General features: G+C 63.0%; 52 protein-coding genes (1 of these 52 cut by a window edge). 27 read left to right on the top strand and 25 right to left on the bottom strand.

What is annotated here, in order from left to right; all coding sequences use genetic code 11:
- Positions 1-756 carry the 3' portion of a hypothetical protein gene (locus C483_RS18275; RefSeq protein ID WP_006654849.1) on the top strand. It extends 144 nt beyond the left edge of the window, so the window shows 756 of its 900 coding nt (coding positions 145-900); the start codon falls outside the window, past its left edge; its stop codon occupies positions 754-756.
- A 142-nt stretch (positions 757-898) separates the two neighbouring features.
- On the opposite strand, the gene C483_RS18270 is transcribed toward C483_RS18275, so the two are convergent.
- The 3 genes from C483_RS18270 to pyrB form a co-directional block, all read right to left on the bottom strand.
- A complete protein-coding gene (locus C483_RS18270; RefSeq protein WP_006654848.1) occupies positions 899-1,729 on the bottom strand; it encodes a hypothetical protein in 831 nt (276 codons plus the stop codon).
- A gap of 462 nt (positions 1,730-2,191) precedes the next feature.
- Positions 2,192-2,683, bottom strand: coding sequence for an aspartate carbamoyltransferase regulatory subunit (gene pyrI / locus C483_RS18265; protein WP_006654846.1), 492 nt, complete (start codon positions 2,681-2,683; stop codon positions 2,192-2,194).
- Entirely contained in the window at positions 2,676-3,602 is a 927-nt protein-coding gene (gene pyrB, locus C483_RS18260; RefSeq protein WP_006654845.1) for an aspartate carbamoyltransferase, read from the bottom strand. Before pyrB ends, pyrI begins: the two co-directional genes overlap by 8 nt.
- 131 nt (positions 3,603-3,733) lie before the next feature.
- On the opposite strand from pyrB, the gene C483_RS18255 reads away from it, so the two are divergent.
- The gene (locus C483_RS18255; protein WP_006654844.1) at positions 3,734-4,357 is read left to right on the top strand and encodes an RAD55 family ATPase; all 624 of its coding nucleotides are present in this window, start codon (positions 3,734-3,736) and stop codon (positions 4,355-4,357) included.
- Between the two features lie 233 nt (positions 4,358-4,590).
- Here the strand turns inward: C483_RS18255 and C483_RS18250 are convergent, their stop codons facing one another.
- Entirely contained in the window at positions 4,591-5,562 is a 972-nt protein-coding gene (locus tag C483_RS18250; RefSeq protein WP_006654843.1) for an FKBP-type peptidyl-prolyl cis-trans isomerase, read from the bottom strand.
- 143 nt (positions 5,563-5,705) lie between these two features.
- Between C483_RS18250 and cyaB the strand changes: the two genes are divergently transcribed.
- Positions 5,706-6,353, top strand: coding sequence for a class IV adenylate cyclase (gene cyaB, locus C483_RS18245; protein WP_049912929.1), 648 nt, complete (start codon positions 5,706-5,708; stop codon positions 6,351-6,353).
- Positions 6,354-6,604: 251 nt separating this feature from the next.
- Positions 6,605-7,810 carry a methionine adenosyltransferase gene (locus tag C483_RS18240; protein WP_006654841.1) on the top strand — a complete coding sequence of 402 codons (1,206 nt, stop codon included), beginning with the start codon at positions 6,605-6,607 and terminating at the stop codon, positions 7,808-7,810.
- A 76-nt stretch (positions 7,811-7,886) separates the two neighbouring features.
- Here the strand turns inward: C483_RS18240 and C483_RS18235 are convergent, their stop codons facing one another.
- Positions 7,887-9,329, bottom strand: coding sequence for a methyl-accepting chemotaxis protein (locus C483_RS18235; protein WP_006654840.1), 1,443 nt, complete (start codon positions 9,327-9,329; stop codon positions 7,887-7,889).
- Positions 9,330-9,445: 116 nt separating this feature from the next.
- Here C483_RS18235 and C483_RS18230 point away from each other — a divergent pair, with 116 nt between their 5' ends.
- Entirely contained in the window at positions 9,446-10,624 is a 1,179-nt protein-coding gene (locus C483_RS18230; RefSeq protein WP_006654839.1) for a tRNA sulfurtransferase, read from the top strand.
- Positions 10,625-10,865: 241 nt separating this feature from the next.
- Here C483_RS18230 and C483_RS18225 read toward each other — a convergent pair whose 3' ends face one another.
- From C483_RS18225 to C483_RS18210, 4 genes are all read right to left on the bottom strand, one after another.
- A complete protein-coding gene (locus tag C483_RS18225; protein ID WP_006654838.1) occupies positions 10,866-11,180 on the bottom strand; it encodes a hypothetical protein in 315 nt (104 codons plus the stop codon).
- Positions 11,181-11,286: 106 nt separating this feature from the next.
- Positions 11,287-12,357, bottom strand: coding sequence for a quinone-dependent dihydroorotate dehydrogenase (locus C483_RS18220; protein WP_006654837.1), 1,071 nt, complete (start codon positions 12,355-12,357; stop codon positions 11,287-11,289).
- A 99-nt stretch (positions 12,358-12,456) separates the two neighbouring features.
- The gene (locus C483_RS18215; RefSeq protein WP_006654836.1) at positions 12,457-13,056 is read right to left on the bottom strand and encodes a MaoC family dehydratase; all 600 of its coding nucleotides are present in this window, start codon (positions 13,054-13,056) and stop codon (positions 12,457-12,459) included.
- Between the two features lie 104 nt (positions 13,057-13,160).
- The gene (locus tag C483_RS18210; RefSeq protein ID WP_006654835.1) at positions 13,161-14,372 is read right to left on the bottom strand and encodes an acyl-CoA dehydrogenase family protein; all 1,212 of its coding nucleotides are present in this window, start codon (positions 14,370-14,372) and stop codon (positions 13,161-13,163) included.
- Positions 14,373-14,621: 249 nt separating this feature from the next.
- Here C483_RS18210 and C483_RS18205 point away from each other — a divergent pair, with 249 nt between their 5' ends.
- The 9 genes from C483_RS18205 (at position 14,622) to C483_RS18165 (ending at position 23,214) form a co-directional block, all read left to right on the top strand.
- Positions 14,622-15,671 (top strand): monovalent cation/H+ antiporter subunit E, encoded by a 1,050-nt coding sequence (locus tag C483_RS18205; protein WP_006654834.1) that lies wholly within the window; start codon positions 14,622-14,624, stop codon positions 15,669-15,671.
- A gap of 62 nt (positions 15,672-15,733) precedes the next feature.
- The gene (locus C483_RS18200) at positions 15,734-15,949 is read left to right on the top strand and encodes a cation:proton antiporter (protein WP_394295540.1); all 216 of its coding nucleotides are present in this window, start codon (positions 15,734-15,736) and stop codon (positions 15,947-15,949) included.
- Positions 15,946-16,305, top strand: coding sequence for a monovalent cation/H(+) antiporter subunit G (mnhG, locus tag C483_RS18195; RefSeq protein WP_006654833.1), 360 nt, complete (start codon positions 15,946-15,948; stop codon positions 16,303-16,305). Before C483_RS18200 ends, mnhG begins: the two co-directional genes overlap by 4 nt.
- Positions 16,302-16,859 carry a DUF4040 domain-containing protein gene (locus tag C483_RS18190; RefSeq protein WP_006654832.1) on the top strand — a complete coding sequence of 186 codons (558 nt, stop codon included), beginning with the start codon at positions 16,302-16,304 and terminating at the stop codon, positions 16,857-16,859. Before mnhG ends, C483_RS18190 begins: the two co-directional genes overlap by 4 nt.
- Entirely contained in the window at positions 16,859-17,383 is a 525-nt protein-coding gene (locus C483_RS18185; protein ID WP_006654831.1) for an MnhB domain-containing protein, read from the top strand. Before C483_RS18190 ends, C483_RS18185 begins: the two co-directional genes overlap by 1 nt.
- On the top strand, positions 17,376-17,741 hold the full coding sequence (locus tag C483_RS18180) for a cation:proton antiporter subunit C (protein WP_004267812.1): 366 nt from the start codon (positions 17,376-17,378) through the stop codon (positions 17,739-17,741). The genes C483_RS18185 and C483_RS18180 overlap by 8 nt, the downstream gene beginning before the upstream one ends.
- Positions 17,734-19,350 (top strand): proton-conducting transporter transmembrane domain-containing protein, encoded by a 1,617-nt coding sequence (locus C483_RS18175; protein WP_006654830.1) that lies wholly within the window; start codon positions 17,734-17,736, stop codon positions 19,348-19,350. The genes C483_RS18180 and C483_RS18175 overlap by 8 nt, the downstream gene beginning before the upstream one ends.
- Positions 19,350-21,377: a proton-conducting transporter transmembrane domain-containing protein gene (locus C483_RS18170; protein ID WP_006654829.1), complete on the top strand. Its 2,028-nt coding sequence runs from the start codon at positions 19,350-19,352 to the stop codon at positions 21,375-21,377. Before C483_RS18175 ends, C483_RS18170 begins: the two co-directional genes overlap by 1 nt.
- Position 21,378: 1 nt before the next feature.
- A complete protein-coding gene (locus tag C483_RS18165; protein WP_006654828.1) occupies positions 21,379-23,214 on the top strand; it encodes a Na(+)/H(+) antiporter subunit D in 1,836 nt (611 codons plus the stop codon).
- 146 nt (positions 23,215-23,360) lie between these two features.
- Here the strand turns inward: C483_RS18165 and C483_RS18160 are convergent, their stop codons facing one another.
- The 3 genes from C483_RS18160 to C483_RS18150 form a co-directional block, all read right to left on the bottom strand.
- Complete coding sequence (locus C483_RS18160) at positions 23,361-24,620, bottom strand: tyrosine-type recombinase/integrase (RefSeq protein ID WP_049912926.1); 1,260 nt, start codon at positions 24,618-24,620, stop codon at positions 23,361-23,363.
- 162 nt (positions 24,621-24,782) lie between these two features.
- A complete protein-coding gene (locus C483_RS18155; RefSeq protein WP_006654826.1) occupies positions 24,783-26,396 on the bottom strand; it encodes an alkaline phosphatase family protein in 1,614 nt (537 codons plus the stop codon).
- A 167-nt stretch (positions 26,397-26,563) separates the two neighbouring features.
- On the bottom strand, positions 26,564-27,580 hold the full coding sequence (locus tag C483_RS18150) for a lipid II:glycine glycyltransferase FemX (RefSeq protein WP_006654825.1): 1,017 nt from the start codon (positions 27,578-27,580) through the stop codon (positions 26,564-26,566).
- A 306-nt stretch (positions 27,581-27,886) separates the two neighbouring features.
- On the opposite strand from C483_RS18150, the gene C483_RS18145 reads away from it, so the two are divergent.
- A complete protein-coding gene (locus tag C483_RS18145) occupies positions 27,887-29,056 on the top strand; it encodes a DUF1616 domain-containing protein (RefSeq protein ID WP_006654824.1) in 1,170 nt (389 codons plus the stop codon).
- Between the two features lie 322 nt (positions 29,057-29,378).
- On the opposite strand, the gene C483_RS18140 is transcribed toward C483_RS18145, so the two are convergent.
- Positions 29,379-29,786, bottom strand: a complete 408-nt coding sequence (locus C483_RS18140) for a hypothetical protein (protein ID WP_006654823.1) — start codon at positions 29,784-29,786, stop codon at positions 29,379-29,381.
- A 163-nt stretch (positions 29,787-29,949) separates the two neighbouring features.
- Between C483_RS18140 and C483_RS18135 the strand changes: the two genes are divergently transcribed.
- The 4 genes from C483_RS18135 (at position 29,950) to C483_RS18120 (ending at position 36,975) form a co-directional block, all read left to right on the top strand.
- A complete protein-coding gene (locus C483_RS18135) occupies positions 29,950-31,827 on the top strand; it encodes a DUF6541 family protein (protein ID WP_049912925.1) in 1,878 nt (625 codons plus the stop codon).
- A gap of 353 nt (positions 31,828-32,180) precedes the next feature.
- Positions 32,181-33,272: a Gfo/Idh/MocA family protein gene (locus C483_RS18130; protein WP_006654821.1), complete on the top strand. Its 1,092-nt coding sequence runs from the start codon at positions 32,181-32,183 to the stop codon at positions 33,270-33,272.
- 25 nt (positions 33,273-33,297) lie between these two features.
- Positions 33,298-34,749 (top strand): flippase, encoded by a 1,452-nt coding sequence (locus C483_RS18125; protein WP_006654820.1) that lies wholly within the window; start codon positions 33,298-33,300, stop codon positions 34,747-34,749.
- A 549-nt stretch (positions 34,750-35,298) separates the two neighbouring features.
- Positions 35,299-36,975 (top strand): hypothetical protein, encoded by a 1,677-nt coding sequence (locus C483_RS18120; RefSeq protein ID WP_006654819.1) that lies wholly within the window; start codon positions 35,299-35,301, stop codon positions 36,973-36,975.
- Positions 36,976-37,091: 116 nt separating this feature from the next.
- Here C483_RS18120 and C483_RS18115 read toward each other — a convergent pair whose 3' ends face one another.
- Positions 37,092-38,327 carry a carboxylate--amine ligase gene (locus tag C483_RS18115; protein ID WP_006654818.1) on the bottom strand — a complete coding sequence of 412 codons (1,236 nt, stop codon included), beginning with the start codon at positions 38,325-38,327 and terminating at the stop codon, positions 37,092-37,094.
- Between the two features lie 485 nt (positions 38,328-38,812).
- Here C483_RS18115 and C483_RS18110 point away from each other — a divergent pair, with 485 nt between their 5' ends.
- Complete coding sequence (locus C483_RS18110) at positions 38,813-39,250, top strand: hypothetical protein (protein ID WP_006654817.1); 438 nt, start codon at positions 38,813-38,815, stop codon at positions 39,248-39,250.
- A gap of 34 nt (positions 39,251-39,284) precedes the next feature.
- On the opposite strand, the gene C483_RS18105 is transcribed toward C483_RS18110, so the two are convergent.
- The 3 genes from C483_RS18105 to C483_RS18095 form a co-directional block, all read right to left on the bottom strand.
- On the bottom strand, positions 39,285-40,304 hold the full coding sequence (locus C483_RS18105; protein WP_006654816.1) for a GNAT family N-acetyltransferase: 1,020 nt from the start codon (positions 40,302-40,304) through the stop codon (positions 39,285-39,287).
- A gap of 86 nt (positions 40,305-40,390) precedes the next feature.
- Positions 40,391-41,701, bottom strand: coding sequence for a glycosyltransferase (locus tag C483_RS18100; RefSeq protein ID WP_006654815.1), 1,311 nt, complete (start codon positions 41,699-41,701; stop codon positions 40,391-40,393).
- The gene (locus tag C483_RS18095) at positions 41,698-43,128 is read right to left on the bottom strand and encodes a hypothetical protein (RefSeq protein ID WP_006654814.1); all 1,431 of its coding nucleotides are present in this window, start codon (positions 43,126-43,128) and stop codon (positions 41,698-41,700) included. Before C483_RS18095 ends, C483_RS18100 begins: the two co-directional genes overlap by 4 nt.
- 174 nt (positions 43,129-43,302) lie before the next feature.
- Between C483_RS18095 and C483_RS18090 the strand changes: the two genes are divergently transcribed.
- Positions 43,303-44,472, top strand: a complete 1,170-nt coding sequence (locus tag C483_RS18090) for a DUF354 domain-containing protein (RefSeq protein ID WP_006654813.1) — start codon at positions 43,303-43,305, stop codon at positions 44,470-44,472.
- A 17-nt stretch (positions 44,473-44,489) separates the two neighbouring features.
- On the opposite strand, the gene C483_RS18085 is transcribed toward C483_RS18090, so the two are convergent.
- The 4 genes from C483_RS18085 to C483_RS18070 all read right to left on the bottom strand — a co-directional run bounded on the left by C483_RS18085 (position 44,490) and on the right by C483_RS18070 (position 48,481).
- Entirely contained in the window at positions 44,490-44,963 is a 474-nt protein-coding gene (locus tag C483_RS18085) for a hypothetical protein (RefSeq protein WP_006654812.1), read from the bottom strand.
- Positions 44,964-45,073: 110 nt separating this feature from the next.
- Positions 45,074-46,444: a hypothetical protein gene (locus C483_RS18080; RefSeq protein WP_006654811.1), complete on the bottom strand. Its 1,371-nt coding sequence runs from the start codon at positions 46,442-46,444 to the stop codon at positions 45,074-45,076.
- Positions 46,441-47,517, bottom strand: coding sequence for a polysaccharide deacetylase family protein (locus C483_RS18075; protein WP_006654810.1), 1,077 nt, complete (start codon positions 47,515-47,517; stop codon positions 46,441-46,443). Before C483_RS18075 ends, C483_RS18080 begins: the two co-directional genes overlap by 4 nt.
- Positions 47,518-47,893: 376 nt before the next feature.
- Positions 47,894-48,481 (bottom strand): metal-dependent hydrolase, encoded by a 588-nt coding sequence (locus C483_RS18070; RefSeq protein ID WP_006654809.1) that lies wholly within the window; start codon positions 48,479-48,481, stop codon positions 47,894-47,896.
- A gap of 155 nt (positions 48,482-48,636) precedes the next feature.
- Here C483_RS18070 and C483_RS18065 point away from each other — a divergent pair, with 155 nt between their 5' ends.
- From C483_RS18065 to C483_RS18055, 3 genes are all read left to right on the top strand, one after another.
- Complete coding sequence (locus C483_RS18065; RefSeq protein ID WP_006654808.1) at positions 48,637-49,452, top strand: alpha/beta hydrolase family protein; 816 nt, start codon at positions 48,637-48,639, stop codon at positions 49,450-49,452.
- A gap of 140 nt (positions 49,453-49,592) precedes the next feature.
- A complete protein-coding gene (locus C483_RS18060) occupies positions 49,593-49,946 on the top strand; it encodes an ArsR/SmtB family transcription factor (protein WP_006654807.1) in 354 nt (117 codons plus the stop codon).
- A complete protein-coding gene (locus C483_RS18055; RefSeq protein WP_006654806.1) occupies positions 49,943-50,254 on the top strand; it encodes a DUF7521 family protein in 312 nt (103 codons plus the stop codon). Before C483_RS18060 ends, C483_RS18055 begins: the two co-directional genes overlap by 4 nt.
- A gap of 607 nt (positions 50,255-50,861) precedes the next feature.
- Here the strand turns inward: C483_RS18055 and C483_RS18050 are convergent.
- The 4 genes from C483_RS18050 to C483_RS18035 form a co-directional block, all read right to left on the bottom strand.
- The gene (locus tag C483_RS18050) at positions 50,862-52,376 is read right to left on the bottom strand and encodes an MATE family efflux transporter (protein ID WP_006654805.1); all 1,515 of its coding nucleotides are present in this window, start codon (positions 52,374-52,376) and stop codon (positions 50,862-50,864) included.
- Between the two features lie 137 nt (positions 52,377-52,513).
- Positions 52,514-52,915 (bottom strand): universal stress protein, encoded by a 402-nt coding sequence (locus C483_RS18045; protein WP_006654804.1) that lies wholly within the window; start codon positions 52,913-52,915, stop codon positions 52,514-52,516.
- Positions 52,916-52,970: 55 nt separating this feature from the next.
- Complete coding sequence (locus C483_RS18040) at positions 52,971-53,438, bottom strand: hypothetical protein (protein WP_006654803.1); 468 nt, start codon at positions 53,436-53,438, stop codon at positions 52,971-52,973.
- Between the two features lie 588 nt (positions 53,439-54,026).
- On the bottom strand, positions 54,027-54,800 hold the full coding sequence (locus C483_RS18035; protein ID WP_049912912.1) for an IclR family transcriptional regulator: 774 nt from the start codon (positions 54,798-54,800) through the stop codon (positions 54,027-54,029).
- 95 nt (positions 54,801-54,895) lie between these two features.
- Here C483_RS18035 and C483_RS18030 point away from each other — a divergent pair, with 95 nt between their 5' ends.
- The 3 genes from C483_RS18030 (at position 54,896) to C483_RS18020 (ending at position 57,058) form a co-directional block, all read left to right on the top strand.
- On the top strand, positions 54,896-56,092 hold the full coding sequence (locus tag C483_RS18030; protein ID WP_006654801.1) for an acyl-CoA dehydrogenase family protein: 1,197 nt from the start codon (positions 54,896-54,898) through the stop codon (positions 56,090-56,092).
- 79 nt (positions 56,093-56,171) lie between these two features.
- Positions 56,172-56,423: a hypothetical protein gene (locus tag C483_RS18025; protein ID WP_049912911.1), complete on the top strand. Its 252-nt coding sequence runs from the start codon at positions 56,172-56,174 to the stop codon at positions 56,421-56,423.
- Positions 56,420-57,058 carry an amino acid permease gene (locus C483_RS18020; RefSeq protein WP_006654799.1) on the top strand — a complete coding sequence of 213 codons (639 nt, stop codon included), beginning with the start codon at positions 56,420-56,422 and terminating at the stop codon, positions 57,056-57,058. The genes C483_RS18025 and C483_RS18020 overlap by 4 nt, the downstream gene beginning before the upstream one ends.

Raw genomic sequence — 57,058 nt, 5'->3', positions numbered from 1 at the left:
CTCGGCTGGGGTGGAACTGATGATGCGTATCCGTTACAGGAGACGGCCGTTGCGGAGATGACTGACGACGAAATCCACCTGCAGAGCAACCTGTCGGGAACTGATTCGGAGATGGGGGCAGGGGCTAGCACTGGGACTGGAACTGGAACTGGCACTGACACTACCACTGGGACGGGCGGCATGTCGGGAACGGAGACCGGTCGCGATGATCGAAGCGACGATAGCGGACTTATGGATGACGACGACCGTCGCGGGGACGACAGCGGGATCATGGACGATGACCGCGACGATGACGGACTTATGGGAGACGACGATGACGACGACGGCCTGATTGGCGATGACGACGATGACGGATTGATGGGTGACGACGACGATGGTATCATGGATGACGACGACAGTCGCCGCGGCGACGACAGCGGCATTATGGACGATGATGACCGCCGTAGTGATGACAGTGGTATCATGGACGACGATGACGACGGCCTCATGAGTGACGATGATGATGGCCTGATGGACGACGACGATGACGGCCTGATGGACAGCGACAGTGACCGCGATCGCGACGATGGACTCATGGACGACGATGACCGCCGCGGCCGATCCGACGATGACGGCCTCATGGATGATGATGACGACGACGGACTCATCGGTGACGACGACAGCGACCTCATGGACGATGACTCCGACAGCGATGACGGACTGCTGGACGACGACGATGACGATGACGATGACCGCCTCGGCGACGAGACGCGATAGATTACAGCCACTCCCACTGGCAGCGTTACCCCACTGGCATCGTCACTCCCACTGATTCCGTCGCTGTCCCCTCCAATTACACCTCTCGGGCACTCCGCTAGATACACACCCACAAGAAATCTGTTCACCACTCGAGAACAGCCTACTTCGGCTCGCCGTGTGTCACACCGTCTTGCTCGTCGGCACGTCGTCGACGCAACGCTGCCCGCGCGTTCGATGCCTCATACCCGAAGAACACACCCTCGGCGTAGTGCTCTGCAACCTCGAGTGCGTGAATCAGATTCTCGATCTCGATGTCGATCGCGTACAGCTCGATACTGAAGGGCGTCTCGAGTGCACTCTGGAATCCCTTCGCGATTGTCTCGAGCCAGTAGGTCGTCTCGTAGGCCATATCGTACAGCGGGATGACGAACTCGTCGACGTGCTCCTCGAGTGCAGCGAGATCGAGCCCAGCGCGTTCGTAGAGGTGGCCGGGGTATGGGTCAGGGTAGAGTGTCAGGTAGACGCGGCCAGGAATGTGCTCTGCGGCTTCGGCGACGAACTCGGTAATGACGTCGGCCCGCCAGGCCTGGCGGTCGTCGAACTCACTGGCCTTGAAGGCCTGTTCGCAGACACCACAGCGACAGTATCCCTCGCGAGGGAAGCCGACGTCGTCGAGTCGGACGTCCTCGTTGGCCGCGACGCAGTCGTCGATGATCTCGAGGAGGCCCTCGCGGTAGTCCTGTCGGGACGGGCAGATATAGGCCCAGTCGAAGTATTTTCGATCGCGGGTTGCGGGACGACCCATGTCGTCGACGGGAACGAGCGACGGATCGGCGTCTGCGGCCGCGTTGTCGCCGAAACAGGAGACCATGTTCACCCCGTCCTCGATCGGCTCGGCGGACCGGCCGGTCACGTCTTTGACTTCGTAGAATCCGCGGTCGAACTCCGGCCACCGGACCTCTTCAGCGTTGCGAGTGACGACGCCGTACATACTGCAGCGTACGACGCCGTGCCTGTAAGCCGTTCGGATCGGGGACCGAGAACTGGACTTGACCGGACCGGAACAGCACGGCACGAACCGAATTGGACCGGACCGAACCAGATCGGAATAGGGGGGACACGGCGGCCGACTGCAGCCGTGTGTGAAACCGAACGGTGTGGATACTACTGGTGAGACTGTGCGCCGTCGCGTCGATTATTCGACGGGGTCGTACTCGATCTCGTCGTCGATCTCGGTGCCGCTCGTGCTGAGGAGCTTCCAGAGGACGGCGATGACGACCAGGGCGAGTACGACTTTAATCGTGCGTGACATATACACCATAACAATCGGTTGGCTCGTACTTAGCTATTCTGGACAGTTCTCTCCTCGTGAAAATATGACACACCGATCGTGTTCGTCTCCTCCTTTGAACGACGTTCGAACGACTCGGTGTGTTCCGTCCGCCGTCGGAACTCAGTTTGTATCGATCAGTTCGGCGATTCCTTCTCGCACGATCGTCCCACAGTACGAACAGCGCACGCCGTCCTGAAGCACCTCGAATCGCGAGGTCACTGGCTCGCCGTCGGTCGTAATGCAGTCTGCGTTCGGACAGGAGAGAACACCCTCGACGACAGCGGGGCGCTCGACGCGGTGTTTCTCCACGACGTCGTAGTCGCGGACAATGTTGATCGAGGCGTCGGGTGCGATCAGCGAAAGCACGTCGACCTCGTCCTGACTCAGTTCGCGACCCTCGACCTTGACGATATCCTTGCGCGCGAGGCGATCCGAGGGAACGTTCATCCCGACGGAGACCTCCTCACCTTCGCCGCCGTCGATGCCCAAAATTGCGAGCACATTCAGTGCCTGGCCGCCGCGGACGTGGTCGATGACGGTCCCGTCCTGAATCTTGCTGACGCGCAGTTCGTGGTCCGCGTTGCCGTCGTGATGGTCGTGATCGTCACTCATCAGACTCACCTCCAGCCAGCAATAGATCGAGCAGCGCCATCCGCACCGGCACCCCGTTGTGCGCCTGCTCGAAGTACGCCGCATGCTCCGTCTCGTCGATCTCCGGTGCAATCTCGTCGACTCGCGGCAGCGGGTGCATGATCGTCAGGTCGTCACTCGCCTCCTCGAGTGTCTCCAGATCGATCTGGTACTCCCCGGCGACTTTCTGGTACTCGTTCTCGTCCGGGAACCGCTCGCGCTGAATCCGCGTCACGTAGAGCACGTCGAGCGAGGAGAGGACGGACTCGAGTGCCTCGTGTTCGCGGATCTGGGTGTCGTCTTGCTGGTGGAGGTCGTAGACGACTTCGCGGGGCAGTTGCAGGCTCTCGGGGCTGATGAAGTGCTGGTGCGTGTCGAAGTTGGTGAGCGCGTAGGCCAGCGAGTGGACGGTACGCCCGTACTTCAGGTCGCCCATGATGCCGATGGTGAGGTCGTCGAGGCCTGCGTTCTCCCGGATCGTGTAGAGGTCGAGCATCGTCTGGGTTGGGTGGTGGCCCGCGCCGTCGCCGGCGTTCAACAGTGGAACGTCGACGAACTCGCTTGCCATCGCGGCGGCACCCTGTTTCGGGTGGCGCAGAACGAGCGCGTCGGCGTAGCCCTCGATGACGCGGACGGTGTCAGCGAGCGTCTCCCCCTTTTTGACGCTCGAGGATTCGACAGAGCCCATGTCGACGACGGAACCACCGAGGCGTTTCATCGCGGTTTCGAAGCTCATCTTCGTTCGCGTACTCGGTTCGAAAAACAGCAGGCCGAGCACGGCGTTCGCGTGGCGGTCGGCGACGGCGGCCGGGTCGTCGGCGATCTCGGCCGCCCGGTCGAGGACGGTCTCGATATCCGCCCGCGAGAGTTGTTTGCTCGTGATGAGGTGATCGTGGCGCATTCGTTCGTGTTGGCTCTTGCATCCCCCTTGAATCCCTCCATTCCGCGTCGCGATGTCGATCCAACAACCGCCGTGACAGTACTGCAAAGGCAAAGAATTATACACGAACTACAGAAAGACACGATACCCGTATGGTAGAACGGCTGGAAACCGGGATCGACGTGCTGGATCGCAAACTCGACGGTGGGCTTCCGCCGGGATGTCTCGTCGCGTACGCCGCAGCCCCGGCCAGCCAATCGGAACTCTTGTTGTACGAGCTGACCGCAGCACGCGGCACACTGTATCTCTCGACCGAACGGTCGACCGATGCCGTTCGCCACGCCGTCGAGAACTCCCCCTCGGACGTCGGGAACCCGACAATTCGACACGTCGGCAGCGACGCCCCGGTCACGGAAACGCGCAAACTCATCAACGCACTCCCCGAGGGTGCGAACCTCATCATCGACACCATGGACGTTCTCGAGCACACCGACCGCGAGGAGTTCGTCTCGTTTCTCAACGATCTCAAGACACAGATGCTCGAGAAAAACGGTATCGCCGTCCTCCACTGCTTGAAAGGCGACGAAACGGCAAATCGTGCCCGGACCTTCCACGCAGCAGACGCAGTCTTCGATCTCCAGACTGCCATCTCCGGTGCCGAACTCGAGAACCACCTCACCGTCCCCAAATTCCGCGGCGGTAGCCAGCCGACCGATGCGATCAAACTCGAGTTGACCGAAGAGGTGGCGATCGACACGAGTCGGGATATTGCCTGAGTCTGCCGTTCCTGCGTCCGCGTCGCGCTTTTTGGTTTCAGTTCTTTGTCTTCGTCTCCGTCTCCGTCTCAGTTTCAGTCCCCGTTGAGCCGTGCGTGCGCGCCACACAGATACGATACCAACAATACGATAACAACAACGACAACACGACACTCGCACACGGCACTCGCTACCCACAGTCGAGACTGTTTCCGTCTGAAAACGCAAAAACTGAAATCGCTGGTCGCGAGCGCTTACTCTTCTGCGCCTTCGAGTTCGTCGACGATCTCGTCGGCGTCGACGTCGGCGTCCTCGAGTGCCTCCTCGATGTCGCCGCCGCCCATGCCGCCCATACCGCCCATCATGCCGGGCATGCCCATGCCGCCCATGCCGTCGATGACTTCCTGGACGATGACGCGGTCGACACCGATCTGGTCGATGATGTCCTGACCGATCTGCTGCTTGCCCATCATCCACTGCTGGTTCATGGTCATCTGCGGCGTGGCCTCGAGGTAGAGCGTTTCCTTCTCGACGACCTCAGTCTCGAACTCAGGCTCTGCGTCTTCGTCCTCATCTGCGTCCTCGTCGGGCTCGACTGGGACTTCCTCCTCGACGTCGTCGGTCTCGATCCAGAGCTCTGGCTCGAGGCCGAGGTACATCTCGAAGAGGCCGGCAGCCTGCTGTTCGCGGTCGTCGACGACGTCGAGAACTTCGAACTCGTACTCGACATCCTCGCCGGCCAGCGGGTGGTTGAAGTCCACACGCGCGCGGCCGCCGATGATCGTGCTGATGTAGCCCTGCTGGCCGTCGACCTGCACGTTCGCACCGGGGTAACGGTCGTCCTCGTCGATCTTCTCGGCGCTCACCGTCTGGACGTTGTCGGGGTCGTACTCCCCGAAGGCGTCCTCGGCGTCGATCGTCACGCTGCCGGTGTCGCCCGCTTCGGAGCCGACGATGGCTTCCTCGACGCCCTCGAAGATGTGGCTCTCGCCGAGGACGATCGTGCGTGGCTTGAACTCCTGGTTCTGGTCTGCGACACCCTCCTCTTCGGCGACTTCTGGGTCGGTCGTGTCGACCAGCTGGTCACCGTCGGCGGTGTATGCAGTGTACTCGAGTTCGACGAAGTCGCCGTCCTGAAGCCCTTCGGCTTCTGCAGCGTCTTCGTCGGCTTCCGCTTCGACGTCATCGGCCTGCTCATCGAGCTCGGCCTCCTGTTCCTCGGTCATACGTTGTACGTCCCGCCGTCGACATTTAAGTACGACGCTTTGGTCCGAGAACGCGTCCACGCGGTGACTGGTATCTGCGATTGGTATCTGTGGCGACCGACGAGAACGACCGATACTTACGGCCGCTGCCCGTTCGAACGGCCATGTACGAGGTCGAAGTGAAGGTGCCTGCCGAACTCGATCGTGTTCGGTCGCGACTCGAGGACGGAACCGATGCTGAGGCCGACGACGGGATCGGAGACGAAGACGACAGCACAGCACTCGATGCGACGCCAGCGGGAACGGTCGTCCAGACAGACACGTACTACGATGCTCCACACCGGACGTTCGCCGAGACGGACGAAGCGCTCCGGATTCGACGCGAACGTCACCCCGATGCAGACACAGGCAGCGAAACGAGAGTCACCTACAAAGGACCGCTCGTCGACGACGAGTCGAAGACCCGCGAGGAGGCCGAAACCACCATCGGCGACGGCAAAACGTTCGATACGATTCTGACGAACCTCGGTTTCGAGCCGGCCGCGACGGTTCGCAAGAAGCGCGAGCGCTACACGGTCGAACTCGCCGAGACGGACGCCACAGAATCAGCCTCCGCTTCTTCGACAGACTTCACAATCACTCTCGACACCGTCGACGACGTCGGCGAGTACGTCGAGGTCGAAACTGAGGTCGAGAGCGAGACCGAACTCGAGTTTGCCCGCGCCGGCGCGTACACCGTGCTCGAATCCCTCGGCCTCGACCCCGACGACCAGCTCCGGACCTCGTATCTTGGGCTCTTGCTCGATTCCTGATACTGCCAGACAGAACTATTCGAAGACTGGGTGCGATACTGAAGCCGTCTCCGAAGATGACGGTCGCGACTTTGTGGTCCGCTTCTCACTGATCCCTCACTGATCTCTCACTGGCTTCTTACCGCCTTCTACCCGACAGTGAACGCCCGATTGCCCGCCGAAGGCAGCCGATCGGTGGATAACTCCCAGGTATTTTCCGACGTTGATCTGTTTCCGCAAGTTATAGAACCACGCTCCGTTTATAGCCGGTAATGAGCGAGCGGAACATTCGGGTCGAGCCAATCGACCGACAGGCAGTCGAAGATCAGGAGGTCGAAATCGTCGAACGAAAGGGGATCGGACATCCGGACTCCATCTGTGACGGCGTCGCAGAGAGCGTCGCCGGCGCACTCGCACGCGAGTACCTCGACCGTGTCGGCGAAGTACTGCACTTCAACACGGACGAGACACAGCTTGTCGCCGGCGAGGCCGCCCCCGCCTTTGGCGGCGGCGAGGTCGTCGACCCCATCTACCTGCTGATCGTCGGTCGCGCAACCAAACACTACGAGGGCCAGACCATCCCCACCGAAACGATCGCGCTCCGCGCAGCGCGCGAGTACCTCGAGGAGACCATCCCGCAACTCGAGTACGGCGAGGATATCGTCGTCGACGTGAAACTCGGTGAGGGGAGTGGCGACCTGCAGGATGTCTTTGGGGAGGACGAAGTGAGCGTGCCGATGGCCAACGACACGAGCTTCGGCGTTGGTCACGCACCACTGACGGAGACGGAGCAGATCGTCTCCGAGGCTGAGGCACGCCTGAACGGCGAGTTTGCGGACGAGAACCCATACCTTGGCCCCGACGTGAAGATCATGGGCAAGCGCGAAGGTGACACGATCGACGTCACCGTCGCGGCGGCGATGATCGACGAGCACATCGCGGATCTGGACGCCTACGCGGACGCCGTTGAGTCCGTTCGCGAGTTCGTTTCCGAAGTCGCGAGCGAGCACACGGACCGCGAGGTCAACGTCCACGTCAACACGGCCGACGACTACGAAGAAGGGTCGATCTACCTCACCGTCACCGGCACCTCCGCAGAGCAGGGTGACGACGGCTCCGTCGGCCGCGGGAATCGTGCCAACGGCCTCATCACGCCGAACCGCTCGATGTCGATGGAAGCGACGAGCGGCAAGAACCCGGTCAACCACATCGGGAAGATCTACAACCTGCTCTCGACCCAGATCGCCGAGGAGGTCGTCGCCGAAGTCGACGGCATCCGCGACATGCGCGTACGCCTGCTCTCCCAGATCGGGCGTCCGATCGACGAGCCACACGTCGCCGACGTGCACGTCGTCACCGCCGACGGCGTCGAACTCGCGGACGTCCAGGACGAGATCGAAGCGATCGTCGACGACGAACTCGCGAACGTCACGGACATCACACGAAAAGTCATCGACGGCGAGCTGACAACGTTCTAAGCCGCCTGAACCGCGTTGCAACGACGTTTCTCGTTTCTTTTCACTCGAGTTCTTCCAGTGGATCCGGTTCGCTTCTCTACGTCGACCCCGGCTTGCCGTCCGACTCCGATAACTGTCCCACCGTCGAGCGAACCGTCGCCACGCTCTCGCGTTGCTCCCGGGTCGACTCCGAGATCGTCTCGAGTACCTCTCGCAGCGAGTTCATCTCCTCGACCGCGAGGTCGACTGTTGCGGCGATCTCCTCGCTACTCGCGGCCTGGTCATCGATGGCCCCCGCGACCTCGCTGACACCAGTTGCGGCATCGTCGATCGTCGCGGCGATTTCGTCGAGTTTCGTGAGTGCGCTCTCGACCCGGTTGACGCCGTCGTCGATCTGGTTAGTCGTCGTCTCGAAGCTGTCGGCAGTCGCCTCGATCTCATCCTGAATCTCGTCAATAGTCGACTCGATCCGGCCAGCCTGCTCCTGGGTGTCCTCCGCGAGCGACTTTACCTCGCTGGCGACGATTGCGAAGCCGGCACCCTCCTCGCCGGCCTGGGCAGCCTCTATCTGAGCGTTGAGCGCGAGAATGTTCGTCTGGTCGGCGATGTTGTCGATAACGTCGACGATCTCGCCGATCTCGTCGATGCTCTCGTGGAGCGTCCCGATCTCGGCCGAGACAGTCTCGGCGGATTCGGAGACGGTCTCCATCGTCTCGATGGCGTCACTCGCCGACTCGGAGCCGTCTTCTGCGAGCTCCGCTGCCGTCTCGCTGGTCTGGTGTACCGTCTCCGTCGTCGAGGCGATCTCCTCGATCGTTGCGCTCTGGTCCGACACCTCGGAGGCAATCGTCTCCATCCGCTGGGTCTGCTCGACGCCGAGGTCATGAATCCGCTCGAGCGTGTCCGTGATCGATTCGGTGGTCTCCTCGAGTTCGACGACTTCTGACTGGACCCGTTCGGAGACCGTCTCCTGGAGCGCCTCGAACTCCTGGTGCTGGTGGACGAAGTCGGTCACGTCCGGTGTCGCCTCGAACGCGCCGATGGCGTTCCCGTCGGGATCACGGAGGGGGACGGCGTACACCTGATGGTAGCGGTCGGAATGGGGAACCGTTCGCGTGTCGTCCTCCTGAATCGGCTCGTTCCGGCGGATGACCTTCTCCGCGAGCGTCTCGCTCTCGCCTTCCGTTTCGAAGATGTCGTAGGCGTTCTTTCCGAGGACGCTCTCGGCTTCGGTTCCGTTCAGTTCTTCCATCGCTTGGTTCCAGTTCGTTATCTCGCCGCCCGCAGCGACGGCGAACGCGCCCTCGGGGAAACAGCCGACCAGTTGCGTGTACAGCGAGCGCCAGAAGTTGCGTTCGTGTCGCAGCCGTTCGGTTTCGGCTGTCGGATCTGACTTGTCACCGTCTGTCTCTGCCGACGAGAGGTCCTGAGAGTCGAGATACTGTTCGAGCAGAGCCAATTCGCCCTGAGAGTGGACCGTTCGTGTCGCCGTTTCCGTGCCGGCTGCCGGTCCACTGGTCGGTGCTGCAGAGTTACTCATTACGCTGGACAGCCCTCCCATCGCTCATAGTTTCTCTGGCCATCTGTCCGTGCGACCGCTCCTCGGAGTGCCCGTCGCTCGTAACCCCCTTATGGTGCGCCTCCCTAGCGCTGTCCATGCACCTGCCGGGAGCCGACACCGTCCTCATCCGTCACGGGGACGTCAACACCAAGAGCAACACGGTCAAGCGGTACATGGAGGACTGTCTCGCGGAGAATCTCACGGCCCTCCTCGCGGACCGCTCGATCCCCGGCGAGGTCGAACGTCGGTGGAACCGACCCCTGATTCACACCGACGAAGCACACGTCGACGCCGCCACGGCGACCGCCGCGGACGCCTTCGGTGTCGTCTCCGCAAGCCCCGTCCGAACGGTCGACACCGCGAAGGGCGAAATCTGCGCCGCGCTCGCCGAGGCCGCCGAGGCGTGCTACGACGGCGGCACCTTCGCAGTCGACGCTCGTCGCGCCGATAAGAGCCTCCCCTACACGAGCGAGGACCTCGCCCGAGAGGGCGGCACCGCGATCTGGGAGGCCGTCGAAGACGAGTTCGAACCCGAAGTCGACCTCGACGACCCGGACCTCACCTTCGGCGTTGAGGTCCGCGAGGACTTCGCGTTCATCTATCTCGAGAAAGTGCCGGGGCCGGGCGGGCTCCCACTCGGTTCCCAGGAACCGGTCATCGCGCTGATCAGCGGCGGGATCGACTCCCCCGTCGCGGCCTACGAGATGATGCGACGCGGCAGCCCGATCGTGCCGGTGTACGTCGATCTCGGAGACTACGGCGGCATCGACCACGAGGCCCGCGCGATGGAAACCGTCCGAACGCTCTCGCGCTACGCACCCAACTTCGACATGCAGGTCTACACCGTCCCCGGTGGCGAGACTGTCGACCTGCTCGTCGAGACGATGGAACAGGGCCGGATGCTCTCCCTACGCCGCTTCTTCTACCGCACGGCGGAGCACCTCGCGAGCCGCGTCGACGCCCACGGCATCGTCACCGGCGAAGCGGTCGGTCAGAAATCGAGTCAGACACTCCAGAATCTCGGCGTCACCAGCCGCGCAACCCGGCTTCCGATCCACCGCCCGCTGCTCACCTGGGACAAAGCCGACATCGTCGCCAAAGCCCGCAAAATCGACACGTTCACCCAGTCGACGATCAACGCCGGCTGCAACCGGGTCGCCCCCGACCGCGCCGAAACCAACGCCCGACTCAAGCCGCTACTCGAGTACGAACCGGACGACTTGTTCGAGCGAGCGGAAGAAGCGGCGCGACAGGCTGAACTCGTCGAACCCTGAGTCGAAAACGGGGTTAGTTCCGCGATAGAGACGCTTCTGAATCCATACTCCTGGCAATATTGTCAGAGAGTGATTAGTTCGATACCTTCAGCGGGAAGTACTGGTGAGAGCGGTACCAGCAGCGCCGCTGGGCTATCTCCTACCTCCAACCTCCTACCTCCTATCTCCTCTCGGCCCGGAGTCGCACGTTGGATACAGCGCGTGAGTTGAACGGTGGACGGGGAGTCGTTCCAGCGTGGGCTCACTGCAGGTTCGACGAGAACAGTCGAAGGACGATAAGACTCCAGAGAACGAGTCCAACCCCGTAGAAAAGGACTCGTACCTGTAATGGGGTGTCGGAGGATACTCCCGGCCAGATTCCCGTATCATCGACCGGCGTTCCTACCTCACCATACTCACCGTACCCAGACTGACCCGAAGTGACCTGTCCAGCAGTCCCGCCACCGACCGCTATACAGATGATACCAAGGCCAGCCAGTCCGACGATGAGGAGTCCCGAGCGGGTGAGGCCGTACACGAGCGCGACGGTTAGCACACCCAACACGCAGGTATCCATTGCCAGCGGTTTTACTACCCGTCTCAAATTCATAGCTATCGAGTGCTGCAAATATGCCGTTGGAGTATAAAATTTTTGATTGTATGATAGATCGCAGGTCTACAGGTCACTCGAGTTCGGCTCCAACAGCTGCCTCGATCGACGTGAAGCCGTCGCGTTCGAGCAGTCGGACGAGTCCGCGGTTGATCCGTTTGGCGGTCGAGGGCCCCTGGTAGACGAAGCCGGTGTAGAGCTGGACGAGCGATGCGCCGGCCCGAATCTTGCGGTAGGCGCTCGCGGCGGAGTCGACGCCGCCGACGCCGATGATCGGGAGGTCGCCGTCGGTATGGCTGGCGATCGTTCGGATGACTGCGGTCGAGCGATCCTCGACTGGCTTGCCGCTGAGGCCGCCCCACTCCTCGCGCTTTGCGGAGGCGAGTCCCTCGCGCGCAGTCGACGTATTCGTCGCGATAATCCCGTCGACGTCAAACTCCTGGACGATGTCGACGAGGTCGAGGATCGACTCCTCGGGTTCGTCGGGGCCGATTTTCACGAGGATTGGGACGCCCAGATCGTTCTCGGCGTCGATCGTCTCGAAAATCTCCCGGAGGTGCTCGGGCGAGGCCTCGTCGAACTCGTCGGGCGTGTTCGGACAGGAGACGTTGACGACGACGTAGTCGGCGAACGGCGAGAGGCGCTCGAAGACGCGCCGGTAGTCCTCGATGGCCTCGCGCTCGGTCGAGGCGTTCATCTTGCCGATGTTCACGCCGAGTGGGAAGCCTGGCGTACCGTCTTCCTCGAGTCGGGCCTTGACTGCCTCCATTCCCTGTCCGTTGAATCCCATGCGGTTGACCATTGCCTCGTCCTCGCGCAGACGGAATAGCCGCGGCCGGTCGTTGCCGTCCTGCGAGTAGGGGGTGACGGTTCCGATTTCGACGAAACCGAAGCCGAGCGCCTCCAGCGCGTGCGTGACCTCGGCGTTCTTGTCGAAGCCGGCGGCAATGCCGACGGGGTTCGGAAACGTGGTGTCGAACAGGTCGACCGTGAGTGTGGGATGGTCGTACTGGTAGGCCGTCGACAGTGCCGCCCGTGTCGGCCGCGTCGACTGTGCCGCCCGTAACGTTCGCTTCCCGAGATCGTGAGCCGTCTCGGCCGGGAGTGTGAACGCGAGCGGGCGAACTCGCGAGTACAGCGTCATAAGCGATACTGCGGACGGACGGTACGTAAACGTCCCGAAGCCGGTCCGAAACCCCGTTCTGGCCGGAGACCGCGGGGATCATGTCGAACTGATACGACGTTAGCAGTCCTCAGGCTGAGTTCCGATCCCCGCCGGCCAGCCTGGCGGCTCTGCGGCCGACGGCTCGGCGTGCGAGCGCTTCAACACCATCGGCGTCCGCTCGAGTGAGAGCACGAGGTCGCCGTGCTGGTTGTACGCGCGCAGTTCCGTCTCGACGATGCCGACGTGGTCACGGGACTCGAGTTCCCGTTTGCTCAGGACCTCGCTCTCGGCGAAGATGGTGTCGCCGTGGAAGACGGGGTTGTGGTGACGAACCTTGTCGTAGCCGAGGTTCGCGGTGGCGTTGACGGAGACGTCGATGACGCTCATCCCGACCGCGAGCGCGATGACGAACGTGCCGTCGACGAGACGTTCGCCGAACTCGGTCTCGGCGGCGTAGGCCTCGTTGAAGTGCATCGGGTTGAGGTTCATCGTCACGTTGGTCAGCCAGACGTTGTCCGTCTCGGTGACGGTGCGTCCGAAGGGGTGCTTGTAGACGTCACCGACGTCGAAGTCTTCGTAGTAGCGGCCGTGCCAGCCGGAGACGAGCTGTTTGTCGGTCGATTCGTCCTGTTTGGGGTTAGAGTCGGAGTCGGTCTCGGTCTCGGTGTCGTCTGTCATTTGCGTGGTGTGGGTAGTGGGTGTGGTGTGGGTGGTGGGTGGTGGCTGTTCTTCGCCGGTGATCAGTCTCAGTATCAGCCTTAGTATCAGTCTCTGTATCAATATCAGTACGAACGCGGCAGCCCCAGCACTGTCTCACCCAGATAGTTCAGCGCGAGTTGCTGGGTAATCGGCACCAGCCGTGTCAGTCTGGCCTCCCGGAAGTAGCGCTCGACGTCGTACTCCGTCGCAACGCCGAACCCGCCGTGGGTCTGGACCGCCGCGTCGGCCGCCTGGTAGGCCGCGTCCGCCGCAAGGAACTTCGCCGCGTTCGCGTACGCACCCAGATCAACGGCTTCGTCCGAGGCCGCCCGGTCCGCCGCGTTGTACGTCAACTGCTTTGCCGCCTGTAGCCGCGCGTAGGCCTCCGCGAGCGGGTGCTGAATCGCCTGGTTCGACCCGATCGGATTGCCGAACACCTCGCGGTCGTTTGCGTACTGCACCGCGCGCTCGAGTGCCAGCCGTCCCAGGCCGAGACACTCGGCGGCGATCACGAGTCGTTCCTCGTTGAGCCCGTCGAGCACCTGGTAGAACCCCTCGCCCTCGACGCCAATGAGATTCTCCGCGGGCACGCGCAGGTCGTCGAACCAGAGTTCGTAGGAGTGAACGAAGTCGCTCGCCGATTTAGGAATCGACTCAATCTCCAGGGCCCCCTGGTCGTACGCGTCCTCGATATCCACCAGAAACATCGAGATTCCCTGGGTTCGTTTCTCGACGTTCTCGAGTGGCGTCGTTCGCGCGACGAGTACGAGGTAGTCCGAGACGTCGACGCGGGAGGTCCAGATCTTCTGGCCGTTGATGACGTATTCGTCGCCGTCCTGGCTCGCCTCAGCGCGCGTCTCGATCGCCGTCGAGTTCGAGCCGGCGTTTGGCTCGGTCAGTCCGAAGGCCTGAATCGAGGCCTCGCCGTCGGCGACTCGCGGGAGCAGGTCTGATTTTAGGTCCTCACTCCCGTACTCGACGATCGGCACGGAGTTGTAGACGCCGCCGTGGACGGCCTGGGCCGCGCTGAAGCCGCCGCCGTTCGCGGCGATTTCTTCCATCATCACGACCGTCTCCTGGGTTCCCATGCCGGCCCCGCCGTACGCCTCTGGGACGAGAATGCCCATCCAGCCCTGCTCGACTAACTCGTCGACGAACTCGTGGGGGTACTCGCCTGTTTCAGCGCGCGTGCGCCAGTATTCGTGATCGAAGTCCGCGCAGATGTCGCGGATACTCGAGCGCACGAGCTGTTGGCGTTCGGTAAGCTGGACCGCATCGCGAAGCGGAGTCGCCATCTTGTGGATGGTTACCGTTTCCAGTAAAAAGCATTGTGTCGCCACTTCTGCGATCAGAGGCTGATTTGATTCGTTTCCCTACTGTTCCCTGCAGACCGTCACTCTCGACTCCGCTGTCTCCAACTGAAACCCGTTCGAAGTGGCGGGCCAACCGGCAGATAACGAAATCGTTTTCCTACGGCTACCGCTTGAGTCGACTACCAACAAGAGCCATGAGTATCCAACGACGGTCACAAGGAGGGTTGCGCCGTGGCGGCTGAACGAGTGCTCATACCGCTGTCTGACACGGTCACCGTCCGACAGACGGTTGGGTACGCCGTCCAATCGTGTCCCGGCGAGGCGGAGACACTCGAGTTCCACCTCGTCGTCGCACTGCCTCACGATATGGAGATGCCGGAGGGGCAGTCGCTGACTGCGGACGCCGAGAAACTGCTCTCGAAGGCCGAGAGCTGGGTTCGGGAGGATGCGAGCGCGGGTTCGACAACCACGACGATCGACATCGAAACGGCCGTGCTCGGCGAGGACGAGTATCTGTTCGGGCCGCGCGACTACGCGCGGACGTTCGATTCGTACGCCGCAAAGCACGATATCGACCGCCTGGTACTCGACCCGGAGTACCAGCCGGGGACGACGGCACAGATGCTTCAGCCACTCGAGCGGGAACTCGAGAGCGTCGGGCTGGCATACGACGAAGCACCGGTCGAACGGCCCGCGCGCCACGAGCGACTGGTTGGTGACGGGACCGAGCGATTCGACAAGATGTTCGCGATGTTCTGGATCTCTTACGGGTTCTATCTCGTGCTTGGGGATCCAACGTACTGGTTCGATCTCGTCACCGGTGCGGCAGTCGCTGGAATCGTCACCGTCTCGCTTGCACACGTGACGTTTACGTTTCCGCTTGACCGGATTGGGTCGCCGATCCGGACGCTGCGGTTTGGACTCTACGTGCCGTATCTCCTCTTCGAGATTGTGAAGGCGAACCTCGCGATTTCACTCGTCATCCTGCGGCCCTCTATGCCAATCAGGCCGACGATGACGCGTGTCAACGCTCGGGTTCGGAGTGGGCTTCCGCTGCTCGCGCTCGCCAACAGTATCACGCTCACGCCGGGGACGCTAACGGTTCGGGCAGACGACCAGCGCCTGATTATCCACACGCTCATCCCGACGGCTCGGGAGGACCTCTTCGAGGGCTCGTTAGAGCGTGCCGTCCGCTTCGTGTTCCACGGCCGAAAGGGTGCTCGCATTCCGACGCCGGAAGAGCGCGGTGACACGGAAATTATCGGAGGTGACGAGCTGTGACTGCAGACCTCCTCAACGACATCTTCCTCGTCACGGCGGCGCTGTTCGTCGTGCTGGCGATCATGATGTTCTACCGTGCGGTCGCCGGTCCGACGACACAAGACCGACTGCTCGCGGTGAACGTCCTCGGAACGAACACGGTCGTCATCCTCGCCCTGCTCGCAGCGGGGCTTGGAGAGCCGTGGTTCCTCGACATCGCGTTGATCTACGCGCTGCTTAACTTCCTGATGGCGATCGCTATCTCGAAGTTCACCGTCGAGCGAGGTGGTGTGCTGTGATCGAACAGCTTCGCTTCTGGGGGATCGTCGTCCTCCTCGTCTTCGGGCTGTTCTTCACGTTCGTCTCCGCAGTGGGCGTGATCCGTCTGCCCGACATCTACGCACGAGCCCACACCGCGTCCCAGACGGACACACTCGGTGCGGGACTCGCGCTTGCAGCCGTTGCACTCGCGCTCGGCTGGGACAGCATGACGATCTACGCCGTCCTGTTGCTGTTCTTCGTGTTCATCACGAACCCGACGGCCGCACACGCGATCGCACGTTCTGCGGCCGAGTCCGGCATCGTTCCGTTGACCGACGAGACGGAGGTCGACGTCGAACCAGATCCATCGACCCCAGACGAGGGTGAGTCATGATCGGAACCGCTGTCGCCTACACGCTTGCAATCTTCATCGTGCTGGCAGCCGTCGCCACGGCACTGTTCAGAGACGTCCTCTCCGCGATCGTCGTCTTCGGTGCTTACAGCCTCGGGATGGCGATTCTCTACACGTTCTTGCTCGCACCTGACGTCGCCATGACGGAGGCCGCAATCGGTGCCGGCGTAACGACGATCTTGCTGCTGTTGACTATCGCGCGCACAACGCGACCCTCGACGGATCGGCTCTTCGAGCGGGTCAACGTGCCGGCAGTCATCGTCGTCGGCGCATTCGTCCTGGTGCTCGGGACGCTCCTGCCCGATATGTACGCCGTCGGCACGGAGTCCGCACCCGTCTGGGGCGAACAGGGCGTTCTGACGGAGACGCCGTCGCTCTACTACATCGAGAACACGTTCGGAGACACTGGGGCACAGAACGCCGTCTCCGCCGTGCTCGCCTCCTACCGTGGGTTCGACACCTTCGGTGAGGCCGTCGTCGTCTTCGCCGCCGCAATCGCCGTGTTGCTCGTGCTGAAACGGGAGGTGTTCACGTAATGTCGCAGCCAGATTCGCACACGAACTCGGATACCTACTCGGAGAGTCAGGTCATTCTGACCTCCGTTCGAATTATTGCACCGTTTACGCTCACCTACGGGATGTTCCTGAGTCTCCACGGGGCTGATACCCCCGGCGGCAGTTTCCAGGGCGGCGCCATCATCGGCGTCACCGTCCTGATGCTCGCCTTCGCGTTCGGGATCGACCCGACTCGCAAGTGGGTCAAAAACTCCTTCGTCACCGGCCTCATCACCGGCGGCGTCACCATCTTCATCGCGACCGGACTGTTCACCATGGCCCTCGGCGGCAACTTCCTCGAGTACGATGCGATCGCCGACACCTTCGGGATCGCCCACTACTGGGGCATGGAGGCCATCGAGGTCGGTGGTGTCGCACTGATCGTCGCCGGGGCGGTGATGACGCTGTTCTTCGCTACGGCGGCGGGCTTTACGCCCGAGCGTCACAGCAACGACGCCGACTCGGCTCGCTCGGGTTCGGGTCCGGAGGTGGGACGCGATGATTGAACTGCTCGCCTCGCGCTACGCCTATGCCCTGATGTTCGTCCTGATGGGCGTCGGGATGTACATGATGATCGCCAATCAGAACCTCGTGAAGAAGCTGATCGGGGTCAACCTCTTCCAGACGGCGATCTTCCTGTTCTTCGTCGCGGTCGCATACGTCGAGGGTGGGTCGGCACCGATCGTTCCAACCGAGGGCGACCCCGGTGCGATGGCCAGCCCGCTCCCGCACGTGATCGTGCTGACTGCAATTGTCGTCGGCATTGCACTCACAGCGGTTGGCCTCGCGCTGATCGTCCGGATCCACTCGGAGTACGGAACGCTCCGCGAGGATACCCTTCGGGAGGTGCGTGCCGATGAGTAACGTCGATCTTATCCTGCCGCTGCTGGTCGCAGTGCCGATTCTCATGGCCACCGTGCCGATCGCGCTCGGTCTGCGCTTCGATCGGACCGGCTGGGGCGTCACCACCCTTACGACGACCGGACTGCTCGCTGCGACAGCGTACCTCGCGAGTGCGGTCTACAGCGAGGGGATGGTCACTCACGAACTCGGCGGCTGGCCGCGAGAGTTCGGGATTCAGCTCGTCGCAGACGAGTTCTCGACACTGATCGCCTTGCTGGTGATCGCCACCGCAACGGCCGTTCTCGCGTACATGCGCGTTGGCGGACCACGCGGGAACACGTTCTACGCGGGCTACCTGCTGTTGACCGGTGGCCTGCTCGGGCTCTCGCTGACCGGCGACGTGTTCAACATGTTCGTCTTCCTCGAGATCGTCGGGCTCGCAACCTACGCCCTGATCGCGAGCGGAGACGGCCCCGAGTCGGCAGTGTCGGCGCTGAAGTACCTGATTCTCGGCACTGTCGGTGCCTCGCTGTACCTGATCGGTGTCGGCTTCATCTTCATGGCGACCGGGACGCTGAACATGCAGGTGCTGTCGGAGAATATGTCGGAGGTGATCGCGCAGGGCGGACAGAACCTCGTCCTGATGCAGGCTGCCTTCGCGTTCATCTTCGTTGGCTTCGCACTGAAGGTCGCCCAGTGGCCGCTGCACACCTGGCAGCCGGACGCCTACCAGCACGCGCCTGACGGCGTGACGCCGGTTATCGCGGCGCTTGTCTCGACGGTCTACGCGTACGCGCTCGGACGGCTGATGTACACCGTCTTCGGGCCGGAGTTCCTCACGTCGACGCCGTATCTGACGGAGATCGTCGTCACGTTCGGCTGTCTGAGCGTTCTCGCGGGCAGCACGCTCGCCGTGATTCAGACCGATGTCAAGCGGATGTTCGCGTACTCCTCGGTCGCGCAGTTCGGGCTCGTCGTGACAGCCTTCGGCCTCGTCACGGAGACGGCTCTGATCGGTGGAATCATCCACCTGGTCGGCCACGCCGTCATGAAGGCCGGGCTGTTCGCCGCCGCCGGCGTGATTGCGGTCAGCTACGGCGCGCGAACCGTCGACGAGTACGCCGGCCTCGCGGATAACCGGCCGTTCGTCGCCGGCGGGACGGCGCTCTTGCTGATCGCGCTGATCGGCATTCCGCCGTCTGCCGGCTTCATCGGCAAGTGGTACATCGCCGTCGGCTCGGTACAGGCAGAGATGTGGCCCGTCGCGGTTGTCATCCTGCTCAGTACCATGCTGACGCTCGCCTACTCGGCCCGACTGCTGGAGAAAATGTACTTTACGCCGGCAACGCCGGTCGAGTCGCCCCATCCGTCTGGGCCGGTCGCGACCGACGGCGGGCAGTCCGGTGGTGACGACGAGCACGGGAACGAACGCGGTGACGAGTCTGCTGGCCACGTCGATACCGGTGCGTTCACCGACACTGGCCGCATCGGCCGCGGTAACCCCGATGCCGTCTCTTTCGGCATGCTCGCGCTCGTCATCGTCGCCGCCATCGTCGCGGTCCTGCTCGGATTCGCGGGTGGTGAACTCCACGACCTTCTCGATCCGTTCGCGACGGAGGTGTTCAACTAATGGCTGAAGATTCCATCTTACCGCTCGCTGCCGTCCTCGTTTCGGCGGTCGCGATGGTACTGATCATCGCGTCGTATCGCTATCCGAACGTCCGCGAGGGCTGGTCCGTCCTCGCCGCGCTGGTGAAGTTCGGGATCGTCCTCAGCATGCTTCCCGGCGTATTAGACGGCACCGTCTACGAGTGGAGTCTCAGTCAGTCGCTTGGGATTGACTTCCTCTACGGCATCGACTTCGTCCTGCGCGCCGACGCGCTCGGGATGCTGTTCGCACTGCTCGCGAGCTTCCTCTGGATCTTTACGTCGTTCTACGCCGCGGGCTACATGCGCGGACTGGACGAACACGCCCAGACTCGATTCTTCGCTTCGTTCGCGGCCAGCCTCTCGGCCGCACTCGGGATCGCGTTCGCCGGCAACCTGGTGACGATCTTCATCTTCTACGAACTGCTGTCGCTCGTCACCTACCCGCTGGTCGCACACAACGAGGACGACGAGGCCCGGATCGCCGGCCGCAAGTACCTCACCTACACGTTCTTCGGCGGTGGGGTATTCCTGCTCGCCGGGACGGTCCTCACCTACTGGCTGACTGGCATGGTCGGCGACCCGACGACCGCGTTCGAATCCGGCGGCATCGGCGCACTCGCCGAGGCCGCACAGGCCGAACCAGTGTTCGCACAGGCCGCGTTCTTCCTGCTGATCGCCGGCTTCGGTGTCAAGGCCGCCGTCATGCCGCTTCACTCCTGGCTTGCCGACGCGATGGTCGCACCGACGCCCGTCTCCGGGCTGCTCCACGCCGTGGCGGTCGTCAAGTCCGGTGCGTTCGGGGTGGCACGAGTCATCCTCGAAGTCTTCGGTCCCGGACTCATCCACGACCTGCCGCTCAACGTGCCGGGTATCGGTGAGGTTGGGCTGAACGTGCCCGTCGCGATCCTGGCCGCCTTTACGCTGACGGCGGCCAGCATCATCGCGCTGCGCAAGGACCACCTCAAACGCCGGCTCGCGTTCTCGACGACGGCACAGCTGTCCTACATCGTACTCGGGCTCTCGATGCTCCATCCGTTCGCGATCCTCGGGGCGCTGTTCCACATCCCCGCCCACGCGTTCGGGAAGCTCACCCTGTTCTTCTGTGCAGGGGCGGTCCACGTCGAGACCCACACCGACTACGTCAGCGAGATGGCCGGCATCGGAAAACGGATGCCGCTGACCATGTCCGCGTTCGCCATCGGCGCGGCGGGCATGGCTGGTATGCCGCTCATCGCCGGCTTCGTCAGCAAGTTCTACATGCTGATCGGCTCCGCCGACGTCGGCGGCGGCTACTGGCTCTTCGCCAGCGCGCTGATCCTCTCGGGCATCCTCAACATCGCCTACCTCTGGCCCGTCGTCTACACCGCGTTCTTCGAGAGCGAAGACCGCCACGACGCCAAGCCACTACTCGAGTTCCCGCCTGGCGGGAAGCGCGAGTCCTACTTCGGCGAGGAGGTTGCGACGGATGGTGGAAACCCGGTTGACGAAGACGAGGATGTAGCTGCCGACGAGAGCGAAGACGCAGACGGTGACGCTGACGGGGACAAACCCCCAAGCGGCCAGCCACGTCCCGCCGACGACGACGCTGGTGAGACGGAGGCCGCTGGCGCTGGGACGCCACTCGAGTCGGAGCCAGATGCAGACGGGACTGACGACGACTACGAATACGCCGTCGACAGATACCCAAGCGACGCCGACGTCCCCGGCAACCGCGGTACACACGCAGACCACGCCGAGGGCCATCACGACCACGGCGACCACCACGACCACCACGGCGGTGCGCCGCCAGGTGGCTGGGAACGCCACTCACCGTTCTCCGAGAGCACGTGGCTCATGCTCATGCCGATCACGGTCATCGCCGTCGGTGCCGTCACGCTCGGCGTGATCCCCGACTACGCGATCTTCCTTGACCTCGTGACCTACATCGTCGAGAGCGTCTTCGGCATGGAGTGGTCCGAACTGAGTGCCCTCTCTCACGAGGAGATTCTGGCGGAGGTGCTAGCCTAACATGATCGACGCAAGCTACGAGATCCTGGCCTACGCGTATCCACCGCTGATCGTCTTCGCGGCCGCGCTGCTCGTGCTCGTCCTGCCGCGAATCCTTGGCTTCGCGGTCGGCGCACTGAGCCTCGCCTCGGTCGTCGCAATCTCGCTGCTCGCACCCGAGGGCACCCACCTCACCCGCACCTTCCTCGGCTTCCAGGACATCCACCCGTTCCTTATCGACGACTTCACGCAGATGATGGGGATGGCGCTTGGTTTCCTCGGTACCTTCGCCGTCATCTACGCGTACTCGAGTGAGGCCTCGCGCAAACTGGCGGCCATCGCACTGGCGTACGTCGCGAGCGCGCTCGGTGCGGCCTTTGCGGGCGACTGGCTCGTGCTGGTGTTCATGTGGGAGATCATGGCGCTGACGAGCACGCTGCTGGTCTGGCAGTACGGTGGCGACGCAGTCCGTGCGGGCTATCGCTACGCGCTGGCCCACGGTATCGGCGGGAGTCTGGTGCTGTTCGCGGTGATCGCACAGTACGCCGCCGTCGGCTCGTTCACCATGGTCACAGAAGCGGGAGAGACGGTCGGCTTCGCCGACGGGATCCCGCTCTTGCTCGCAGTGCTCGGCATCGGTGTGAACGTTGCTTTCGTCGGCTTCCACACCTGGCTGCCGGACACCTACCCGCGCCCGCACTTTGCGGCGTCGGTGTTCCTCGCAGCATTCACGACGAAGACGAGCGCCTACGTGCTCTACCGCGCGATTCCGGAGGGGAACCTCCTGCTCGCGTACATGGGCGGTGCGATGGCCGTCTACGGCGTCGTCTTCGCGCTGCTCCAGCACGACATGCGCGCGCTGCTGTCCTATCACATCCAGGCACAGCTTGGCTACATGGTCGCGGGTATCGGAATCGGCTCCGCGATCGGGATCGCCGGCGCGATGGGCCACCTGTTCAACAACGTGCTCTACAAGAGCCTGCTGTTCATGGCCGTCGGGGTCGTCATCTACCGAACCGGCGAGAACGACCTCTACAAGCTCGGTGGTCTCTGGCGTGAGATGCCGCTAACTGCGATCGCATTCGCCATCGGTGCGCTCTCGATTACCGCCGTCCCTGGCTTCAGCGGCTTCATCAGCAAGGGGATGGTGCTCGATGCGGCCGATCCGGCCTACTACGGCGGCAGCGAGTATCAGGCGCTGTACTGGCTGCTGTTCATCGGTGCGATCGGCACGTTCCTGTCGTTCATCAAGCTCGGCTACTACGTCTTCTTGCACGGCCCATCCGACTACACAGTCAAGGACTCGAGAACGGGACAGACGGTCGCGATGTTCTCCGTCGGTGGTGCCTGTGTCCTGCTCGGACTGCCGGTGATCGGCTGGCCGGTCTTTGCCGACCTGTTGCCGCTGGTCGATGGGATCACAGTGACTGAACTCGATACGTCGCTGACCCCGTACAGCACTGGCCACCTGATTGACGCTCTCATCCTGATCACAGTCTCCGTGATCGGCTTCAAACTCATCCGCAAGCCACTCTCGAAGATGGATTACTCCGATCCAGCGCTGATCGTGAACCCGACCGGCTACTACCTCGGCCGCGGCACGATGCTCGCGACCACCGACCTCTACGCTGCCGTCGACAACGCCGTCGTCAGCGGCGTCAAGCGCTGCTACTGGGCCGGCAACAACCCAGTGCTCGCCGTCGACGCGACCGCTCGGCGGCTCCCCATGGTCGACGCACCGGAGCGCCAGCACGCCGACGGCGGCCGGCCGTCGACCATCCATCTCCGTGCCGGAATTGGCACGACAGTCCTGCTACTGACGATCATCCTCACGGTCGTCATCTGGCTGCTGGTGTAGCTGCGTAACTCGAGTACCCCTTTTCACTTGAGCGGCCTCGCGTGAGGCTGTTTATCTATCCGGCTCACGGTTATCGATCCGACTGCTCCCGCTACTGCGCTTGCAAAACAGCGTTTGGTTCGCTGCCCGCTGTTGGTCATACCTTCCTATTCGGAGTCGTTCTGCCCACTGGAGCGCGTGCTGTGAGAGAGTACGTTGATCTCGAGTGGCTCGTCAACTGGAACTGCGATCGAGCGCTCTCCGTTCGGCGTCCGCAGCGTCGGTCGCGAGCGCGTCGCTTCGCGTCGCACGCGTTGACGGCTGGTGCTGGTATCGTCACTGTCGTCACCTGTTTCAGCGCGAACGCCGCTGGGCGTCAGGTACTCCCCACCGACCTCGAGTCCTGCATCCTCACAGAGGCGTTTCAGCACTGACCGTGCGCCTTCGGTCGTAATCGCCGGCGGCGCGATCACGTGCTCGCGGGCGAGTTCGGTCGCCGTCGCCTCGTCGAACAGCGCCTCGATCTCCGCGTCGTCGTATCCCCGATCCGCAAGCGCTTCACGAACGCGGCGAGCGATCGACGGCGCGTGTCGCGTCGGGAACAGCGGCCAGTCGTTCGACGGCGGATCGAGCACCACGCGGTACCGCCGCAGCGGCGTTCTGGCCGGCGCGAGCAGCGACACGTCCTCTAGGCGCTGGGACTTGCCGAGCACTCGAATCGTGCCCGTATAGAAGTCGACGTCGTCCCAGGTCGCCCCCGTGCGCCTGTCGTCCTCCGGCACCCGGAACAGTTCCGCACCGCGGACACTCGAGTGCGCGAGCAGCGCGACCATGGCGTACTCGCGGAGGCGGGTTCGTCGCTGGGCCGGCGTCGCATCGGCTGCTGTGAGTGCGCGGTCGCGAACGTAGGTTTCGAGGCGGCGGCGTTGTTCGAGGTTCCAGGCGGTGGTGTCCGTGTCGGTGTCGGCGTCCTGGTCTTCGTCCGTGCCGGCACTCGCGCTCGGCAGTGCCGCTTCTGCGGGATCGGTCGCAGCAGGGTTCGTCTCGAGGATGCCACCGCGGACACACCACGAGAGGAAGGCCCGGACGACGGCGTAGTAGGTGTGGGCGCTCGAGGCGGTGTAGGTTCCGCGATCGGTTTGCTCGCGGAGGTCGGCGGCGTACGCTCGCGCGTGAGTGGACTCGAGTGCGAACAGCGAGGTGAGATCGAACTCGCGGTCAATCCAGTCGGCGAAGCGGTGGAGGATGGATTCGGCGTTGGCGGCGTAGGCTCCTGCGCCGGGGCCGTCGGGATCGCCGACGGCCTTGCGCTGGAGGTAGGTGTCGATGGCGTCGGTGATGGTGACGTTTGTACTGGTGTTGGTGTCAGTAGTGGTGTCGGTGTCTGTACCGGTGTCGGACTCGGAGTCCGATCCAGCGTCACCCACGCCGTCCCACCTCGCGTTCGAAGCGACGAGAACGGCACCCCAGACCACGGCCGGAACCGTCGCAGTGTCTCATTTGTTCGTCTCCTACTGCGTTCGCGCGACAAATCTGTGTTTCGGTGGGAACACCGCGGAAGAAATGCGTCGCTGCGTAGTGGGCCCGGACTACTCGAGATACCCCAGATCTGCAAGCCGCTGTTCGACGGCATCGTCGTCGGTTGCGACGGTCGCCTCTTCGTCGCGACGGGCATAGTCCGTCGTCCCACTCGAGTCGAGACACGGGAGCACCTCCCCGTCCATACGCTCGTCGGCGGGCACACCGAGGCTCGCCAGCACGGTCGGCGCGATGTCGAACAAATGTGCATCGCCGACGCCGGCCGTGCGGTCGACGCCTGTGCCCGCGACGGCGACGGTGCCTTCGAGTTTGTGGTTCCAGGGCTCGCTCGGTGGGCCAAACTGCTCGTCTCGCAGTGTTGCAGAGATGAAGTGCTCGAAGTCCGCGGGGATCGTCACGATGTCGACCGCGCGCTCGCTCTCGGGGCCGTGGAAGAACTCTTCGCGCGGGCGGACCGCCTCGAAGACGGGGTCGCCGTCGGGCGTTCGCGCGGAGCGCAGGGCGTCGATAACCTGCGTGCGGACCGTTTCGTACTCTGCTTCCGGAACGACGCCGTTCGGCTCGCGACCCTCGACGTTGAGCCGGACACCGAGTTCGATGCGCGAGCGGACATACGCGCGGGAGTTCGGGAAGTCGACTTGCGTCGCACCCGCGTTGACGAGTCCAGTTGGCGCGTGGGCAGCCGCGAACTCGGCGAGTCCGAGGCGCTCCAGCACGGCTTCGATGCGCTGGCTCGTGAGCCCGACGCCCGCGGCGGCGGCCATCGCACGCTCGGAGAGGCCCTGCTCGCGCTGGGTCGTCTCCTTGCCGTCTTTGAGCGAGTCGTCGCGAACCGTCGCCCAGGTCGGCATCCCCTCGCCGCCGTTCGTGGTCTCGACGTGGCCCTCGCGGCGGAGGAACTCGTTTACCCGGAACTCGTGACCCTCGTATGGACCCATGCCGTGGTCGCTCGCGATGATCACGGTGTCTGGGTCGTGCGTCTCGAGAATATCGGCGATTTGGCGGTCGACCTCGCGGTAAATCTCGCGGATCGCCGCCTCGTTCTCGGGCTCCTTGTGGAAGATCGAATCCGTGGCCTGGAACTCGAGGAAGCCGAACTCGGGATCGAACCGATCCGCGAGGTACTGGAAGGCTTCGCCGCGCATCCGGACGCAGTCGGCGTACGCGCCGCCCAGATCGTCGGCGTCCTCGTCGGGGTAGACGCGGTACTCACCGATCGATTCGCGGACGTCCTCTAATAGCCCCTCGGGGTGACAGGCCGGATTCTCCGGTGCGGTGTAGCCGGGGATCACCGCGCCGTCGAACTCGCGCGGCGGGTGGGTGACCGGCACGTTGACGACGACGCTCGTGAGTCCCTGTTCGGAGAGGAGTTCCCACAGGGCGGGCTCACGAACGTCACTGGCGTTGACGACGTCCCAGTCGTAGCCATCGAAGGAGAGAAAGCCGAAGACGCCGTGTTTGCCCGGATTCTTGCCGGTGTAGAGCGACGGCCAGGCGCTCGCCGTCCATGGCGGAATCTGGGACTCGAGTGGCCCGTTCGCGCCGTCCTCGTAGATCGATTCGAGCGTCGGGAGGTCGCCGGCCTCGAACAGCGGCTCGAGAACGTGGTCGCAGGCCGCGTCGATCCCGACGAGCAGGGTCTGCAGCGACGAATCGTCGTTCATCGAGGAAGCGTCCCCGGCCTTGACCTTTCGTTATGTGTGCGGTTACCTTCATTCCGCGGCTAGATGGCCATCGACGGAATCGGACCCGGTCACGAGCACGCAACAGTCAGCCAGTGCAAAACGGTGGGTAACTGGGACCTACCGCAGTTTGCTGCGGGTTCGCTGTGCTACTTTACCGAATCGTACAACGACGCCACCGTCTTCATCCCCCACGAGCCGTACTCCAGGCTGTAGTAGGTCTCGAGTTCCGGGTTGAACTTCGCCTTGTAGCGATTGATCCGGCGCGTATCCGCTCCCACGAGGTCGTACGTCTCGAGGCCGCGTTCCATTCCGTCTTCCATGATCGCCCAGTCCAGCAGATCGTTCGTCGGCACGTCGACGTCCGCATCCGTCCGTACGCCACCCATCCACCGCCCCGTTCTATCGCCGTACTCGAGTGCCAGAATCCCGCCGACGAACTCCCCGTCGACGCACAGGGTGTAGGGTCGAACGGCACCGGTCGCCGTTCTGTCGGCGAGGTCCTGGACGAACTCGAGTGGGACGCCGAAGCTGATGTCCTGTGATTCGTAGCGGTGCTTCACTTGCTCGTGGATGAGAGCGATCTCCTCGGAGTCGCCGACGGTAACCTCGTAGTTGTCCTCGTCCTCGTCGGCGTTCGTGATATTGCTTCGCGCGTCGCTGCTGAAGGACATGAGGAGATCCTCGCGGTCGCGCGTGAGGTCGACCGCGTAGGTGTACTCCGGCGTCGCGTCGAACTCGTTCCACTTGAACGGCCGTGCGTCCTCGACGCCTGTGCTGGTCCGGATGTGGGCGTATCGCGGTGAGAGTTCGGACTGGATCCACTCGAGACAGCCGTCCATGAAGCGCTGGCGTCGACGTTCGCGCTTTCGCTGTTTGAGCTTCCCCATGTTCAGAAACGCCGGGCCGAGGTAGGGGACACGGATGTGTGGCGGCGGCGAGAAGACGGTCGTCACGAACTGCTTTTTGAGTTCGAACACCGGGAAGAGGCCGACGGGCTCCTGTCCTTTGAAGCCGATCAGCGGGTGCAGCGTCGACCCGGAGTGGTCGGCCTGCACTGAGAGCGCCTCGAGTTCGTGACACAGCGTTCCCTGTGGTGAGCGCCGGACGTAGTCGTTCCAGCGCTCACGGTCGTCTTCTGTGGCGACGCGAACGTCGATGCTCATCGTCCACAGCCACCTCCGAGCAATTTGGGGGCGAGAAGACATGGTCTGGGGGCGAGCGAACCGTCACCGCGTTGGGTGTCTGCGTCAATGTCTGGAGGTACACTCCTGTCCATATCGTGGATCCCATCCGCTGTACACTTTGTAAGCGACCTGTTTCCGTACTCGAGTACCCCACTTCACTCCACTCCGATTTCACCGGGGTGCGTCAGCACCGTGGCTTCGCTGTGGATCATCGGCAATCGCACGATAGCCGTACGTACCGCAACGGCTACCGAATCCGAACAGTCGGTTACGCGACTAGTAACAATGTCCGAACCAGTCGAGTGGTGGATAACTGACGCATACATGAAAGAGATTCTGGATCTGGACACACAGCCGTTCGCGACCGTCGGGCGAGGAACGAGAGCGGTGGCTCGGCTCCCGACCGATCTGGTCGGCATCGCCGGCGTCGCCATCGTTGCAGCCCTTCTCCTGTTGATCGTCGACGTGTCGTCTCCCGTCCTCCGCGCCGCCGTCGGCTTCCCGCTGTTGTTCGTCGCACCCGGGTACGCCGCCGTCTCCGTGCTCTTCCCACGGGAGAGTCCGCCATCGGAAACGGTCGCAACGCCGCTGTTTGGTCAGACCCTCACCGTAACCGGTGTCGAACGCGCCGCGCTTGCGTTCGGTTTGAGTGTCGCCCTCCTCCCGCTGTTTGGTATCGTCATCGCGCTCACGCCCTACTCATTCTCCTCGGTGGCCGTCGTCGCCCTCATCAGCGGCTTCGTACTCGTCTGTGCCTTCCTCGCTGGTATTCGACGCGTTCGCATCCCCGAACAGAATCGCTACGAGTTCAGTTTCGCTCGCGCGTACGACACCGTCCACGCGGCACTGTTCGGCACCGACTCGGCGGTACACACCGCAGTCAACCTCCTGCTCGTCGCGAGCATGCTCATCGCCCTTTCCAGCGTCGGTTACGCGCTCGTCTCGCCACAGGATGGCGAGCAGTACACCGAACTGCAACTGCTCACTGAGGACGACGACGGCGAACTGGTCGCCACCGACTACGAGACGACGACCGCTCCGAACGAGTCCGTCTCACTGGCAATCGACCTCGAGAACCAGGAACAGTCCGAGCAGGCCTACACCGCCGTCGTCCAGGAGCAGTGGGTCGACGACGGCGAGGTCTTAGACCGGCTCGAACACGACCGACTCGAGTACACCCTCGCAGACGGCGAATCGACTCAGGACGAGATGTCGATGACGCCGGAGGCAGAGAGCGGCACGGTTCGAGTAGCGGTGTTGCTGTACGACGAGTCAGTGCCGGAGTCGCCGACGATCGAGAACGCGGATCGGTCGACGTATCTGTGGGTGACTGTCGACGCTGCGGATTCGGATGCTGTGGGTGGTGATGCGGACGGTGCCGAGGATGATGAGGATGACAGCGATGACGACGAGGATGATGACGACGATGACGATAGCGACGACAGCGACGACTAACTACCCCAGTCCCCTCCGTTTTCCACTTCTCGAATCCTAATCCGAATCCAACACGACTCGGCCCGACTCGACACGATCGACCTGACTCGAGTACAGGTGTACTCGAGTCGAAGACGATACTGCAGTTGCGAGCAGCGTTCTTGGAGTGGCCGTTCGTACTGAGGAGGTGTTCGTAGCGATCGAGGTGACTGCGATCTGTTGGGGCTGTCGGTGAGAGCTGAGAACTGAGAACTGAGAGATGAAAGGTGACGGGTGGAGTAGAGGATGAGGTGGGGCGTGGACAGCCGAACGGAGCGACCCCGCCAGCCGCCCGGCGGGGAACTCACTCGCGACTCAGCGGGACGACATCGAATGCGATCGCGGCGAGTACGATGCCGACCAGTCCGAGCACGACACCGAGTGCGCCGCTTGTCGTCGAGTCGGCAGTGACGATCCCACTCGTTCCGGCAGCAAGAAAGAGCAGCGAAAATCCAAGGAGGGCCACCGTTCCGATCGTGTCGTAGAGCGCGTCTCTGGTTCCCTCCCGGACGTCGGCTGCGGTGTCGCGCTGGGGATCGGCGGCCGAGTCGCTGGTCGGGGTGCCGCCGTCGGTCACCAGGGTGCTCGCCGTTGATGCGTTGGGCGAGTTACGCGGCTCGGACGAGCGGGACGACTCCGGCGAATCGATCGAGCCGGTTGAGTCGGGCGAGTCGTGCAAGTCGGACGTATCGGGCAAACTGCCAGGGACCATCACTCCTGCCAGTTCGTGTCGCTTCGCCTTAAAATTCGGTTGTCCCCTCGCAATGCTCGAGCGCAGTCCGGTGTCCGAGTTCAACGTTCGGTACTCGCTGACTTACCGGTCGCAACCGGTGAATAACAAGGATAGCTACGGGATAATGTCGCGCCAGCTCCGAATGTCTCCTCAGTCAGCCGTCACCGAAGAACCGTTCCGAAAGCTCGCCCTCGCGGTTGGCTTCCTCGCAGTCGCTGTCAGCGCGCTTCTCGCTCGCGGTGCACCCGCCGCCGGGTACGAGCTTTCGCTCTACACGATGACGCCGGGTCGCGTCTGGGCCGGGCTGCTGGTCGCCATGGCGATCGCACTCGCGGTCGCGTTCGTTCCTCCGTCGTGGGTGGGACCGGGGACGCGGGCTGGAACCGAAGCAGTCGACGGCGAGGATACCCGGTTGTTCACTAGCCGGCCGCTCGCCCTCGTCCTGGGCGGGCTCACGATGATCGTCTTTGCCGGACTCCCACTGATCCGCGGCTATCGGTTCTTCGGCCACCACGATGCGCTTACCCACCTCGGCTGGGCGCGGGCGATGGCCGAGGGAACCATCGTTCCGTTCGATCTGTACTATCCCGGCATCCACACCGTGACCGCGATGATCAACGCCGCGGTTGGCATCCCACTCGAGCAGTCGTTGCTCCTCGCGATCCTCGCGACGATGGTCGTCTTCTGGATCTTCATCCCGCTCTGTGCCGGAACGATCGTCTCAGACCGCCGCGCGGTCGTGATCGCCGCGTTCTCGTCGTTCCTTCTCCTGCCGATCACGACGATTTCGATGTACATGACCGCACACGCGATGTCCCAGGCCGTGCTGTTCTCGGCACTGCTGTTCTTCCTCTTCGCGAAGTATCTCCGTGCCGACCGCTCGCTTGCGACGGTGTCCGCCGTCGGTGCCGCCTTCGCGCTCGTCTCTGTCGCGACGGTCGTCTACCACCCACAGCTGGTCGCACACCTGATCGTCGTCTTCCTCGGCATCTCGCTGGTACAGTTTTTGGCACGCCGGATCGCGTCGGAGGGGCGGATCGCGGGCCAGACGCCGATGTACGGCCAGGCGCTGTTCCTGGTCGTGCTGTTTCTCGGCTGGACGTCGAATCACGGTTTTTTCAGCGGGATGATCGACCACTTCCTGAGCGCGGCTGTCGACTTTATCCTCAGGGATGGTGGCGGGGCCGGAGATACAGTCGCGATGCAGGGTGCCTCGCTCGGCGCACTCGGGAGCGGTCTCGGTGAAATCTTTGTCAAGCTATTCGCCGTCCATCTCCTCTTTACGCTGCTCGCCGCGGGACTTATTCTGGCAGCTATCGGCGCGCGAAACTCCGAGTGGCTCGCCCGAATTCGACCAGAGACGCTGTATTTTGCCGTCGCACTCGTCGGATTGGGACCGCTGTTCGTCATCTACTTCCTCGCACCCGGCTCGACGATGTACTTCCGCGTCTTCGGGCTGATGATGGTCTTCGTGACGCTGCTCGGTGCGATCGCGATCTACGGGTTGACCAGCCGCGTCTCGGGACGGTGGCGTGAGTCGCGGTTCGTCCCCTCGGGACAGCCGCTGCTCGCCGTCGGCTTCGCGCTCCTCCTGTTGCTGTCGCTCGTGGCGGTCTTCCCCTCACCGTACACGTACAACCCGTCGCCACACGTCAGCGACCAGCAGATGAGCGGCTACGAGACCGCCTTCGACACCCAAGCCAACGAGGTCGATATCGTCGGCCTGCGAAACGGTCCGAATCGGTTCGACGACGCGATTCACGGCAACGACGAGCGAATGCGCCTCCACTTCGACGTGCCCGAATCGGCGTTCGGCTCCGGACTCGTTGCGGAGTACGACGACGACCGCTATCTCGTGGTGAGTCAGTACGACTACGACCGCGAGGTGTACGCCTACGGCGAACTTCGTCACAGCGACGGCGACTTCAGCGCGCTCGAGAACGAACCCGGCGTGAACCGTATTCACACGAACGGCGAGTTCGACCGGTACTACATCGATGCCAACATGAGCGACATCTGATCCCGTTGGCCGTCGATCACTGGCGCTGTCGCTCCCACCCCGAGCGTGTGACTGTCTGCTGTCTTCTCGCTCTCACCCACGCCGACTGTTCTCGATTCTACGGTCCTCGCTCTCACCCACTCTCTGGCGTTGTGATCACCGCCAGGGAATCGGTCGATTCGCCCGGCCGAATGTGTGATGATTCCTCGCCCGTACCCCCGCACAACCACCAGCTACCATTGCCTCACTACGCGGAAGGGAGCCGTTGCCGACGCGTGACCGATTTCAGTAGCGCACGGTATCGGCCGTGTTTCCGCGTGAAATCGGTAACAGATCTATAACAATAGCACTCTGTGTTCGTCTTTCGGAGGAGAATGACAGTCAAAACGGCAGTAGTCGGTGCCGGCACAGTCTCGGAGGTTCATCTCTCGGGAATCGACAAGAACCCGCGGACCGAACTCGTCGGCATCTGCGACCTCGACATCGACCGGGCGCGCGAGGCGGCTTCCCGGTACGACATCACACCCTACGGCGACATCGACGACCTCCTCGCACAGGAGTCACTCGACTGGCTCCACATCTGCACCTCGGTTCAGAGCCACCTCCCGCTGGCAAAGCGCGCAATCGACGCCGGCGTCCCGCTGCTGATCGAGAAGCCGGTCACCGAAACTATCGAGGAACTCGAGGAGCTCGAAGCCTACGCGGACGAGCACGATGTCCCAGTCTCGCCAGTCCACCAGCACAACTTCGATCCAGTGATGCGAACCGCTCGCCGGATGATCCACGCCGGCGAACTCGGCGAGATCCGCGGCGTCGACCTGATCTACACGGGACTGTCGACGCCGGACGAAGCGAATCGTGGCACCTGGGTCTTCGACCTCCCCGGCGGCGAGTTCGAGGAGGGACTCCCCCACCCCATCTACTCCGCGCTCAGAGTCAGCGGCTTCCCCGAAAGCGAGGAGTCCATCTCGAGTACCACCCGACTCGTCGGCGACTATGACGACGAGTTCGCCTACGACTCCGCCCAGTTGCAGTACGTCACCGAAGACGACGTGCTCTGCAGCCTGAAGATGCTCTCGAGTTCGAAGCCACGCCACGAGATCTACGTCCACGGCACCGAGAAGTCGATTCAACTCGATATGGTCCTGCAGACGATTCAGACCGTCGACGAGGAGTACCACCTCTCCTCGCTCAAGAAGGGCAAGCAGGCGATCACCCGCTCGGCGGGCTACCTCTCCGGGCTGCTCTCGAACGCCAAACTCGTCGCCGACGGCCAACTCAACGACGACTGGGAGACGGCGATCAAAATGAACGCCCACTACGCCCAGTTCGATCGAACCGCTCGCGCCATCGAGGCCGGCACCGAGATGCCGGTCTCGCTCGAGTCCTCGAAGTGGACGATCCGACTGATCGAGTCGCTCCGGGACTCGAGTACCACCACTGTCGAGACACCGGCGACGATCTAAGACGGCGCAGTTTGGTTCGTTCTGAATGAAACAACAGATTATTCGCGGCTTCAGGGCGACGCTGGTCGCCGAAATCGTCCGGACGATCGCGAAGGGCGTGCTCATGGTGTCGCTCGCGAGCCTGTTTTTGACGCCCGACGAGTACGGCCTGCTCTTTCTCGCGATTTCGGTCTTCAGCGCCTCGCTGCTGTTCAGTCGCCTCGGCATTCCCCGGTCGACGGCGCGGTATCTCGCGGAGTTTCGGGAGACGAATCCTGGACAAGTTCCCCACATCATCCGAGATTCGCTCAAATTCCTGACTGCGGTGATGCTGACCGTCTCGATCCTGGTCGCGGTGTTCCACCAGCAACTGGCGACACTGTTCGGCGAGAGCGAGCTGGCACCGCTGCTGGCGCTCGGGGTCGTCTACATCAGTTGCTGGACGATCAACTCCTACGTGCACACGATCTTCCAGGGCTTCAACCGCATCTCCTGGAGTGCGCGCGTGACGATCCTCACGAACGTCACGACGCTGCTTTCGGTTCTCGTGTTCCTCGTCGCCGGCTTCGGCGTTATCGGCGCGCTCACCGGCTACGTCCTCGGCTACGTGCTCGGTGCCGTCTACGGTCTCAGCCTGCTGTACCGGCTGCTCGGCGAGTTCGACGCCGCCGACGAACGCGAGCCCGGCCTGCGACGACGGTTACTCGAGTACAGTCTGCCGCTGACCGTTTCGGACGGGGCAAACGTGGTCTACAAACAGGTCGACACGTTGCTCATCGGCGTCTTCCTCACGCCGGCGGCGGTCGGCTACTACGTGCTCGCAAAGCAGATTTCGGACTTCGTTATCGCGCCGGCGAGCTCGCTCGGGTTCACCGTCTCGCCTTCCTACGGCGAGTACAAGGCCAACGGGGAACTCGAGAAGGCCGCCAACGTTTACGAGACGACGTTCAAACACAGCGTGCTGTTCTACATCCCCGCTGCGGCGGGGCTGATCGTCGTCGCCGAGCCGCTGGTGCAGTACGTCTTCGGACCGGCGTACCTGGAGGCGGTGCTCGTCATCCAGATCTTCGCGTTCTTCATCGTCTTCCAGGCGATCGATAAGATCACGAACGACGCGCTCGACTACCTCGGGCGTGCGAAACACCGCGCGATCTCGAAGGGTGTGACCGGCGGATTCAACTTTGGGCTGAACCTGCTGTTGATTCCGACCATCGGCATCGCCGGCGCAGCGATCTCGACGGTCGTCAGCTACGGCATCATGATCGCGGTGAACATCTACCTCATCCGGTCCGAACTCCCGATCTCGTTGCCGTCCCTCGGACAGTCCGTGGTCGCGGTTTCGGGAATCGCACTCTGTATGGCTGCCGTCGTCGTGGTTGCGCTGCCGATGGTCACGAACCTGGTGTCGCTGCTCGCGCTCGTCGCGGTCGGCATCCTCGTCTGGGCGACGATCTCGGTGACGAGTGGCATGCTCGACGTACAGAGCGTCCTCTCCTGAGCCGCCGTTCGTTCTTTCCCTCGTCTTCGTCCTCGTCCTCGTCCTCGCGGTCCTCACTACTCCGTTCAGTGCTTTCGTCCAGTTCGCCGTGAGGGAACGGCAGCGTGCGGCCACGAATCGATCGGGCAACCGCGCGACGTCACTCGGGAGGCATTGACGCTCTCACCCCCCCCTCTCGTGGACCGCCAAGTGCGCGTGCGGGTACTCGAGTACCGAGACGTACCAAGACGTGAGACGCGAGTCGGAATCACTCAGCTGCTGTTTCCGATAGCGATTGACAACACAATGTAGCGAGTACCCGATCTGTCCGAAAAGTCTACTATCTGGATTCCATGAATGCGTTCGATTTCGAAGGCCAGAGATGATCGGTCCGATGATCTCCTCCTGGCCCAGAATGGTGGGGTGAATCTCCTATATGTTTCTCATAAAATCCAATGAACATACATTCATTGGATTCTATATATTATATCACGATAACTTGACTGTATCTCCTGTCTAAATTAGGATAAACGGAAAGTTTATGATCCTGACTTCAAAACTCCTGACTGTATGGCACGCGATACGGTATTGGATGGCGACGGATCTAGCGATCAACAACCAGCAGACGGCGTTTCAGCCGGTAATGACAGCCTACTTGGTCGGCGCGGCTACCTCGGCCTCGTTGGCTCGGCGGCAGCAGCTGTCACGATGTCCGGGGTCGGCGCAGCCGCCGAGGACTACGACGTGATCGAAGTTGGCGCAGGCCAGACCGAAACGGTTCGTCTGAGTGACGGCGAGTCCTTCTCGAACGTCCTGATCGACATCACGGCATCGAACGCGAAGTTCCACATTCGGGCAATCGCCGACAACTGGGAGATTCGCAACGTCGGTTTCCGCGGCAACTGGGATAGTACTGCCAAAGAAGACGCGATTATCTGCCAGGTGAACAGCCCGAACGCGAGCGGACTGATCGAGAACGTCTACTTCATGGGCAGCGAAAACGACAACACCTATCCCGGGATCACCGGCATCAACGTGGCCAACGGTCACGCTGGCGACCTCGAGATACGGAACGTCAACATTCAGAACTGCCCGGACAACTCGATCTACGCGAGCAACCCTGGGGACTCCTCGCGACACCCAAGTGGTGCAGGCGGCGGCGGTCCCGTCGTAATCAAGGACTCCTACGCGCGCAACTCCCGTGCGGCCGGCTTCCGCGTCGGTACCGACGGCTCGATCATCGAGAACTGTGTTGCCGTCGACTGTGACAAGGGCTTCTGGGGCTACTACGAGCACACGGCAGTCAAAGACTGTGACATCTCCGGCTCGCCACACGCAGACGTCCGATGCGGTGCACCGGACTGGGTGAAGGGCCAGAACGCCGAAGTGACGGTCACGAACACCCGCTACGGAACTGAGGACAATCGCGGTGCTGCGATTCACGGCTCGTCGTCCGGAACACCACAGCGAACCGAACCAAGCGAGGTCGAGGGCGTTCCACTGAGTGCGGAGGAAGCCGCATCCGGCTCGTCAGGGTCAGGACGGCCAGGTGACGGCAGCGACGAGGATGACGAGGCCGATTCGGGAAATGAGGAGCCGGCTGACGGCCACCTTCTCTCGTTCGTCACCGAACCCGACGCCCGATACGCTGGCTACGAGTTCACTGCCGACGGACCGGTTGGGTTTGCAGAAGCTCCCGATCCAACGCCGTCTGGCGGCCGCATCGAAGGCGGGACGTACACCTCCGAGGACTTCGTCGAGGAGACCGACGACGGCTGGCACGCTGGCGGTGTAACCGGCGGCGGCCACGGTGACGCGTTCCGTGTCGATGGAACGATCACGTCGATCGAGATCGGCCAGCCCGACGTGATGTGGGTCGAACTCGACGGCGAACGTCTCGATCCCGACGAGATTATCGAACAGACCGGTGGTGAGCCGGACGATGACGACACGAACGAGGGTGACGACGGTGACGAGTCTGACGAACCAGATGAACCATCGGACGACCTCACGAACGTCATCGTCATCGACGCCTGTGGCACCAGCAGCGAAACCACGTTCTCGTTCGACGTTACCGGCGATGTCCGACACACGCCGTACCTGGGCTCCCAGAGCGGTTCGGTCTCAGGTTCGACCGTCTCCGGAACGATCGCCAACGCCTGTGACGCCTACGAGTTCAGCGGCGACATCGAGAACTTCCGGCTCGCGGGTAACGCGAACGTCTCCGTCGAGTACGACGCGCTGTAGCGATACAGCCGTCGAACTGGTCAGTCGGTCAATTGGACAGTTGATCACAGTCATTCCGACTGCAGCTGTCGGGACTGACCCACCCACCGTCGGGGGCGTGATCTCGACGATGCACGCTACTTGACCGATTCTTTCTCTTTGTAGTACTGATACGCGTTCCGCAGGTCGCGAACGAACGGCCGCGGATCGTCGAGGCTCGCGTAATCGAACCGCGTCTCACGGCCGATCGACGACAGAATCTCCGAGAGCGAGCCCGTGAACGAGGGCTTCTCCGCCAGTTCCACGTCATCGAACAGGATCGAGTACAGATAGAGCAGTTCTCCGCGCAGCAGGTGGCCGGCGATGTCCGCCTGGTAACTGTGTTCGATCGCCTCGCGTTCCCCGTTTGCGAGCTGCCAGTAGTAGTACGGAAAGTCCGCACCCGCCTGCACCGAAAACGGCAACGACGACCAGAACCGCGGATTGATCTCCATCAGCTTGAACTCGCCGTCCGCATCCCGGAGGAACTCGACCATCGCCAGCCCGTGCCAGTCGAGGTGCCCAAGGAGATCTCGGCCGGCCTCCTCGAGTGCCGGGATGCGAACGGACTCCCGGTAGGAACTCGCGCCGCCGGCGTAGCTGTAGCCGCGAATCTGGCGGTGCTGGAACGTGGCGACCGGTTCGCCGTGATCGTAGAGCGCGAAGAAGCCGTACTCGTCGGTGACGGGAACGTACTCCTGGAGCAGCGGTTGATGGCCCATCTCCCGCGTGAGCGCGTCGATATCCGGCTCGGCACCGGGGCGGAGGTACTCCGTCTTCGGCGGATCGACGTACTGTTCGGGGCCGTAGCCGTCGACGTACTCGTCGGCGAGCACCGCATACCGTGCCTTGACGATCCACTCCTGACTCCACGGCCGGTCGGCGTCCGAACCGAAATCGGGGTCGGACTCGAGTACCCCCGTCTCTGGAACACCTACCCCGGCCTCCTCGGCGGCGTCGAAGAGTCGGATTCGGTCCTGTGCGCTGGCGAGGGTGTCCATGTCGGGCCATGGGGTGGCGACGTGGTCGGCGAACTCGGACCGGTACTTCGCGAGGACGTAGACGTCGACGTCTCGGACGGGGATTATCGTCTGCACGTCGGAGCGCGTGGCGACGGCGAGCAGCGCGTCCTTGTAGGCGACCAGATCCTCGTGGGGGTCCGGAACCGGGACGGCCTCGTCGCAGTACCTCGAGCGCAAGGCTGGTGCGGTTTCGTCCTCTGCGACGACGATGGTCCGAATGTCGCGTCGCCCGAGTGTTCTGAGGCAGGCAACGCTACTGGGGGCCGTGATCGCCGGGACGACGACGGAGTGGGTCCACGGCTCACCGCTCATGCTGGTCACCTTCTCGGTTTAGTCGGTATCGGCGTCGGTGCGTTTGCGTGTGAGGGTGTGTTTTCCTGTCGGGGTACGTGTGAGGGAGAGTATAAGTGTCGCTGTGTCCGTCGATACCGGTGAGCGCCTGCACCGCCACGGAGAGATCGATCACCGCTGAAAGCGTCCGCTGTCCCGCGCCGAAGAGAGCCATGAGTCAGACCACAGAATCCCGAACGTTAGTTAAGAGCAGTGTACGCAAGCGAACGTGACGGTGATGCGGTGTCGCCGATGCCGATACGTTCTCAGTTCGTCGACCGACGACTGAACGCACTCGTTGCGCAATGAGTGCGGTGTCACGTATGACCGGGATACGGATGGCTGCCGACGACGCGTAGGTGGTTCTTACCGTCCACGTCACCGACACGCGACCGTTCTATGGCGTTCTGACAGCGCCAAACTGGACATTCACCAGACATATACGAGAGACACGTGACAACGCAGCTATGGTCTCCCTGCTGTCTCCACCTGCGACTGTCGCCGAGCAACAACGAAACGGCCGCCTGCTGATCGGATCCGGAATCGCACTTGCGCTCGTATTCACCGGACACAACGTCTACAGCGGCGATCCCTGGATACTGCTTGCTGGTGTGTATGTCGTGACGGGAGTGATGATCGGATACGGACTGCTGTCCATCGAGGAGGTCAGATACAGCTCCGACGCCGACATCGAGCGAAAACAACGCCGCTACTATCAGGCTGGCTACTACGCCTTCGTCAGTATGCTGCTCGTGGCTGCAGTCGACGGCCTGTTCACAGTTATCGCCGCGACTGATCCCTGGGCGTACCTCTGGGTCGGGTTACTCGTGTACTTCGGATCTCTTGTGATCGTTGGCCGTGGCCAGAAGACGGCGTCGCCAGCACCGCAGGAAGGAGTCCAGTGACGGCAACACCACCTCACTCCTTCGCTACGCACACTCACTTCAACGAGCCAGCGACCCGCTCGTACGCCGACTTCGCGAGCGTCATCTCGAGTCCCGACGATTCCACGGTGTAGTACGGCCGCAGCTCGCCGTTGAACTTCCCCTTGTACTCACAGAGACGTTCCGTGTTCGCACCGACCAGATCGTACCCCGTCACCGACTCGAGTGCCGGCTCCGTGACGATGTCTTCCAGAATCATCCGGTGGAGGCAGTTGTTGACGCTCACGTGGTCGTAGGAGGCAGTGACGCCGCCCTGCCAGTAGTACGCCAGGTCGTTCGAGAACAGCGTGATGATGCCGCTCTTGTACTCGCCGTCGGGCGTTCGCGCCACGTACACTCGCCAGCGGTCGTCGTCCAGACTCGAGAGGAGGTCCCGCAGGAACGGGCGAGACATCGGCGCGGTGTCGTCGTACTCCTCATACTGCGTCACCACGTCGTCGTAGATCCGTAGCGCCGAGTCGATCCCTTCCGTCTCGATCGAGAGGTCGAGGTCGTCGTACCGGCGCATCTCGTTCCGCAGACTCTTGCTGAAGCCCGCCATCGCGTCCTCGACGTCCGCACAGTCCTCGAGGTCGACCACGTAGGTGAACGACGGCTCGGCCGCCAGGTCGTTCCAGACGTACGGTCGCGGGTCGGCGTACTCGAGTGGGCAGGTCATTCGGAACAGCGTCGAGCGCCGGTCGGTCTCGAGGTCCTCGAGGACGCCCTCGGCGAGCGCGGCGTTGATGCGCTCCCACTTGCGTTGCTTGGGGCTGTTGGGGGTGATGATCGGGCCGAGTCGCGGGACGCCGAGTCCCGGCGGGGGCGAGAAGATCGTGCGCCCGACCGGCTTGTCGTCGACGAAGACGGGGAGCAGGCCGACGACCTGCTGGCCTTTGAACGCGCCGTACAGCCGCAACTCGCCGTCTGAGTGGGCGTCGAGGACGGCGAGCGCGTCGGGGTCGTGAAAGACGTCGAAGCCGCGGGCGGGGAGGGCATCGTCCCACGCCGCGAGGTCGAGTCGTTCGATGTCCATGTAGGTCAGCGTGTGATGACTGACGGTTTTGTTACCACGTCGTTACCCTGGCGTAGCGGGTCCGATCCTGACTGGTTGGGCGAGGGCTAGCGACTCGAACTCGAGTGGTGCTGCGAGCCCCCAGTCTCGGCCATCGCGCACACGATCCGCGCCCAGTCCGAACCGGCCTGCGCCATCGAGAAGGAGTTGCGGACCTCAGTCGCCGCGCTCGCGTGCGAGCGGCGCAGCTCGGGCTCGTCAAGCAATCGTTCCATCGCCGCGGCGATCGTCTCCGGCTGTCGGTCCGGGACGATGATCCCGTTCTGGCCGTCCGTGACGGCGTCCGGAATCGAGCCGACACGAGGCACGATCGGCGCGAGTCCGGTCGCCATCGCCTCGAGCAACACGAGCGGGAGCGCGTCGCGCTCGGAGGTGAGCACGAACGCCCGCGAGCACCGGTAGTAATCGATCGGGTCGTCGACCCAGCCTGCGAGTTCGATCGTGTCCTCGAGTCCGCGCGCCCGGATGTGCGCTGCGACCTCGTCGTGGAGGGCACCGTCGCCGACCATGACGGCGGTGTACTCGGCGTTCTGTCGGCGGGACTCGAGTGCGTCCATCGCCGCGACGAATCGGTGGGGGTCCTTTTCGGGGCCGAAGCGGCCGACCCAGACGAAGTCATAGTTATAGTCGTAGTCGGCGGCGGCGTCCTCGTCCTCGTCGTCGGAGTCGAAGTCGGAGTCAGAGTTAGAGTCAGAATCGTCGTCGACAGTATCGGCCGCTTCGGGCCTGTAGGTCTCGACGTCGATCGGATTCGTCAGCCAAGCGATTCGTTCGGCGGGGACACCACAGCGCTCGAGTCGGGCCGCGTGGTCGGTGCCGGGAACCGACACGATGTCGAAGCGTCTGAACAGCCAGCGGACGACCGGGCCGTACCGCTGGGTCGCGTGATGGTCGAGGTCGATACCGATGATGCCGAGGTGGGCCGGTAGTCCGAACATCGCCTTCAGCCCGAGCGCGTAGCAGCCGTAGGGAAACAGCGAGATGGAGGCGACCGCGTCGTACTCGTTCTGGCGGGCCTCGAGAAGCGCGACGACGAAGAGCAAGACGACGCGCAGGAGCCGCGGCCCGACCTGGGGAACGGTGACATTTCGGGCTGTATCGACGCCCTCGACGGGTGCGAGCGAGACGAGTGTCGTCTCTCCGGCCACGTCCGCGAGTGGGCCGTAGTGGCGCTCGTTCTTGTGCGCGAGGCCGGTGATGACGAGCACCCGCTGGGATTCGGCGACGCTGTGGGCGTGGTTCGCGTCCCCCGTCGGACACCGATCTCCGTCTGCTGGTGACCCTGCTCCCGCTGGTATCTCTGTTTGGTTTCCGTTGGCATCGGCGTCGACGTCACCGTCCTGCGTTCGGAGACTCATGACTGGGGGTCGGTCTCATCGTCACAGCCACTCCGAGTGTCGTTCGGTGGGTGCCCACCGTCGGTCGTCGGCTGCGCCAGCGCTTGGGCCTCCGCCTCCATCTCGGTCGCACTCGAGTTCACCACCGTACTTGTCCGCACGTCGGTGTCCGCACTCGCCACCGCCAGCAGGAACTCCGACATCGCGTAGGACATCCAGCCCTGACACCAGCGCATCAACGTCACCCGCTTCGTGTGGTGGCGGTACTTCCGGTAGTAGTATCGCCCCTCCTCACCCTCGACCTGCAGATTCGCGAGCACCCAGCGGAGGATTCGCTCTGCCAACTCGAGTTCCCCCTCCTTCGTGAACACGAGAATTCCCTGCGTGCTCGCGTGAATATCGCGCGGGTAGGCGTTTTCCTCGTCGAAGTTCGGCGCGCCGTCGAGGTCGAACAGGTCCTCGCGGTAGAACTCGAGTGCGGTGTCGAGCGTGTCGGCGTAGCGGTCGCTCCCGAGCACGTCGCGGTAGTGCTGGAAGGCTTCGATGACGAAGCCGTTGTGGTGGCTGTCCATCGAGAGGTGGGAGGCGGAAGCAGGGAGGCGATAGGGCCAGCCGCCGATGTCAGTCTGGGCTGTGGCGATGTGGTCGAGGATCTTCGTCGCGCGCTCGCGGTACTCCTCGTCGCCGAAGTAGTCGTAGAGGTCGACGAGCATGTGAGCCCCGATGGCGGCCGCGTTGATGGTGTAGGAGTCATCGGGGTGGTTCATGTGGTAGTCCACCTTCGCGCCGGTCTCGACTTCCCGGTAGTTCAGGTCTTCGACGAGAAAATCGACGGCGGTGCGGGCGAGATCGGCGTACTCCTCGGCGTCGTCGGTACGTGCGGCCTGGAGGAACGCTCTGACGGCGTAGGCGGTCGAGACGATGTCGGGGTCGCTCGGCACGCCCTTGGTGTGGAGGTGCTGAATCGGGTGGCGATGCCCGCCGCAGAAACCGCTGTAGTCCGTAATTCGCTCGTCGACGAGCCAGTCGACGAGTCGGTTGGCCTCGCCTTCGGGGTCGAACGGCAGGTCCGCGACGCTGCGGTCTGCGATGTCCTGTGTGGCCAACTGCTGGTAGTTCCGGTTGGCCATCGCGAACAGCGCCGCGCCCTTGTAGTTGCGCTTGCACTCGACGCGGAACAGCGGCCGCACGTCGACGGGCGTGCGCTTGACCGTCTCCTGGACGACGAGATTCAACACGCGGTTCTCGACGGGGAGCGCCTGGAGGAGCTGGCTGCTCATCCCATCGCCGTAGTCCGGGCCGATATAATCGTGTCGGCGCGCGTACGCGAGCGTCGCATCCAGTACGGGTTCGTACTGCTCGACGGCCTCCGCAGCCGTCGCGCCCATCTCGACTCGCCCGCCGGTCTCGGTCACGCCACCAGTGTCGGGAAATCCTTGCGACTGCATCTACCCGACGCTCCCCGCTGCGTCCCATTATTATACGCTCGCTACCCGCTGTGCTGGCACTACAGCAGGCGGTTAGTCAGAACCAGTCGTACACGGTGACGCTCGTCCGAACTGGTATGAAGGTGATAACAAACCTCGCTGGCGGAGCACCGACCCACGGGAGACACCGCTTTCATGAAATTCCTGTTCTTCACCAATACGCCGGCGCACGTCCATCTATACAAACACGCCGTTCGTGACCTTCGAGCGCGTGGCCACGACGTTCGAATCCTCGCCCGCGAGTACACCTGCACCGTCGAGCTACTCGAGTGGGACGACCTGCCCTACGAGGTCTACGGTGCCTGCGGGACGACGAAGGGATCACTCGTGAGCCGCCTGCCGGCCCACTACGTGCGGGCGATTCGGCTGGCGCGGCGGTTCGATCCGGATCTGATCTTCGGGATGGGCGGCTATGCGGCCCACACGGGTGCCGTCCTGCGGACCCCGACGGTGTTGCTGATCGACTCCGAACCGGCGGCGTTCGATCACGCGATTTCGACGCCGTTCGCCCGTACCGTTCTGACACCGAACACCTTCCGCAAGGATCTGGGCGATCACCACTACGTCTTTGACGGACTCAAGGAGTGTGCGTACCTCCATCCGGACGTTTACGAGCCGAATCCCAACGTTCGGGATGCACTCGACCTCGGGGCGGACGAGCCGTTCGCAATTCTCCGGCTCAACGCCTTCGGCTCCCAGCACGATGTCGGCAAGCAGGGAATTACGGGGATCGAACGCCGACAGATCATCGAGCAGTTGGCCGAGAAGGTGACGGTGCTCGTCTCGGACGAGGGCGGCACTGCCAATCTCGAGGGACTGCCCGCCCGCTCGTTCGATCTGCACCCGGCGCTGCTCCACGACGCGCTTTCGGCCGCCGACCTGCTCGTCGCGGATACCCAGACGATGGTCACCGAGGCCGCCCTGCTCGGCACGCCTGCGATCCGCTCGAACTCCTTCGTCGGCGACGACGACATGGGAAACTTCGTCGAACTCGAAAAGCGCGGGCTCATCCGAAACGTAGCCTCGCCGGCGGCGATCTGCGACGAGATTGAGGCGCTGTTCAGTGGCGGCGCGACCGGCGATGGCGCGGGTGGTGCCGACACGGCTGTTGACGACCTCCACCAGCGCCGCCGCGACGAGTTTCTCGCCGACACGGTCCCCCTCTCAGATCTCATCGTCGACGTGGCACTCGCGGAAGGCGCTGTCGACGAACTCGAGTCGGCCCGGCAGTTCGGTCAGCACGCTCGCTCGGATCGGTCGGGGTCGGGGTCCGGGTCGGAGTCGATGGGCGTGGGAAGCGACTGATCACGGTTCGCCGGTGGTTAGCCGCGTCTTTTAAGCTGGGTTGCGGCCCAGGACGTCACTGTCCCGATAAGGTAGCCGCCTGTGCCGATGAGCACTGCGGCGACGAGACCGGACGTGAGGCCAGCCTCGATCCCACCGCGCAACTCGGCGGCCGCAGTACTGTATCCATACCCCAGTGCTCGCGGGTAGGAGTACCGAGTTGCTGTTGCCCAGTCGCCGGTCAAATACCCCACGAGCGGCGGGCAGACGAACCACCAGAGCGTAACGAGCCAGAGTGATCCAACAGTTGGGACGAGGCCTGCCCGCACGGCCCCCGCGGCGACAGCGATTCCGAACGCTACCGCGATCCAGCCGAGGGAGAACCCAACCGGAAGGCCGAGCACGAATCCACCGGTAGCTAGCAGTACGAGGGCGATCACAGCCAGTACGAGAACCTGCCGGTTTCGGCTCCTTCCGACGATGTGTGGCCAGATACGGCCTGACCGCTCCATTGCCAATAGTTCATATTCACTGTCAATAGTCGTTTCGGCGAGAGGAGGAGTTGGGGCACGGGAGACACAGATCGTAGACGGTGCTCCGCCACCAACCGAGTCACCCGTCTCTACTCGCGGTACCGCACCGCGAGCAAGCCGACCAGCGCTGCGAGTGCCACGAGCGCGCCGAGGCCACCGAAGCCGGGCATCGCCGACAGTCCCGATTCAGGCTCTGGTTGGGCCTGTGCAACCGTCAGCCCCTCGAGTGACTCGACCGACGCCGCGTACTCGTGGGTCGCTCCCGAGGAGCCCTGATACTCCGTCGTCGACTCGTTCCATGCCGCGCCGTCTGTTGACCGCTCGTAGAGGGAGACGTCTTCCGGCGCAATCTCGTGCTCCTCGAGTACTGCCTCGTCCACGGTGAACGTCACCGTTCCCGAGACGTTCTCGAGTGCGGGCTCGCCGGTGACGGCGAGCGAACCGAATCCGGGGACGTCGTCCGGAGTGTTGGGCAGGTCGTCAGGATGGTTGTTTTCGAACGTGACGGTGGTGTCGCCGTCGAGGCCGCTTGCGTACACGTCGTCGAATCGGACCTCCTCGACGGAGCCTGCCGTCGGGCGCAAGTGTATCCGGTCGGCAGGACTTGCGTTCTCGATCGAGGCTGCGAGCCCTGCATCCCCAGCGTCGTCTTCACCGCTGCCGCCGCCGAGGAGATCGTACGAGACGGACGGGCCGTCACACGTTCCGGTTCGGATCGTGACTGGGTCGTCGAGCGATGGGATGTCCGTTCGGTCCGGATTGTCCGCGTCACCGGAGAGGATCTCCCAGTCGCTGATTTCGCCGTCGTCGTGGAAGTCGGGGTCGTAGAGGTCGTCGTTGTCGTAGTGCTCTGCGTCCTCGTTGAACGCCGGGTGGATCGTCATCGCGAATGCATCGTTGAGTCCACCGTTGATCGCACCACCGTCGGTGCGCTCTTCGGCCCAGATCCACGATGCACCGAGCCAGCCGTCGCCGCCGTACCACTCGGCCATGTTCGTCTCGCCAGTGTAGTTGTCGTCCTGGACGACCCACTCGGACTCCGCTGGGAGGCCGACAATATCGAACGTCACCGCACCGCCGGACGAGTTCCCATCAACTTGGTCGTGAATCATCACGAGGCTCAGCCCGTCGGTGCCCTCGTGAAGGAACAGGATGCTCGTATCGTCCTCCTGGAGGTGTTCAGTCCCGTAGGAGCTGTACAGTCGGTCGACGCCCTCCGGATGCGTCTCGTGGTTGCGGTAGTCGTAGAATGCCTCGACCGTGCCGCCGCTCGAGAGCGGCTCGATCTGCTGGCAGAAGCCGTCCTGTTCGATGACGTAGGTGTCAGACGGCGGCGCGTTCGAAGCCGAAGTGCTCGGCGACGGCGTCGACGCCGAGTCGCCGACCTGCGCGACGCCGCCAACACTGCTCAGGACGAGCAGGGCGACGACCGCGACGACCGCCGCTGGACGACTGCTCATAGGGAGGACTCACCTCCGCTGCTGCTCGCCGAGCGAAGCTGTGGCGCGGCTTCCTCGCGTCGATTCCCACGTCCACGACGCGACTCCTCGTGGTCGGGCTGTGCTGTCGTCGACACCGCCTCCGTCTCCGAGTCGGTGCTGATCGAGACGGACTGCTTCTCGATCGTTCCGGCGTCGATCGTTTCATACAGCTCACCTGGTGAGCCGACCCACGCGCCCAACTCGAGTGCCCGCTCGACGAGCCACCGATAGAGTGCGCGGTGGCCGGGGAACTCCCGTTCGTTGAAGAAGCGCGGATGCCAGAGAACGGTCATCACGGCGTCGTTCCGGGCGGCATCGACCAGCAGCCGTTCGCAGGTACGACGCGCGGCGTCCGGACTGGTCGCGGGATCCGGAAGCGCCTGGTCCATGATCGTCAGCGGGAAGACGACGAACTCGTCGCCGAACGGGCGGATCGGGTGGTAGCCGTCGTGAAACCCACAGTCGGTCGTCGAACCGAGACTGGTGTCGTAGCTGAGCCCGATTTCGCGGTAGTGTGCCCACGTCTCGGGCACCGAGAGGCGAAGGTGGTGCTGACGGCCGCCGGATATCTGCTCGCCAAGGACGTACTCGAGTGCGACCTTCTCAGTTCGCAGTCGATCGCGGTCGTGCTGGGTGTGATACGAGCCGTGGAGGCCGACTTCCCAGCCGCCGGTCGATAGGTCGCGGATAGCAGCGGCGATGTCGTCGCTGTCGATTTCGTAGCGGCCGAGGTGTTGCACCCAGTGTTCCGGTGAGAGCCACTCACGCGGCGGTCGCTCCCTGAAGAGATGCTGTTCGTTCAGGAAGTAAAACGCCGACCGGACGCCGAGGTCGTCCTCGAGTTCCATGATCTCGGCGAACTGCCAGTAGGGGTTCGACCGATCGAGCGCCGTCCGGAGGTGGTAGCCTGGGCGCTCCTGGGTCGCGTAGTACAGCGACCGAAAACCCTTGTACGGGCGGTCGACATCGTGGGTCAGACAGAGGGCAAACTCGGCACCGTCGGGGAGGGAAGTTACCTGTGCTGGACGGGAGCCGATCTGATCGATGCTCATGTGCTCACCTGCCGGAAAGGGCGGTAGTCGTGGATGGTGTCGACTCTCGATTCAGCGGCTGTGACTGTCCCAAGCACCGCTGACAGCGCTGGTACTGGGAGTGATTTCGAGGGCTGTCTCGCACTCGCACCTCGGTTCAGGCGAGTCCTTCGCCGCGCACCGACAGGACGGCCGATAGACGGTGGGTAACGCCGGTTCGGCCGCGTGCGGTCACAGTCGTTCGAGAATCGGTGACACCTCGTCGTCTCGCTCATTACAGCTACACACTCACTGGAATCGATACGATAGTAAATGACAACATTATCAGACGGTGAACTGTGTGGCTGTCCCGAACGATTGGTACGCACCCCGTACCGAGAACACTGGAACCGTCGCGCTACCGCCCACTCGAGAGGACCCGGAGACAGCCCCGGAGGAACTCGCGGAGGACCGGCGCGCCGTCGTAGAGCCAGAGGAGGGCTGCAAACACCGCGATAGAGAACTGGAACCACATGTACGTCGAGAGATCGCCGGCGAGCAGCTCCTGCTGGTAGCGACCGAAGAGACGGGTAAACTCGCCGAAAAAGTCGGTGTGTTCGCCGATCGGTTCGACCGGATGGACGGGCCAGAGCACGATATCGTAGCGGAGTTCGTCGCCGCGGACGTAGGTGTCGAGGATGTCGCTCGGCAGGTGAATCAGATAGCCCAGACCGAAGGCGAGTCCTGCACGCGAACGGCCCACCGATCGGGCCAACGCGCCGACGACGATCGCGAGCGGCACTGCGAAGAAGACGGAGTGCCCGAGCGCGTACCCCGACTCGAAGATGTCGAACTGCCACGCCAGCGGCTTGTCGATGAGATCCGGCAGTACGGACGCGAAGACAACGGCGAACGCCTCGAGTCCACTCGGCGCGTCGCGGTAGACGAGATGACTAAACAGCGAGTAGACGACGTAGCCGACGATTGCATGTTCCCATGGCCACATTGGCATAGGCCAGCCACGTCGACTGATTAGTTATGCAGGAGATAACCTGTCGTGGCCGCAGTTCAGTACCGTGATTCCCGAATCGGTTCGCCCGGCCGATCGTCGCCGTGTGACCTCAACGAATACGGTCGTCGGGACGAAATGGACGAGCGAGCATGCCACGCGAGTTCACGGTTTCTGTTACGGACGGCTCATCGTCCGTCGCCGAATCGGGGTCCACTGCTGAATCAGAGTCCACTGCCGAATCGGAGTCTAATGCCGAATCGGGGTCCATTGCTGAATCAGAGTCCGTCGCCGCCGTCCACCACGAAGCGCCCTCCGACGACTGGCTCGTCTTCTGTCACGGACTCCGAAGCGACAAGTCCGGCAGCTACGAACGGCGCTGCCAGCGCGCCGTCGACGAGGGCTACAACGCCGTTCGGTTCGACTTCCGCGGCTGTGGTGCGTCCGATCGTGACTTCGTCGATCACTCGCTCAGTACGCGTCTCGCGGACCTGCAGGCAGTACTCGATAGCGTTCAGGACGGCCACAACAACGCTGGCTCACTCTCCCTCTTCGGCTCCAGTTTCGGCGGTACCGTCGCCCTCCACACCGCCGCCACCGACGACCGCATCGACGCCGTCGCAACCCGCGCGCCCGTCACCGATCTCTCGACCCTCGACCGCTACCGCAATCGCGTCGAACGCGAGGGGGTACTCGAGTTCGACACCGGCGAACGGCTCGACGAGCGATTCTTCGAGGACCTAGATAGCTATCCGTTCGCGGACGTAGCGGGGACGCTCGACGTGCCAGTCGCCATCTTTCACGGCGCGGCCGACGACTCGGTGCCCGTTTCGGACAGCCTCGACGCGGCGGGGGTACTCGAGACGGACGTGTTCGTGCAGGTGTTTGAGGGAGAGGGACACATCTTCTCGCGCGAGGCGGAAGCGCGGGTGCGTGGGCTGTTGTTCGCGTGGCTGGCTGAGACCTGACTATAACCTGAGTGAGTGTGGAACGCGTCTATTCGGCTTCAGGCAGGGGTTGGCCGCACTGACACCGGATTGATGGGGTCTTTTCTCAGTCAGAAAAACCGGACCGTTTTTCATAGCGATGCCGAAACGAACAGCTACCAGTGAGTGAGGATACCGATACCGATCTATCAACCGTTCTCTCGGTACTCGACGACGAGTACGCGCGAGAGATCCTCACGCACACGAGCGTCGAACCCATGTCTGCTAGTACACTGAGTGACCGGTGTGACGCGTCCCTGCCGACGATCTATCGTCGCCTCGATCGTCTCGAGGAGTGCCGGCTCGTCACTGAAGAGACCGAACTTGCCCCGGACGGCAACCACTACAGCATCTACAGTGCGAATCTCGATCGACTGGAACTCTCACTCGAGGATGGCTCGTTCGATCTGCAGGTGAACTACCACGAAGAGGACGTCGCCGACAAGTTCACCCGAATGTGGGAGGGGATGCGATGAGTGCCCAGCCCGTTCGCCTCGACGAGGCGACGATGTTCGAACTCTTTACCGTCGTCAGCCTCTTTCTCGTTGCACTGTTCGGGACGGTGATCGCCTACCAGGCCTACCGTGGCTACCGACGAAACGATGCGCGGTCGATGTTCTACCTCGCGGTTGGGCTGCTCTTGCTGACGCTGTGTCCGTTCGTGCTCAACGTCGTGCTCAATACGCTGACGGCGACGGATCGGATCGTAACGGTGTTCGCCGAGAATCTGAGTCGACTGCTCGGACTGGTTGCGATCATGTACTCGCTGTACGGACAGCACTGATGCTGATCGACGGGGCTGGTGGGAGGCGCGCGACGACTGGGTTCGACGCACCTCGTGTCCCTGTCTGTGTTCGCTGCTCGTGAGTCGGCCTGTTGATGATTGTCCGTGAGCGGGCTGCATTCGCGCGTTCTTCACTGGTGGCTCCTCGTAACTGGCGCTGTTGTCGTTGTTGTCGCTGTTACCGCTGGTGGCGCTGTTGTCGCTGTCGTCGCTATTGGCGCGATTGGCGCGATTGGCGCTGTTACCGTTCATTACCACAACGGCTGTCAAAACGAGCAGCAGGTGTCGGGCCGAAGCACGCCCCACGAAAGCGAGAGTGGAGTGAGAGTGGAGTGGGGCTGACAGCGCGGGCACAGGCGCTGTCAGGGGGAGAGGGCGGGTCGAACGGGTGACGAGCGCGGGTCGGGAGCCGCCCTCGCAGTGGGGGTGGACACCCGTTCGAGTGGGTGATCGGATGAGGGACCAACGCGGGGTGGGAGTTGGACCTGTCTCGTCCCCCGATTTCATAGTCTCACTGGGTGGTATTAATGATGCCAGCGCGTTTTCTGGGTCGGAAAATCCACGTCGATATCGGATCAGTCGCGGCCGAAACACGCACTCGTGCTCGCTAATCGTCGCTCGGTGCTGCTCCGGGCCGATACCCCCGACTAATCGCCTTCCAGTGACCGGTCGAGAACCGGTAGTAGTTGATCACGGCGGGAGCGGCCGTCTCGGCGATGAACGAGAGGTACAGGCCCAGCAGTCCGAGCGGTGCGATGTCGATGCCCGGGATCGTCACGCCGAGAACTGGAATCGGCCCGACCGCAGGGATCGTCAGCCCGGCTGCGCCGAGGTAGGCAAGCGGAATCGCGAGGCCGAACATCCCGACGAGCTGGCTGTAGAACGGCCATCGAGTGTCCCCGCTCGCCTTGAGCGCGCCTTCAGCACCCGTCGAGACGCCCTTCAGGATGATCGCGAGACACGCCGCGTAGATGAGCGAGACGGCGGCCGGAATCGAGAGCCCTGCTGGATCGTCGGTGAACAGAAGCACGATCGGCTCCGCGAAGACGAAGACGATCACAGCCGAGACGACGTAGACCGCCACGGCGTAGCGGATGATCTCCCGACCGTAGCGCTCTGCACGCCACTCGTGTCCGACGCCGAGCTCCTGCCCGACGAGACTCGAGGCAGCCAGGCCGAAGCCCCAGCCGGGCGTGTTCATCAGGCCCCAGATGCGCCGGGCGATGACGTAGGCGGCGACGATCTGCGGACCGAACAGCGCGACGATGGCGAGCATCGGGAACTCGGCGACGGTCCAGACGGATTTGCTGCCGAGGACCGGAAGCCCAATCTTCGTCAGATTGCGAACCGTCTCGCCGTGGACGTAGCTCCCGAACGGATCGACGCTGACCGGGAACGTCCCGACGCCGGGGAGCCAGCCCGCGACCAGTCCGGCCGCGAACGTCGCGGTGACCACCACGTTCGCGAGCACCGTACCGAGCGCCGCTCCCTCGACGCCCAGCCCGAGTCCGAAGATGAGCACCGCGTTGAGTCCGATATTGGCGACGGCACCGCCAGCGCGGACGATCATCGGCGTCCAGGCGTCGTCCATGCCGACGAACGTCCGGCTCCCGATGAGGTTGAGTCCGGCGAACGGAATCCCGAGACCGACGATTTGCAGGTACTCCGCACCGAGCGCGATGGTCTCTGGATCGTTCCCGATGAGCGAGATCAGTTCGGTCGGGTACGCCCAGAACAGCGCCGTCACCGGCAGCGTGAGGATGAGTACGAGGAGGGTACTCGAGCGCACCGCCTGGCCGAGCGACTCGAACGAGTTCGCGCCGAAGCGCTGGGAGACGAGCGCGATGGTGCCGCCGGCGACCCCCCCGCCGAGCGCGAACGCGAGCCCCCAGAACGGCGAGGCGAAGCCGACGCCGGCGATGGCCGTCGATCCGACCGCGACGCCGACCATGGCGACGTCGACGGCGTTTTTCGACATCCGTGCGACCCCCGTGACGACGCGGGGCCACGCGAGGTCGGACGTTCGCTGCGCTCGCTCGGGGTCTATCAACCCGAGGCGGGCGAGCGCGAGTCCGATCCAGTAGATACACACTCGGATCGGATTGAACGATCGACGACTCACAAGAACCGTGTTGGCCTAATCGAGTCCCACAAAAGTGTCTTGCAGACGCGGCAGACGCGTCCGATTTCGACTCGCTACCCTGTCTCACACGTCGAGATCGGAGTCACTCTTCTGGCCGTGACGTGTTAGATCATCTGCTACTCGACGACCAGCACGGGAACCGACGCCTCCTCGGCAACCTGTTTCGAGACGCTCTTTCGGAAGAACCGGTCGACTCCGCGCGCTCGCCCGATGACGATTAAATCGACTCCGTGGGCCTCGGCGTAGTCAAGAATCGCCTGGTGGCGAAGACCGTGCTGGACGCTCGTCTCGACACCGTCAACTCCGGCCGCAGCCGCCTGCTCGGCGACGTATTCGACTGCTGACTCGCCAATCGGCTCGAGATCATCGAAGCTCACTCCCGGCGCGATTTCGGCGGAGTTAATCACGTACAGCGCGTGTAGCGTCGCGTCGTGAACGCTGGCGAGTTCGATCGCCTCGCCGATCGCTCGTTCGGTGTTCGGCCGGCCGTCCGTCGGAACCAAAATTGTGTCGTACATAGTTTCGATACCTCGTGCATACCCATCACTCCACCCCGATAACCGAGAGGGACGTCTACTCCGACGTTCCCACCGCACTCGAGGAGCGATCGATCGCCGGCGCCTCGAGTTCCTCTGGCTCGTCGTACTCCGATCGAACAGCAGCGATGCAGGCGTCGACCGTCGGGTTCGTGATGTCGACAGCACCGGCACCAGGGACGACCGGTCCGTCGCCAGTGAAGCACTCGAGTCCGGTGACGATCGGACCGTAGGCGAACTCGCCGAACTCGTCGGTGGCGGAGATGTCTCGTTCGCCGTCGACGCTACCAACGGGTTCGGAGATCGTTCCGATCTGGCCGTTCTCGTCCCACCAGAATAGCGAAAGAATGAGTTCTGACGCCGACCCGGTCACACGGACGGTATCACAGTGGACAAATTCGGCGATGATTGGTCCGTCTGCGAACTCGATCTGTGTGGGGTGGTGGTCCTCGTCGGTCGCCGTAGGTGTGGCTGCTGTACCGACGGCTCCCTCGTGTTCGTCCATGCAGTGGCCTTGTCCGAGACGGCCCATCAATCATTTTTCGAGGCCAGGTGACTCTCACGGGTATTGAGGAGACGTACGCAACAGTCCGCGTCTCGGGTAGCCGTGCGCACAGTGAGTCTGTGTGTCTCTCGCGTGGAGAGGAGTCAGCGCTGGTTTCAGCAACTCTGCCCCAGATGTTCCACATTACAAACATAGATTGTGAGATTATGATTTTGAATCTCCATTTGAGTGCGTACTAGCCCAGAATATGTTTTAGCCGGCCTATGTGTGCCTATGGGGCCATCTCTCTGTGGCCGCACTCCGGTCTCACTGTTTCTGGAGCCACATACGAATTAACGGTCTCAAATGGGTGTAACAGTCGAACTGAGGTAGTATTGGGTGGTTTCTGATGCACATGACCACTCACATATGGTTATCCTTATAGTCCAACATTGTGCTATTTTACTCGACGGCAGTCTGATCTGAACACACCCTTCGACAGACGACGAGTGATTTACAATCGTATGAATGTAACTATAGGTGGAACGGACCGATTGCAGGCAGGTACTCGAGTTCCCGACCGTCAAACGCGTTCGACAGCGTTGAACGCTACGTGAACAGCAGGTTGACTTCGATGGTGTTCGCAGCCGAGAGCAGTTGGTTGTGGAGGTCGTCGATATCCCACTCGTTCTCGAGTCGGTGCGTCGGTCCCGAGATTGCAACGGCACCGTAGACCGTATCGTCGTTGTCCAGAATGGGCGCGCCGACGGCACTGAGCCCCGGGAGGTACTCTCCGCGGTTGTATGCGAGTCCCTCCTCGCGGATCGTCTCGAGTTCGGCCGTGAGTTCGTCCCAGGTGGTGATCGTCTCGTCCGAAAAGGCGGGGAGGCCCCAGGTGTCGACGATGTCGGCGACGCGTTCTTCGTCGAAGTGGGCAAGCATGGCCTTGCCGCCGGCAGAGCAGTGGAGGTAGGTGTGCGTGCCAACAGTGATGTCGGAGGGAACCGAGCGGTCGCCGTCGCAGGCGCGGAGGGCGGTGCCGAGTCCGTTCTGTGCTGTCGAACAGAGGACGCGCTCGCCGGTCCGCTCAGCGAGGTCCGTAATCGGCGTCTCGGAGGCCTCGTACAGCGGTTCGGCGTGTTTGACGTGCTCGCCGAACGAAAGGAATCGGAGGCTCAAGCGGTACTCGTCGTCCTCCTGGACGACGTACCCCTTCGACCGGAGCGTCGTCAGGTGGGCGTGAACGGTGCTCTTTGCGAGTCCGGTTCGCTCTGTAACTTCGGTTACGCCAGCGCCGTCGGCCTGCCAGAGGGCTTCGAGAACATCCAGGGTCTTCACGACCGCATCGATCCGATCCACCGAGTTCCTGCCTTGTGTTCCCATACGGCACAATTTCTGTGGGTCGACAAAGGTGTTCCGCTGTACCGAACAGTATGGCACACGGTAACGTTTATATGTCGATTACTGTGATATGTGGTATGGATTTCAGCGAGCCGTCAGAAGCGGTGCAGATCACGAAGGCACTCGAGGACTTCATCGATCAGGAGGTCGCTCCACTCGAGCAGGAGTACGAGCAGTTCCTGGGCCAGGATTACGAGAAGCACATCGTCGACGAGACTCACCGGCAGGTGCCGGCGTATCGCGAGGTCGTCGAGACGATCCGCAAGAGGTCGGTCGAGGCGGGCTTCTACGGGATGACGATGCCCGAGGAGGTCGGCGGCGGCGATGTCGACATTCTCACTCGTGCGATCGTCGGCGAGCACATGGCGAACCGGCCGCCAGGCTTTCACAGCGCGATCTTCGGCGGGGCGGGCGGTCCGACGCCAATTCTCCTCGCGTGTGACGAGGACCAGCGCGAGCGGTATCTCGAGCCTTTGATGGACGGCGAGATTACGACCTGCTTCGCGCTGACGGAGCCAGGTCACGGCAGCGACGCCCATCATATGGACACGGCCGCAGAAAAAGATGGTGACGAGTGGATAATCAACGGCCAGAAGGTGTACATCACGAACGGCCCCTACGCCGACTTCGCGATGGTCTTCGCGCGGACGAGCGGCGACGACGGCGATCTGTCGGGGATCACCTGTTTCCTCGTCGACGCCGACAACCCGGGCTTCGAGGTCGGAACGATTCACCGATCGATGGGGATGACGCCCGGTCAGCACGCCGAACTCCACTTCGACGACTGTCGCGTCGGCGAGGACCAGATCCTCGGCGAGGTCGACCAGGGCTTTACCGCGGCCATGAGCTGGATCGGCGGCGGTCGAATCAACATCGCCGCGAACTCGGTCGGGACGGCCCAGTACCTGCTCGATATGTCCGTGGACTACGCCCGCGACCGCGAAACGTTCGACAAACCGATCGGGCATCGACAGGGCGTCTCCTTCCAGCTCGCCGACCTCGCGACGGACATCGAGCAGACCCGCCAGCTCTACCGCTACGCCGCCTGGAAGATGGACAACGGCGACCGCGCCCGCAAGGAGGAGTCCATGGCGAAGCTCCGCGGCGCAGAACTCGCCAACAAGGCGGCGGACATCGCCATGCAGGTCCACGGCGGTGCGGGATACATGAAGGAACTCCCGATCGAGCGCAACTACCGTTCCGCGCGCGTGTTCCGCATCTTCGAGGGGACGGACGAGATTCAGAAGCGGACGATCGCCCGGGAGCTTATCTAACCGAATCGCCACTCCAGACTCGTCGCAACGGGTGGAACGGGGCGATACCTACTTGAAGTGTGGTGTGGTTGAACACACCATGTCGATCGGACGATTTCGGGACGTCCCCTCGGAGATGGATGGGGTCGAACGCGAGATTGCGGCCGCACAGTATCCGGAGGGCGGACTGGTCTTCGGGCTCGCAAGCGGCGTCGTGGCCGGGATGCTGACGAGTGCGCTATTGCTCGTCACGCTGCCGTTTGTAGGGGCGCTCGCCGGCTTCGCCGTGGGACGCCAGTATCGGACCTATAGACTTCGCCAGCGACGGCGGAGTCGAGAGTCGGGCGAATGAGCAACTCGAGTGCGGGCGGATCGGAGACGCTGTCCTCGAACGTCGGCCTACTCGGTGTGCTCGCGCTCCTGGTCGGAAACGCGATCGCGGTGCCGATCTTCGTGTTGCCCGGGCCGCTCGCCGGGGATGCCGGTCCGGCGATCGTCGTGGCGGCGCTACTGGCGGCGATTCCGGCGGCGTTCGTCGTGTTGTACAACGCGCTGCTCGGGTCGGCGATGCCCGTCGCGGGCGGGCTCTACGTCTACATTTCGCGACTCGTCGCGCCCTTTTGGGGCTTTCTCGTCCCGGTCACGATTCCGCTCGTTGCCTGGGCCTCACTGCTCATTACGGCGACCGGCTTCGCGGAGTACACGCAGATCTTCTTCGACGTCTCGCCGCTTGTGCTGGTCTACGGTCTGCTCGCGTTCACGCTGTTCATCAACGTGATCGGCCTCCGACTCGTCGCGCAGGTGCAACTCGTCTTCTTCGTCGGTCTGCTGCTCGCGCTGCTCACGTTCATCGTCCCCGGTGCGACCGCGGTCGATACCGCGAACTATACCCCTTTCTTCCCGGATTACGGCGCGTTCGCGCTCGCCGTCGTCGCGCTTTTTTATCCCTTTCTCGGCTTCGGCCCTGTCTCTTATACACATCTCTGA

Source organism: Natrialba hulunbeirensis JCM 10989 (assembly GCF_000337575.1).
GTDB lineage: Archaea > Halobacteriota > Halobacteria > Halobacteriales > Natrialbaceae > Natrialba > Natrialba hulunbeirensis.
Note: the sequence above shows the minus strand (reverse complement) of the source record. Positions and strands in the feature narration are given on the sequence as shown.

What these genes read in the sequence shown, in the direction of transcription:
- C483_RS18025 (WP_049912911.1), top strand. Translation starts at nt 56,172, where the DNA reads ATGTCGATCGGACGATTTCGGGACGTCCCCTCGGAGATGGATGGGGTC.
- C483_RS18220 (WP_006654837.1), bottom strand. Translation starts at nt 12,357, where the DNA reads ATGACGCTGTACTCGCGAGTTCGCCCGCTCGCGTTCACACTCCCGGCC.
- C483_RS18065 (WP_006654808.1), top strand. Translation starts at nt 48,637, where the DNA reads ATGCCACGCGAGTTCACGGTTTCTGTTACGGACGGCTCATCGTCCGTC.
- C483_RS18020 (WP_006654799.1), top strand. Translation starts at nt 56,420, where the DNA reads ATGAGCAACTCGAGTGCGGGCGGATCGGAGACGCTGTCCTCGAACGTC.
- C483_RS18035 (WP_049912912.1), bottom strand. Translation starts at nt 54,800, where the DNA reads ATGGGAACACAAGGCAGGAACTCGGTGGATCGGATCGATGCGGTCGTG.
- C483_RS18125 (WP_006654820.1), top strand. Translation starts at nt 33,298, where the DNA reads ATGAAACAACAGATTATTCGCGGCTTCAGGGCGACGCTGGTCGCCGAA.
- C483_RS18135 (WP_049912925.1), top strand. Translation starts at nt 29,950, where the DNA reads ATGTCTCCTCAGTCAGCCGTCACCGAAGAACCGTTCCGAAAGCTCGCC.
- C483_RS18080 (WP_006654811.1), bottom strand. Translation starts at nt 46,444, where the DNA reads ATGAGCAGTCGTCCAGCGGCGGTCGTCGCGGTCGTCGCCCTGCTCGTC.
- C483_RS18240 (WP_006654841.1), top strand. Translation starts at nt 6,605, where the DNA reads ATGAGCGAGCGGAACATTCGGGTCGAGCCAATCGACCGACAGGCAGTC.
- cyaB (WP_049912929.1), top strand. Translation starts at nt 5,706, where the DNA reads ATGTACGAGGTCGAAGTGAAGGTGCCTGCCGAACTCGATCGTGTTCGG.
- C483_RS18090 (WP_006654813.1), top strand. Translation starts at nt 43,303, where the DNA reads ATGAAATTCCTGTTCTTCACCAATACGCCGGCGCACGTCCATCTATAC.
- C483_RS18145 (WP_006654824.1), top strand. Translation starts at nt 27,887, where the DNA reads ATGTCCGAACCAGTCGAGTGGTGGATAACTGACGCATACATGAAAGAG.
- C483_RS18165 (WP_006654828.1), top strand. Translation starts at nt 21,379, where the DNA reads ATGATCGACGCAAGCTACGAGATCCTGGCCTACGCGTATCCACCGCTG.
- C483_RS18230 (WP_006654839.1), top strand. Translation starts at nt 9,446, where the DNA reads ATGCACCTGCCGGGAGCCGACACCGTCCTCATCCGTCACGGGGACGTC.
- C483_RS18045 (WP_006654804.1), bottom strand. Translation starts at nt 52,915, where the DNA reads ATGTACGACACAATTTTGGTTCCGACGGACGGCCGGCCGAACACCGAA.
- C483_RS18115 (WP_006654818.1), bottom strand. Translation starts at nt 38,327, where the DNA reads ATGAGCGGTGAGCCGTGGACCCACTCCGTCGTCGTCCCGGCGATCACG.
- C483_RS18235 (WP_006654840.1), bottom strand. Translation starts at nt 9,329, where the DNA reads ATGAGTAACTCTGCAGCACCGACCAGTGGACCGGCAGCCGGCACGGAA.
- C483_RS18100 (WP_006654815.1), bottom strand. Translation starts at nt 41,701, where the DNA reads ATGAGTCTCCGAACGCAGGACGGTGACGTCGACGCCGATGCCAACGGA.
- C483_RS18200 (WP_394295540.1), top strand. Translation starts at nt 15,734, where the DNA reads ATGATGTTCTACCGTGCGGTCGCCGGTCCGACGACACAAGACCGACTG.
- C483_RS18215 (WP_006654836.1), bottom strand. Translation starts at nt 13,056, where the DNA reads ATGACAGACGACACCGAGACCGAGACCGACTCCGACTCTAACCCCAAA.
- C483_RS18110 (WP_006654817.1), top strand. Translation starts at nt 38,813, where the DNA reads ATGGTCTCCCTGCTGTCTCCACCTGCGACTGTCGCCGAGCAACAACGA.
- pyrB (WP_006654845.1), bottom strand. Translation starts at nt 3,602, where the DNA reads ATGCGCCACGATCACCTCATCACGAGCAAACAACTCTCGCGGGCGGAT.
- C483_RS18095 (WP_006654814.1), bottom strand. Translation starts at nt 43,128, where the DNA reads ATGCAGTCGCAAGGATTTCCCGACACTGGTGGCGTGACCGAGACCGGC.
- C483_RS18170 (WP_006654829.1), top strand. Translation starts at nt 19,350, where the DNA reads ATGGCTGAAGATTCCATCTTACCGCTCGCTGCCGTCCTCGTTTCGGCG.
- C483_RS18120 (WP_006654819.1), top strand. Translation starts at nt 35,299, where the DNA reads ATGGCACGCGATACGGTATTGGATGGCGACGGATCTAGCGATCAACAA.
- C483_RS18075 (WP_006654810.1), bottom strand. Translation starts at nt 47,517, where the DNA reads ATGAGCATCGATCAGATCGGCTCCCGTCCAGCACAGGTAACTTCCCTC.
- C483_RS18210 (WP_006654835.1), bottom strand. Translation starts at nt 14,372, where the DNA reads ATGGCGACTCCGCTTCGCGATGCGGTCCAGCTTACCGAACGCCAACAG.
- C483_RS18190 (WP_006654832.1), top strand. Translation starts at nt 16,302, where the DNA reads ATGATCGGAACCGCTGTCGCCTACACGCTTGCAATCTTCATCGTGCTG.
- pyrI (WP_006654846.1), bottom strand. Translation starts at nt 2,683, where the DNA reads ATGAGTGACGATCACGACCATCACGACGGCAACGCGGACCACGAACTG.
- C483_RS18130 (WP_006654821.1), top strand. Translation starts at nt 32,181, where the DNA reads ATGACAGTCAAAACGGCAGTAGTCGGTGCCGGCACAGTCTCGGAGGTT.
- C483_RS18225 (WP_006654838.1), bottom strand. Translation starts at nt 11,180, where the DNA reads ATGGATACCTGCGTGTTGGGTGTGCTAACCGTCGCGCTCGTGTACGGC.
- C483_RS18180 (WP_004267812.1), top strand. Translation starts at nt 17,376, where the DNA reads ATGATTGAACTGCTCGCCTCGCGCTACGCCTATGCCCTGATGTTCGTC.
- C483_RS18155 (WP_006654826.1), bottom strand. Translation starts at nt 26,396, where the DNA reads ATGAACGACGATTCGTCGCTGCAGACCCTGCTCGTCGGGATCGACGCG.
- C483_RS18055 (WP_006654806.1), top strand. Translation starts at nt 49,943, where the DNA reads ATGAGTGCCCAGCCCGTTCGCCTCGACGAGGCGACGATGTTCGAACTC.
- C483_RS18105 (WP_006654816.1), bottom strand. Translation starts at nt 40,304, where the DNA reads ATGGACATCGAACGACTCGACCTCGCGGCGTGGGACGATGCCCTCCCC.
- C483_RS18185 (WP_006654831.1), top strand. Translation starts at nt 16,859, where the DNA reads ATGTCGCAGCCAGATTCGCACACGAACTCGGATACCTACTCGGAGAGT.
- C483_RS18040 (WP_006654803.1), bottom strand. Translation starts at nt 53,438, where the DNA reads ATGGACGAACACGAGGGAGCCGTCGGTACAGCAGCCACACCTACGGCG.
- C483_RS18150 (WP_006654825.1), bottom strand. Translation starts at nt 27,580, where the DNA reads ATGAGCATCGACGTTCGCGTCGCCACAGAAGACGACCGTGAGCGCTGG.
- C483_RS18250 (WP_006654843.1), bottom strand. Translation starts at nt 5,562, where the DNA reads ATGACCGAGGAACAGGAGGCCGAGCTCGATGAGCAGGCCGATGACGTC.
- C483_RS18175 (WP_006654830.1), top strand. Translation starts at nt 17,734, where the DNA reads ATGAGTAACGTCGATCTTATCCTGCCGCTGCTGGTCGCAGTGCCGATT.
- C483_RS18070 (WP_006654809.1), bottom strand. Translation starts at nt 48,481, where the DNA reads ATGTGGCCATGGGAACATGCAATCGTCGGCTACGTCGTCTACTCGCTG.
- C483_RS18140 (WP_006654823.1), bottom strand. Translation starts at nt 29,786, where the DNA reads ATGGTCCCTGGCAGTTTGCCCGATACGTCCGACTTGCACGACTCGCCC.
- C483_RS18030 (WP_006654801.1), top strand. Translation starts at nt 54,896, where the DNA reads ATGGATTTCAGCGAGCCGTCAGAAGCGGTGCAGATCACGAAGGCACTC.
- C483_RS18085 (WP_006654812.1), bottom strand. Translation starts at nt 44,963, where the DNA reads ATGGAGCGGTCAGGCCGTATCTGGCCACACATCGTCGGAAGGAGCCGA.
- C483_RS18255 (WP_006654844.1), top strand. Translation starts at nt 3,734, where the DNA reads ATGGTAGAACGGCTGGAAACCGGGATCGACGTGCTGGATCGCAAACTC.
- C483_RS18270 (WP_006654848.1), bottom strand. Translation starts at nt 1,729, where the DNA reads ATGTACGGCGTCGTCACTCGCAACGCTGAAGAGGTCCGGTGGCCGGAG.